This window comes from Bacteroides congonensis (assembly GCF_900130125.1).
GTDB classification, from domain to species: Bacteria; Bacteroidota; Bacteroidia; order Bacteroidales; family Bacteroidaceae; genus Bacteroides; species Bacteroides congonensis.
Map to the genome: position 1 here is coordinate 346,028 of NZ_FQXY01000011.1, position 57,671 is coordinate 403,698.

Genomic DNA, 57,671 nt, shown 5'->3' on the forward strand with positions numbered 1-57,671 from the left:
CTTTTTATCCATCCATACCGGAGAGAGCGGGAAGCTCTGCAAAAGTCAACTCTTCAGAAGCCCGGATTGTTGCCGGACTGGCTGCCCGGATTTATGAAAGCAATCAGAAGCATTTTGACGAATCCCGTACACTGGGAGTCATAACTCCTTACCGTAGTCAAATAGCCCTTATTAAAAAAGAAATAGAGACATTAGGCATTCCGGCGCTCAACCGGATACTGGTTGATACTGTTGAACGTTTTCAGGGAAGCGAACGGGACGTAATTATCTACTCCTTCTGCGTCAACCATCCCTATCAATTAAAATTCCTGTCGAATCTGACAGAAGAAGCGGGTGTTTTGATTGACAGAAAATTGAATGTCGCCTTGACACGCGCACGGAAACAAATGTTCATTACAGGTGTTCCGGGACTCTTAAAGCGAAACCCTATCTACAAAAGTTTATTAAATTTAATAGAACACGCCTGAAAAATTGCATCATTTTGCAGAAGTTAGTTTTTATTCTCTCTTTATGCAATTCATTAACACCTATATGTTGAACAAACGCCTATATTTGCAACACGTTTTTTTCATAGAGATTTAGATTTAAGGTTAGAAGAATTGTGGAAGTCGTGAGACTTCCCTTTTTTTCATCTTAACGTTTACTATCCTTCATTATAGGAATGCAAGAACACTGTTTTTTAGTGTTCGGTTGAAAATATTGCAGGGTGATGATGCAGAATAAGTAAACCTAAAAAGCCTTCTTCGGGAGAAGAGGCTTTTTTATTTTTTCTTTTTGTCTGAAAAGATTTGTTATAAAAAAAGAGGAAGATAATCCGTCATCGGACATCTTCCTCTTTTCTTTTATTATAGTTCAGGATTGATTAATCCAGTACGATAGGTCTGTACTTCGGTACCAATGCTTTCATGATAACCCAACCAATCAGGTAAGCCACGGCGCAGATACAGAACATGATGAAATATCCGGCAGGTTTGCCTTCAAATCCCATGAACGTCATGTGCGTTTCGTCAGCGTGAACAAACAGAAGACCTGCACCAAACTGCATCAACATTGAACCTACACCACCGGCCATACCACCGATACCTGTAATACTTGCAATCGCTGTTTTCGGGAACATATCACCTACGGTAGAGAAGATATTGGCCGACCATGACTGGTGGGCAGCGCCACCGATACCGATCAGGATAACAGGGAACCACGGAGAGAACGTACCCAACGGCTGTGCCAAAAGCACCACCAACGGGAAGAACGCGAAAATCAACATCGCCTTCATACGTGCGGCATACGGATTCATACCCGTCTTATTGATAAAGATAGTCGGAAGTTTACCACCATAGATAGACAGCATTGTCACAGCATACAGCGTGAAAATCAATGCCATACCCAATCCGTCGGAAGTTTTGATATCAAATTGGGTATTCAGGTAAGACGGAGTCCAGAACAGGAAGAACCACCACACACCGTCCGTCATAAACTTACCGGCGGCAAAAGCCCATGTCTGCTTATAAGTGAAGCACTGAAGGAAGCTCATCTTCTTCTCATCCTTCTCTTCAACAACTACCGGAGCAGCGCCTTCTTCATATTTATCTTGTTCGATATAATCCAATTCGGCTTTGTTGACGTGCTTGCTCTTTGACGGAGCATCGTACATGAATATCCACATACCCATCCAAACGAAACCGAGGGCACCGATAACGATAAATGCCATTTCCCATCCCCATGCTTTCGCAATCAGCGGGATAGAAACCGGAGCAATCAAGGCACCGATAGAAGCACCGGCGTTGAAGATAGAAGTAGCGTAGGCACGGTCTTTCTTGGGGAAGTATTCTGCCGTTACTTTGATAGCAGCCGGGAAGTTACCCGCTTCACCGAGAGCCAGGATACAACGTGCGGCAAGGAAACAGTACATACTTACGGTAGCCAGTACCACCACTACGTCACCTGTAGCAGCCATCAGTTCGGCCGCACTGTGCATACCTACATACTGTTCGGTCACGATACCGCAAAGAGCGTGCATACAAGCACCTGCCGACCATACGCCGATTGCCCAGAGATACCCCTTCTTTGTGCCCATCCAGTCGATAAAGCGGCCGGCGAACAACATACATATTGCATATACAATAGAAAATACGGAAGTAATTGTACCGTAGTGAACTTCGTTCCAGTGAAATTCCGGTTTGATAAACTCGTCCCAGGTAAGGGAAAGCACCTGGCGGTCGAGGTAATTAACTGTAGTAGCAAAGAATAGCATAGCACAGATAGTCCATCTGTAGTTTGTCATTTTCTCGCCTGTTTTTTGAAATGCATTCATGATAATGGATTTAAATAGATTTTGATTCGTTGACAAAGGTCGGGATTTCGACTGGATTTTATTTGTAAAATTTGGTCGAATTCATGTATTATTCGTTACATTTATATGCTATTTGTTTCAAAGAGTATATTTATCGTTTCATAACACGTCTAGTCTGTAACGTCGGGGGGAGGTTGAAGTATATAAAACCCGGAAAACTTCATCCCTTCTCCCGGTGGGGGAAAGGATGAAGTTTCTCGGATTTTATATATGTAATGCAGAGCCGCGCAACGATTAGCGCATTTCTGTATATTTGAGCTTGTCCATGTCTCCGTAGTCGAGGTTTTCACCAGCCATACCCCAGATGAACATATAGTTGCTTGTTCCGGCAGCAGCGTGGATAGACCATTCCGGTGACATGATAGCCTGTTCGTTCTGCATCCATACGATGCGTTCTTCCTGCGGTTCGCCCATGAAGTGGCAGATAGCGTTGTCGGCAGGCACGTTGAAGTAGAAGTAAGCTTCCACACGACGGCTGTGAGTATGAGCCGGCATTGTGTTCCATACGCTACCCGGTTTCAGTTCTGTCAATCCCATTTGCAGTTGGCAAGGGCCTTCTTCAAGTACGTTGTTCACAATCAACTGGTTGATGACGCGGTCGTTGCTTTCTTCCATCTTTCCGGCAGCGAAAGAGTTAGCTTTCAGAGAACCTTTGCGTCCGTCGATAGTAATCAACTGAGTCTTGTATTCCTTGTGGGCAGTAGCCGAGTTGATATAGAACTTGGCAGGATTGCTTGAATCTTTGCTCTTGAAAGTCACTTTCTGCTTGCCTCTACCTACGTACAGTGCATCTTTGAATTTCAGTGTGTATTCTTTGCCGTCAACAGTTACGATACCTTCGCCACCAATGTTGATAACACCCAGTTCGCGACGTTCCAGGAAGAATTTAGCTTTCAGCGGGTCGATAGTTTCCAGTACCAGTTCCTTCGTTGCAGGAACAGCACCACCGAAGATCAGGCGGTCGTACATAGAATAAGTAAGGTTGATTTCGTTCGGAACCATTACTTTTTCCATCAGGAAGCTACTACGCAGGCGGTTTGTATCATACGTTTTCACGTCTTGCGGACTGCAAGCCACTTGCATCTTGTAATTCACCTGGGCAGAAGCAGACATAGCTGCGATACCCAACATCATTGCAATTGCTAATTTTTTCATCTTTCGAATTTTTATTTGGATTATATATTATATACTACTTATTGTCAGTTACGAGTTTTCTACTTATTCCTTATTACTGTTACTGTTCAATGCAGCCTTGGCATCATTTCTAGTCATGCGGATACGGTTGTAGATAGCCATTCCGAGCGCGAGAACTACGAGGATGGCAGGGCCGATAATCTTCAGGCTGTAAGTCAGGTGGAAAATACCCCAGCAGAAAAGACTGGAAGCAAAGTCGAGCGCGCCGCCTTCAAAGCCCGCAGGAATATTCACCGTCGGGTCGCCCGTAGCGGCATATACGTCTTTGGCAGCTAGTGTGAAGAATCCGGCAAGTTCTGTCACGAAATACAGACCTACGATTAATGCTACCAAGCCGATAATAAATGATTTCACCACGTTACCTTTTGTAATAGGCAGAATCATCGGGAACAAGTAGAACATACCTGCCAGGGATGCCAGCGGTAAGAAACGGTTGCCCGGAAGGATAACTGCGAGGAAAATAGTGACAGGAATCAGAAGCAGTGAAACCACCAGCGTAGTCGGATGACCGATTACCAGTGCGGGGCTCATACCAATGCTCAAACCTGTGTTACTCTTATATTTTTTAGCGATAAGTTCGCGGGTAGCGTCAGAGATAGGTTTCAAGCCTTCGATGAAAAGACTCGTGATACGGGGAATCAATTCCATTACCGCACCCATCTTGATACCCAGTCCGAGAATGCCCGGAATACTGTCTACCACTTCTTTCCAGCTTCCGCAGCCCAATGCCCCGATAGCGCAACCAATCACGATACCCAGGAACAACGGCTCTCCCATCAGACCGAATTTCTTCTTCATACCTTCCGAGTCGATATTCAGTTTGTCGAATCCCGGAATCATATCGAGCAGTTTATTGATAACAATAGCGAACGGAACAAAACTTTGGCAGAACGGTTGAGGAATAGAGATACCGTCCATTTTATCATAGAACTTCTGGAAAGCGGGAGCAGTCATATCAGCCATTACCAGCGTAATGATGTAGCAGATGATGGCAGCGAAGAATCCCCAATAGATATTGTCGGAAGCAAAATAAACGATGGCTCCGATAAATGCGAAGTGCCAATAGTTCCAAAGGTCGATATTGACAGTACGTGTTGTCTTGGTAACCAACATAAGGATGTTGACACCCAGGCAAACCGGGATAATGAAAGCACCGACCGAAGTATTGTAGGCTACTGCTGCCGCAGACGGCCAACCCATGTCGAAAATACCCAGTTCCAATCCGTAGATTTCTACCATTTTACTTAGTGCAGGGCCCAGGCTGCTGGTAAGCAACGCTGTCACTACCGACAATCCGACGAAACCGACACCTACTAATAAACCGCTTTTCAGCGCTTTAGCAAATTTAATTCCGATACATACTCCTAAAATTGTGAAAATGACCGGCATCATCACTGCCGCCCCGAGACCGATAATGTACTTGAATACTTCTTCCATTCTGTTCTATTTTTTCTCTGTTTTAAATGATAAATTACTGTGTTTCCCCCAGAGGGTATTAGTTGTAAACCGTGCCAAAAGTACGACCTTTTCCGCTTTCTTCCAAGACGAAAGTATTAATTTATCAGATATTGCATCAAAAATGGACATTTTTGACGTTTGCGTGCACAAAATTAGTCGTTTCCGTGCACGAAAAACAAAAAATGCACCTACTTGATTAAAAAATCCAACCGGCTTTGGCGGAAAAGCACTACTTTCGTACCGTGAAAGACTCGTATGTTTAATCCTTAAAATAACAAACCATGAGACGAACCCTCTTTTCTAAATTTTTTATATTGGCTCTACTGGTCATAATCGCCCTTCCGGCATCCTCACAGCAGGTGGACAGCAAGCTCCCCTGGTCTATACGGATGACTGAATCGGAGATGATACGCTATCCTGAATCCTGGCAGCTCGATTTCCAGCCGAAGTTGAAGTGGGATTATTGCCACGGACTCGAATTGGGAGCCATGCTTGACGTTTATGACACGTATGGCGACAAGAAAATTCGCGATTATGCCATCGCGTACGCAGATACGATGGTACACGAAGACGGTTCGATTACCGCTTATAAATTAACCGATTACAGTCTCGACCGCATCAACTCGGGAAAGATTCTTTTCCGTATCTACGAACAGACGAAGAATCCTAAATATAAGAAAGCCCTTGATTTGCTTTACAGCCAGTTTGAAGGACAGCCCCGCAATGAGGACGGCGGTTTCTGGCACAAGAAGATTTATCCGCATCAGATGTGGCTGGACGGACTTTATATGGGTGCTCCTTTCTATGCGGAATATGCGTTCCGCAACAATCTTCCGCAGGACTATGCGGATGTTATCAATCAGTTTGTCACTTGTGCCCGTCATACATACGACCCCCAAAACGGTCTTTACCGTCATGCAGCCGACGTAAGCCGCACCGAACGCTGGGCAGACCCCGTGACCGGACAGTCCAAACACAGTTGGGGACGTGCTATGGGTTGGTATGCCATGGCTTTGGTAGACGCACTGGAATTTATCCCGAAGCATGAAGCCGGAAGGGATTCACTGCTCGCTATCCTGGATAATATTGCCGTTCAAGTGAAGAAACTGCAAGACCCGAAGACGGGCGGATGGTATCAGGTGCTCGACAAGAGTGGCGAAAAAGGTAATTATCTCGAATCATCCTGTTCTGCCATGTTTATTTATTCCTTATTCAAGGCAGTGCGCTTGGGATATATTGATAAATCGTATCTCGATGTGGCATTGAAAGGGTACAAAGGTTTCCTGGAGAATTTTATCGAAGTGGATAAAGACGGATTGGTTACCATCACCAAAGCCTGTGCCGTAGCCGGACTGGGTGGAAAAGTTTACCGTTCCGGTGATTATGATTATTATATCAATGAAACGATCCGTAATAATGACCCCAAAGCAGTAGGGCCTTTTATCATGGCGAGCTTGGAATACGAACGCTTACAAAAGTAATTTCTACCGATGAAAAGGACTATTTTTAAAGGAATGATGGTGTTTCTCCTGTTGAGTGCAGCAGGAACATCGGTCTTTTCGCAACAACAGCAACGCAAAGACACGTTAGTCGTCACACGTGACGGGACAGGAGATTACCGCAATATTCAGGAAGCAGTGGAAGCTGTCCGCGCTTTTATGGACTACACGGTGACTATCTATATAAAGAACGGTACATACAAGGAAAAACTGGTGATTCCCTCTTGGGTGAAGAACGTACAGTTGGTAGGCGAAGATGCAGAAAAGACGATTATCACGTACGATGACCATGCCAATATCAACAAAATGGGAACATTCCGCACCTATACCGTCAAGGTGGAAGGCAATGACATCACTTTCAAAGACCTGACGATTGAGAACAATGCCGCTCCTTTGGGACAGGCAGTAGCCCTTCACACCGAAGGCGACCGCCTGATGTTTGTAAACTGCCGCTTCCTTGGCAATCAGGATACTATCTATACAGGTGCGGAAGGCGCCCGCCTTTTATTCACCAACTGCTATATAGAAGGTACTACCGACTTTATTTTCGGCCCTTCTACCGCACTTTTTGAATATTGCGAACTGCACAGCAAGCGTGATTCGTACATCACTGCCGCTTCAACTCCTCAAAATGAAGAATTCGGCTATGTCTTTAAGAACTGCAAACTGACTGCTGCTCCGGGAGTGAAAAAGGTATATTTAGGTCGTCCCTGGCGTCCTTACGCCGCTACGGTGTTCATTAACTGTGAGTTTGGCAACCATATCCGCCCTGAAGGATGGCATAACTGGAAGAATCCAGAGAATGAAAAGACAGCCCGTTATGCCGAATTTGGAAATACAGGTGACGGCGCAGAGACTTCCGGGCGTGTCACATGGGGGAAACAGCTCACAAAAAAGGAAGCATTGAGGTACACACCGGAGAATATCTTTAAGGAAAGTAGCAACTGGTATCCTTATAAGTAGAAACATTAGCGCTTTTGACAGGTTCTACGGTGCGAAATAGTTGTTTCCTGCCTTGAACCATCAGTAACGTTACTTGGAACTTTTGTTTTTATTGCTTGAAACTGTTGTTTCCATTACTTGAAACCGGAGTTTCATAGGCTTGAAACTAAAGTTTCTATTGCTTGAAACTAGAGTTTCATCAGTAGGAAACTAAAGTTTCAGACGCTTGAAACTAATAGTTTCCCTGCTTGAAACAAAGTGTTTCAAGGCATTGAACACTTTCTTCCGTTAAGGATAAGCAAACTAGGAAACGGGAGAAATGTTACTTCCGGTAGCGTTTGAGAATGAAGAAATGAAGAAATAAAGAAGGTCGGGAAGCGGTGATAGGTGATAGGTTGGGTGATAGGTTGAAAAACAACCTATCACCGCTTGAAACTTCGATGAATAGGGCGTTTGAAGGATGCTGGTGATAGGTGAAAGAGAAAAATGATTTTTTATTATAGGGAGTAGTATAGAGAAAATGAAAGAAAATAGAAGTAAATTAGTACTGTTGTTGGCGGTTGCTTTTATCTTTTGCTCTGCATTTCGTGCGGACAAACCTGCCGTAACTATCTTTATGATAGGGGATTCGACTATGGCCAACAAGAAATTGGATGGTGGAAATCCTGAACGCGGTTGGGGAATGGTACTTCCCGGATTTTTCTCCGAAGACATAAAGATAGATAACCATGCCGCCAACGGACGCAGTTCCAAAAGTTTTATTTCCGAAGGACGTTGGGCAAAAGTCATCTCCAAAGTGAAGAAAGGCGACTATGTCTTTATCCAGTTCGGACACAACGATGAAAAGGCGGATTCCACCCGCCACACCGAGCCGGGAACCACTTTCGACGACAATCTCCGCCGCTATGTAAACGAAACCCGTGCCAAAGGCGGCATCCCTGTATTGTTCAATTCCATTGTCCGTCGTAATTTCGTTCAACCGCAAGATGCTTCCATCGCTAAAGATGTCCGCCGGACACCGGGGGAAACGAAACAACCCAAAGAAGGAACAGTCTTGTTCGACACTCATGGAGCTTATCTGGATTCTCCGCGCAATGTGGCAAAGGAGCTTGGAGTCGTATTTATTGATATGAATAAAATAACGCATGACCTGGTGGAAGGGCTCGGGTCGGTAGAATCAAAGAAACTCTTCATGTTCGTCGAATCCAATCAGGTTCCCGCTTTTCCGAAAGGCCGTGAAGACAATACCCACTTGAATGTCTACGGAGCACGAACCATCGCAGGTCTGGCTGTTGATGCTATCGGCAGGGAAATCCCCGAACTGGCAAAATATATCCGTCATTACGATTATGTAGTGGCGCAAGACGGTAGCGGTGATTTCTTCACCGTACAGGAAGCAATCAATGCCGTTCCCGACTTCCGTAAAAATATCCGTACTACGATTCTTGTCCGCAAAGGCACTTACAAAGAAAAGATAATCATCCCTGAAAGTAAGATTAATATCTCCTTGATTGGAGAAGACGGTGCAGTGCTGACTCATGATGATTTCGCCAGTAAGAAAAATGTATTCGGCGAAAACATGGGAACTTCCGGTTCATCCAGTTGCTATATCTACGCTCCGGACTTCTATGCGGAGAATATCACATTCGAGAACTCGTCCGGATCCGTAGGACAAGCCGTCGCCTGCTTCGTTTCTGCCGACCGTGCATTCTTCAAGAACTGCCGCTTCTTAGGTTTCCAAGACACCCTGTACACTTACAGCAAACAGAGCCGCCAATATTACGAAGACTGCTACATCGAAGGAACCGTCGATTTTATCTTCGGCTGGTCTACCGCTGTCTTCAACCGCTGCCATATCCATAGCAAGCGTGACGGCTATGTGACCGCCCCTTCTACCGACAAAGGAAAAAAATACGGCTATGTCTTTTACGACTGCAAGCTCACCGCTGAACTGGAAGCCACGAAAGTATATCTGTCCCGTCCCTGGCGTCCATATGCGCAAGCCGTATTTATCCGTTGCGAACTGGGCAGACATATTCTTCCCGAAGGATGGAACAACTGGGGAAAAAAGGAAAACGAGAAAACTGCCTTTTACGCCGAATACGAAAGCCGTGGCGAAGGAGCCAACCCCAAAGCGCGTGCCGCTTTCTCCCGTCAGTTGAAGAATTTAAAAGGATATGAGATGAAAACAGTTCTGGCAGGGGATGATGGTTGGAATCCGGTAGAAGAGGGGAATAAGTTGTTGGATGTAAGACGTTGACTGATTAGCTCAAACTATTATCCGATACATTATAATTAGTTGCAAGTTTTTTATTATCTTTGTTTCTATAAAACATTCTTTGAAAAGAAAGGAGAAATGACGGATGAAAAGAAATGAGATTGTAGATATGATACGCAACATCCTTCGGCAGGTAGCTCCCAATGCCCAAACCATACTTTATGGTTCGGAAGCTCGTGGGGATGCACGTCCGGATAGCGATATTGATTTGCTTATTTTGGTGGATGAGCCACAGCTTACTCCCGAACGTGAGCAGGAAATTATTCGTCCTCTATATGAATTGGAAGTAAAGTCGGGGGTTATTATCAGCCCTATGATTATGTTGCGTAAGTTATGGGAAAATCGTCCTTTTCAGACACCTTTTTCTCTGAACGTAATGAATGAGGGGATTGTATTATGAAACAGGAATTATCGCCCGAACATCGTATTGCCTTGGTGCAATATCGCTTTGAACGAGCTTATCTGACATTAAAAGAAGCCCGCTATATGCGTAAAGGAGACTTCTTTAATGCAGCTATTAATCGTCTTTATTATGCCTGCTTTTATGCAGCTACTGGTTTATTGATTGCAAGAGGTATTGATGCCGGTACTCATAACGGAGTAAAAACGATGTTGTCTTTTCATTTTGTACGTACTAATTTGCTAAGTTTGGAGCATGGCAGTACATATAGCAATTTGTTTGACAAACGCCACAGTGGAGATTATGAAGATTTCGCTTATTGTGATGCGGCGTTGGTGGATTATCTTTTACCTCGTGCAGAAGCTTTCATTAAAGCCGTAGAGACTTTGGCACAAGAGTAAGTACGTTAATACAAAACTTCTTATATCTATTCCCATATTTCTACTCTGTATTATTCTTGTATTAAAAAAATATATATATCTTTGTCGCACGCTTTCTGCCCATCAGCGAGATGGAATAGGCAGAAAGCGGTTTTTATTTCTAAACGGAGTAAAGACGTATTATCTCTCACTTTCGAAAACTTAGCACTTTTCATGCAAAGAGAGATGATACGGCAGATACTCCACGCGAATGGCTATGTATCAACATATCGCTTAAAGATGTGTTATATATAAACGATTGGCGTGGGTGTCTGTTGTTATCATTATCTTTTGCAAAGGTTTGCTAAGGCCTCGAAAGTGGATATATGATACAACAGCATTCATGCCTTTCTTATATCCGGTCGGTCTTTCGTTTTCCGTAGAATGACCCTACCACCATAGCCCGCCGATTGGGAATCTGAAAGCATGAATGCTTCTTCTATCATTCAATATACTGTTATTTACTCTTTATTGTTAAACACTTAAAAACAAACACTATGTCAGAAATGATTAGTTTGGAAGCGGCTGCCCAAAAGTATGGAGTTAAGAAAGAAACCATTCGTCTGTGGGTAGAATTGGAGAAATTTGAAGGAACTCGTAAAAGAGAGGACGAAGTATGGGTAGACGATAAGATACTTGAAGAATACTTGGTCTGGCGAAAGACATGTCGGATTTCGGTAGATTATCTGGATGATTTGGAAATGTTTTGTTATAATCAGACTACTATGAACGATATGTATCGTGAAGCCATAAAAGTGCAGAAGATGAAAATAGACCATCTACAAAGGAAAATAACCGAATTAGAAAAGATCTCGGAAGTGCTTGACATGGAATTGGAACGGGTTCATGAAATCGAAAGAGCCGTTATATCAAGCTTGGATGAATCTTTGGCTTCCCGAATAACCAATTGGATGGTACAGTTATGGAGAAGACGCTTCTCGTTCAAACAAGGTAATTAAATGACGGAATGACTTGATTCTGTTAAATAGCAGATAAAAGATAGTATTGGAATGCTGTTATTTTTCTATCTTTACGCCACAGAACCGCGTAAATATGATGAAGAAAACCTTAATTTCAGTGATTCTATTGCTGGCTGTCGTGTTCATGACACATGCGCAGCAACATTGCTTTTTTACCCATTATTCTACTGAAGATGGATTATCACAAAATACGGTGATGAACATCTTGCAGGATCATAAAGATAACCTTTGGTTTGCCACTTGGGATGGAATTAACCGTTTCAACGGATACACGTTCAAGACATACAAGGCACGTCAGGGGAATTACATCAGTCTGACAAACAACCGGGTGGATCGTATGTATGAAGACCGTTACGGTTTCCTCTGGCTATTGACCTATGATAACCGTGTACATCGTTTCGACCCGAAAACGGAGACTTTTGAACAAGTGCCTGCCGCGGGAGAAGAGGGGAGTGCATTCAATGTACATACCGTCGAAGTGATGCCGGACGGAACAGTGTGGTTGCTGACTGAAAATGACGGAGCGATCCGTATCCTTACCCATCCGGACGAGAACAATCGTCTGACATGGGATATTTATTCCAGTAAAACGGAATTATTCCCTTCCTTGCATGTTTTCAAAGTTCATCAGGATAATGCAGGCAACGACTGGCTGCTGACAGACAACGGACTCGGCATGATTCGTCCCGGAGAAAAAGAGCCTGTTTCTTATTTTACGGAGACTAAGGGAAAGTTCGGCGGCATGAACCAGGCTTTCTATGCCGTACAGGAGCGTGATGAAGATATCTGTTTCGCTTCGGATCATGGCCGTATCTGGTCGTATCAGAAAGGAAGCGGAGAATTTACGTTGCTCGAACTTCCGACAAAAGGACGAATCACTTCCATTCATATGGTTTCACCGGATATGTCGGTCGTTACTACGGATTCGGACGGTTTCTTTACCTATAATCTGAGAACGAAGGCATCGGTACATTATTCATTCCTGACATGCAGGGAGTTGCCTGCGAAGCCGATTCTTTCCGCTTATGTAGACCGCTCCTCGGAAGTGTGGTTTGAGCAGGAAGAACCGGGCGTGGTGGCTCATTTCAATCCTGCCACCGGAGTGGTGACACGCGAGCGGATTCTTATCGAATATAGTAATCCCGAACGTTCGCGTCCGGCCTTCCATATCCATGAAGACGTAAACGGCTATCTGTGGGTACATCCGTATGGGGGCGGATTCTCTTATTTTGACCCTCAGAAGAAGCGGCTGGTTCCTTTTTATAACGGGTTGGGCAGCCGTGACTGGCGTTTCTCCAATAAGATTCACTCGGCTTTCTCCGACAAACAGGGAAATCTGTGGATGTGCACCCATTCCAAAGGCTTGGAAAAGGTGACTTATCGCAATGTACCTTTTTCAATGATGACTCCCGTGCCGCAGGAATATGAATCGCTTCATAATGAAATACGTGCCCTCTGTGAAGATAATCTGGGCAATCTGTGGGTAGGCGTAAAGGACGGCCTGCTCCGTTTGTATGATGCTGACAGAACGTATAAGGGGTATCTGACGGAAAGCGGCGTTGTCTCTACTACCGGTACTCCGATGACGGGGACAGCCTATTTTGTCATTCAGGATTCGAAAGGGATTATCTGGATTGCTACCAAAGGAGACGGACTTGTCCGTGCCGAGTCAACCTCTTCTTCGGGAATGTCGTACAAGCTCACCCGCTATCTTCATCATGAGGATGATATGTATAGTTTGAGCGATAACAATGTGTATTGTGTGTACGAAGATCATAACGGACGGATTTGGGCGGCTACCTTTGGCAGCGGTATCAATTATCTCACGGAGAATGAGGACGGAAAGGTCATGTTTATCAATCACCGTAACAATCTGAAAGGGTATCCTATCGACCCCTGCTACAAGGCCCGTTTTATCACTTCCGACAATAACGGCCGCCTGTGGGTGGGGACGACTACGGGAGCCGTAGCCTTTGACGAGAATTTCAAGAAGCCGGAAGATGTGCAGTTCTACCATTTCTCCCGTATGCCGAACGATACGCAAAGCCTGAGTAACAATGATGTGCACTGGATTATCCCCACAAAGAATAAGGAGCTTTATCTGGCTACTTTTGGCGGTGGGCTCAACAAACTGGTATCTATCAGTGAGGACGGTCACGGGACGTTCAAGTCTTACTCGGTGCAGGACGGGCTTCCTTCGGACGTCTTGCTTTCTATCCGTGAGGATAATAAGCAGAATTTGTGGATGAGTACCGAGAATGGAATCTGTAAGTTCGTTCCGTCCGGTGAACGGTTTGAGAGTTATGATGAGCGTAGCATTACTTTTCCGGTGAGGTTTAGTGAGGCGGCTTCCGCGTTGACGGCGAAAGGCAGCATGCTTTTCGGAGCAAGTGGCGGAGTCTTTATATTCAATCCTGATTCTATCCGCAAGAGCAGTTATGTTCCGCCTGTCGTATTCTCCAAATTGATGGTAACCAATGAAGAGATTGTGCCCGGTGATAAATCGTTGTTGCGGGTGGATATAGATGATACGGAGCAATTGGTGCTTTCGCACAAAGAGAATATTTTTTCAGTCCAGTTTGCGGCACTCGATTATACGAATCCGCAGAATGTGCAATACGCTTATATTCTGGACGGATTTGAAAAACAGTGGACGTTTGCTGACAAGCAACGTAACGTGACATATACGAATCTCCCGAAAGGGGAGTACGTGCTTCGTGTACGTTCTACAAACAGCGACGGTGTGTGGGTGGATAATGAGCGCACGCTGAATATTGTCATCCTTCCCTCTTTCTGGGAGACTCCGGTAGCGTATGTGCTTTATGTGCTGTTTATCCTGATTATCATTCTTGTGGCGGTTTATATCCTGTTTACCATTTACCGGTTGAAGCATGAAGTGTCCGTCGAACAGCAGATTTCGGATATAAAGCTGCGTTTCTTTACCAATATTTCCCACGAACTCCGCACGCCGCTTACGCTGATAGCGGGGCCTGTGGAACAAGTCCTGAAGAATGACAAATTGCCGGCGGATGCCCGTGAGCAGTTGGTGGTGGTAGAACGGAACACCAACCGTATGCTTCGTCTTGTCAATCAGATTTTGGACTTCCGCAAGATTCAGAACAAGAAGATGAAGATGCAGGTGCAGCGTGTGGATGTAGTGCCTTTTGTACGCAAGGTGATGGATAACTTCGAAGCCGTTGCCGAGGAGCACCGGATTGATTTCCTGTTCGAGACGGAGAAGCAGCATCTTTACCTTTGGGTGGACGTGGATAAACTGGAAAAGATTGTGTTCAACCTGCTTTCCAATGCCTTCAAATATACGCCGAACGGGAAGATGATTACGATTTTCATCCGTGAAGACGAGAATACCGTTTCTATCGGCGTGCAGGATCAAGGCATCGGTATTGCCGAGAATAAGAAGAAATCGCTGTTTGTCCGTTTTGAGAATCTGGTGGATAAGAATCTTTTCAATCAGGCTAGTACGGGCATCGGGCTTTCGCTGGTGAAGGAGCTTGTGGAGATGCACAAGGCTACCATTTCCGTCGATAGCCGTCTGGGAGAAGGAAGTTGTTTCAAGGTTGATTTCCTGAAAGGGAAAGAGCATTATGACGAAGAAGTGGAATTTATCCTTGAGGATGCGGAAGTTCCGGCGAGGATGGGGCAGGTGGTGGATATAGCCAATGCGTCGCTCCAGTCTGAAACTTTGGTGGCAGCAGACGGTAGGGGAGTTGAGGAATCGCCTTCGGAGAAAGAAACGTCGGCGGAAGATAACTCCAAAGAGCTGATGTTGTTGGTTGAAGATAATCAGGAATTGCGTGAGTTCCTGCGCAGCATATTTACTCCGATGTACAGGGTGGTGGAAGCTGCCGATGGAATGGAAGGTTGGAGCAAGGCGTTGAAGTATTTGCCGGATATTATTATCAGTGATGTGATGATGCCCGAAAAAGACGGTATCGAGATGACGCGGGAACTGCGTGCGGATATGACGACCAGCCATATACCTATTATCCTGCTTACCGCCAAGACTACTATCGAAAGTAAATTGGAAGGACTGGAGTACGGTGCGGATGATTATATCACGAAGCCTTTCAGCGCTACGTATCTGCAAGCCCGTGTAGAAAACCTGTTGATGCAGCGCAAGAAGTTGCAGAACTTCTATCGGGACAGTCTGATGCATATCAATATGTCCGCTGTCCCCGAAAATTTGCCTGTATCGGCAGAGGTTGTATCAGGGGAAGCAAACTCAGTTGAATTGAGTCAGGGAGCGCAAACTCAGCCTCAACCTACTGTTCCCGATATGTCTCCCAACGACCGTAAGTTTATGGATAAACTGGTGGAACTGATGGAACAGAATATGGATAATGGTGACTTGGTAGTAGATGATTTGGTACGTGAACTGGCTGTCAGCCGTTCGGTATTCTTCAAGAAACTGAAAACACTGACCGGACTGGCGCCTATCGAGTTTATCAAGGAAATCCGTATTAAGCGTGCCACCCAACTGATTGAAACCGGAGAGTTTAATATGACGCAGATTTCATATATGGTCGGAATCAACGACCCGCGTTATTTCAGCAAATGCTTCAAGGCGCAGGTGGGTATGACGCCGACAGAATATAAGGAGAAAGTGGGCAGGTAATTGCATAATAATTATGTTATAAATCAAAAGAGGGACGGACTTTGTAAAAGTCTTGTCCCTCTTTGGTAGTATCTTTTTGTTTATTCTATTTTTTAGGATATAAGTGATTCACCAAGCTATTCATATACATTTCCAAATTCGTATATTCCGGACTCAAAGTGTATTTTGCTCCGTCTGAAGGATCGTTAGGATTCAGATTATGTTTCTTTTCCCATTCGTCGGGGATACCGTCACCGTCTGAATCAGTCAAAGCCGGTTCTGATTTGTATTCAGGCCATCCGCCTACATCGGACGGCTGGTCGATCATTCCGTTCGTACTTCCGTGCGAACCTTCATAGGTATAAGTTCCTTTGCGTGTCTCTTCTACGATACGTTGGTCTACGGCATCACGGCGATAGGAAGCGCCTGCAAACAGGAGAACATCCTTATAGGCTTTCTTTGCCGGTTGCAGGGAAGTGTGTTCGGCTATATCAAATGCTTTCCCGGATAATACTTCCTTTTCGGTTGCGAAGTCCTTTTTGATGACCAAGCCGTAAGAGTTGTCCCTGTTTACTTTGTAAAGGGCTTCTCTTTGCTTGTCCGTCAGTTTCGGGCAAGTAGGATCCATGTAATTGCCATTGAAGTAGAATACGCCGTGAACACCTGCTTCATTGTTATTCTTGCCGTCGTCGGCATAAGCGGTGAACAGGCGTTTGAAAGAGCCTTTCGTTGTGCTGAAAGGGCCGGGCTTGTAGTAGTTGTTGATAAAGTTGTAAGATCCCCCTTCGCCGGCGTACGCTCCGTCGCTCCCGTAGTTGTATATCACGTTATTGAACAGTTCCACCTTCTCATTTTCCGGTTTTCCGGTGTAGCGGCTTCCGCAAAGGCGGGGAGTGCGGTTGGTATGATGGGCGAGCAGGTTATGATGGAAACTGGCAGGTTGTCCGCCCCAAATGCCACCGTAGCCGTGCGCTCCTTTCTCATGGATGGAGTTGGCGAGACTTTCGCTGATAAGGCACCATTGGAGAGTGAAGTTGCTGTTATCGTAGAAAGTGGCGCATTCGTCCGTACACCAACTCATGGAACAATGGTCAATGATGATGTTCTTGTGAGCTTTCGTTCCGTTCATGGCGTCGTCACCTTTCTGCTTGATGTCTACTCCCATTCGTGAACGGATGAAGCGGACAATCACATTGTCTGCCTGAATGGAGAATGTATAATTTTTTAGGCAGATACCATCTCCGGGAGCAGTTTGTCCGGCGATGGTTACATCACCGTTATTGACCCTTAGTGGTTTTTGAAGTTCAATGATTCCGCTTACGGCAAAAACGATGGTACGTGGACCTTTCTTGCCGATAGCCCAGCGGAAAGTTCCTTCGGAACCGTCGTCGGCCAATGAGGTAACTGTGTAGACTGCGCCACCGGCTCCGCCGGTGGTATACTTTCCGGCTCCGTCGGCACCAGGGAAAGCTGCTACTTTGCTACGGTCAGGAGTAGGGTGCTCGTTGTTCTGGCTATTTATAATCTGAGGAGATAGAAATAGGGTAATAAATAAGACCTTGAAGATATTCGTACTCATTTTGTTATTAATTAGTTATTGGTTGCCGGATACAATGCGTTGACTAAACTATTAAGATATACTTCCAAATTTGTATACTTTTCATGAAGATCGCATCGGTTACCATCTTTTTTATCATTATAATTCAAACCATTCTTCTTTTCCCATTCATCAGGTATTCCGTCACCGTCGGTATCTTGTTGTGATGAACGGATTTCTACATATTCATTCCATCCTTCTGTATCGGCAGGAGTGTCTATCAGACCATACATTCCGCCATTGGACCCTTTGTACGTGTAGTTGCCTTCTTTCACTTCTTTTACAATTCGTGCGTCTATCTTGTCCGGAATGTTAGAAGCACCGGCATATTTTAAAACGGCCTGATAAGCTTCGTTAGCAGGTTGGACAAAAGAATAATCCGCTAAAATATTAAAACGGGAAGAAACTAGCAACTTTTCGGCCGGAACTTTATATGCGTTATCTTTTACATAGAAAGCTGTAGGGGAAGTATTATCATTGTTGGCATTCTCAATTTCTTTTAGCTGGCTGGTTGATAAATCATTTCGGGAAGAATCATATATATTTCCGTTCAAGTAAAATCTTCCGTAAGTTCCTGCTTTTTGATTATTTGTCCCATCGTCTACATAAGCAGTGAAAATGCGGCAATGTACTTTTTCTGCAGCGTTTACAGGACCGGGTTTGTAGTAGTTGTTGATGATATTGTATGAGCCGCCTTGTGCTCCATAAGCTCCTTCGTTTGTCCAATTGTAGATGACATTATTACATACATCTACTTTTTCCATATCTTCACGGTTGGAATAACGGCTTCCACAAAGTCGTGGAGTGCGGTTACTGTGATGGGCTATCAGATTGTGATGGAAAGTAGCCGGACTACCACCCCATATTCCTCCATAGCCGTGTGCTCCTTTCTCATGAATGGAGTTGGTAAGACTTTCGCTGATGATACACCATTGGAGAGTGAAATTGGTATTTCCATAAAATGATGCACATTCGTCGGTGCTCCAACTCATGGAACAATGATCTATAATGATGTTTTGCTTGCCCGGATAGCTAGACTGGAATCCGTTCATTGCGTCATCTCCTTTTTGTTGGATGTCTGCCCCCATCCGTGAACGAATAAAACGGATAATAACATTGTTTGCAGAAATATTAAGTGTATAGTTCTTCAGGCAGATTCCTGTACCGGGTGCGGTTTGTCCGGCAATAGTGATGTTGTCGTTTTTAATAGATAATTTCTTTTTTAGTGGAATGACTCCACCTACAGCAAATACAATCGTTCTTGTTCCGCTTTTTTCTATCGCCCAGCGTAGTGTTCCTTCCGAGCCGTCATCTGTGAGCTTGGTAACTGTGTATACAGTACCACCTGCGCCGCCGGTTGTGTATTTACCTGCTCCTTCGGCTCCCGGGAAAGCAGGAGTATATTGTCGGTCAGGGAGCTGGTTTTCAGACTGGCTGCTGTCAGGTTCCTGTTCGGACGGAAGAGGAGATGCTATGGGATCAGTATTTGAACAAGCTGTAATAAGAAGACTTAAAATAATTGTTGGTAATATTTTGTTCATGGTATGATTATTATGAGAGTACTGTAAAATGAAAAGAGAATGTGGTAAATCTATAAACACATCCTCTTTTCATATTAATTGTTATTCAACCACATTACCACCTTCTGTGCATTGATCCATAATATCCTTGACCAAACTATTCATATACATTTCGAGGTTGGAATATTTGCCGTGTATATCTATAGTGCGCATATTACCGTCTAAAGCATAATTAGGATCCAGACCATGAGCGATTTCCCATTCATCAGGAATGCCATCCCCATCGGTGTCGGTAATGTTACGTTTGGTATCTACAGTCAATGCAGGGTAAGGATCATCTCCCCAAAATTGGCGTGGATCATTGATGTAGCCCGGCTTGTTGTCTGTAGGATTTCCATTGCTGTCAGTAGCCGATGTTTGGGTAGCTTCACCCTTATTGACATCATCTATAATCAGTTTGTCAACTGCATCACGATAGTTACAGGCTCCTACATACGATAATACTTTAGTATAGGCTACTTCTGCGCTATGGGTGGTCACACCGTTAGATTTGGTAACGGGAGTTTCTTTTTTGATTTTATCCTTGTTGTTATCCCATGAAAAGTCGTTACTTTTGTCTGATTGTTGTTGAGCATAGACACCGTTTGTCCAGTTGTCTGTTGTAACGTCTTCATTACCGTTCATGAAATTACCGTCAATAAAGAATGTTCCCCATATTCCTTTGAAGGGTTCGAAATCCGCTCCGTTGTCATAGTCTTTAGCGTAGATACCTACTTTGGCAATGCGGTATTTAACTTTATCGGATGCTTTTGCCGTTGCAGGGCCTGGTTTGTAGTAGTTGTTTACAATGTTTACGTTTTGTGCTTCACCACCGTAGCATCCTTCACCTGCCCAATTGTAGAATACGTTGTTGCGGATATCTACTTTTTCATCTAATTTCAATGTAGTAGGACGAGGGCCAAGGCGTGGGACACGGCTTTCGCAATGGGCAATCATATTATGATGATAAGTAGCAAAACGACCACCCCAGTTTCCACCGAATCCATGTGTTTTCACTTTTTCGCCTTCTTGTTTACCGGGAACTACACGCAGGGCTTGTGAAGCTAAACACCATTGTACAGTAGAATTCACCATACCATATACGGATAAACATTCATCTGTGCACCAACTGGTAGAGCAGTGGTCGATAATGACATTTTCTTTGTCACTGCCTCCTAAACCGTCACAATCAATGTCGACATTTCCCGGACGAAAACGGATAAAGCGTATAATAACATTATTTGAGTTTATTATAAATGGATAACCTGCGATACAAATACCCCCCGGAGATGTTTGTCCGGCAATGGTTAAATAATCGTTTGTTGTCTTTAGTTCGCTATTTAGATGGATGGTGCCAGCTACATCGAAGACAATTGTTCTTTTGTCTTTCTGCGAAACAGCCCAACGGAGTGTACCTTCTGTTCCGTCATCTGTCAATTTGGTTACGTGATAAACCGAACCGTCGCGTCCGCCTACTGTATTTTTTCCATGTCCTTCTGCACCAGGGAAAGCTAATAATTCACCGTAATCCAACTGGACAATAGTACCTTGTTCTACTTCATTAGGAAGTAGTGGTAATGTATCATTTGTCATTTTAGGATCTATGTCAGCACAAGATACCATTAAAAAAGTACCTATTGCCAGATTTCCGCAAATTGAAAATATACTATCTTTCATGTTTTCTTAGATTAATTTGTTTATTATTTATTCCAACGGGGATCACCGTATGCTTTGTATTTAGTGTCTTTCACTGTAAAGTCACCGTTTGAAGGTGCAGTGAATAGTTCTAATGATGAAAGTTCGATTTGTTCTCCTAACAGACTTTTCGTGTATGAGCAGTCTGTTGTATAATAAGAGTTGCTAATCTGCGGGGAGCCATTTGCTTTATAACCAGTTGTTGTATTAATTACATTTCCCATCAGTACATTAGAAACTGAGAGAGTGCAAGAAGTAGCGTCAATCGTAGCATTTTTATCGGTGAATCCATAGAATGTACATTGATTAATAGCAATCTCTCCTGGTACAGAGAATCTCATGAGACGGGCTCCTAAACCATTTATTGTAGATTTCTCAATTGTTATTTTGCTAAAATGACCTGTAGCTTCGCTTACATTGATTTCTACAACACCATAAGAACCAATTCTTTGAAGGATACAGTCGCTTATTGTAATGTTTCCGATTATGGAATTGGCTCCACTTTTTTGTAGACGAATTACACCACGGATGTCGTGGATATTGCATTTTTTGATAATCAAACTTTCTATTTCACGTTGTGAATCTCCGTTCAGAATATAGCCGTTATTAGTGTTTTCATAAGTGCAGTCCAAATTATAGAACTCAATTTTAGATATTTTGACTCCTGAATTCAGACCTATTCCTTCTACTTTCATTCTAGCGGGAGTCTCGCCTCTGCTGAATACCGTCAATGAAGTGATGTTCTCTGAAATTTTAGTGCTACTTTCTACCTCAATATCTCCTATGATTTCAAGTGCTACATCGCCGCTACCGTTGGTTATTGCATTTTCAAAATCAATTCCAGAATTGATTTGTACTGCATTTTCCGGAGCTTTATATTCTGTTTCAAAAGTTACATAACCGACAATTGCTCCATTTTTAATGGCGGAGAATGTATAGGTGGTGCTGCTGTTCAAATTTGAAGCAGTGAATGTAGTAGCCGAACCAGTCGGGAAAGCTTCTGCGCCATCTGCCGTCGGACTTTCACCCGGAATAAGCGTATATGCATCTGCGGCTTCTACCCATGAGAATGTAGCACTATTATGAGTGAGTTCATCTACTGTGACCTCAATCATTTCACCTTGTGCTGTTGTTACTTTAATAGTACCACGAATAATGTCGTTGTTCAGCAATTCAATGGTATATTCTGTAAGAGATGACAAACCTTCAAAAAGGAATGAACAAGCCTCTTTGTCAGCTTCTTCCAAAATAAAGGTTTCTTCGTATGGAGCAGAGGCACTGTTTGAGCTGATGTGTAATGCTGTTACGTTACACCCTTCCATCCAAGAGACACGAATAGATTCTTTGGTTATATCTCCTGCATCCTCAGTCGGTATTTCTAATAATTGCTCTTTTGTGGTTTTAACGGATTTTTCTGCGTAAACCCAATAGGATTCCTTATTTGAACCTATTGCTTTGATACGAGCATAGTAGTTCGTTTCCGGAAGTAATTCCTTAACCGTTAACGGACTTGATATTTTTTCTCCATCATTGCCGAAAATTTGACTTCCGGCAGCTTCTCCCAATGCAATATCATTTGACAATGGTTCGGTACTGATTTCTAATACGTATCCTTGTGCGTCTTTTACGCCTTTCCACGTAATCTCGATTTGGGCAATCTCGTCATCGGCTGTCAGGCTGAAATCGCTTTGTGTCGGGCCGAACAGTCGGTTGGCTTCTATAACCTCCCAATCATTGCCATCAGTACATGATGTGGAGAGGAATATAGTCAGGAGTAAACAGGTTCCTGCGCTAATGATATATTTTAAGTTTTTCATATGTTCTTTCCTTTTTTAGTTATATCCATAGGAGTTTTTCAAAGTGCCGTTTGATGTAGATATGGTTCTTGAATAAAGCGGCAACAGATAACGATTCTTTACCGGTGTATTCAACCCGCTACTGATAGAGGGCAGATTAGTATCTTTTTGTTTGGTGTCTATTTTACCAAAACTGTCTTTGTTGGCTTCGTAAGCTTTTGTATCTGCCGGTGTTTCATACCAGGTAATCGAAGACTGGTCGATTTCTTTATAAGCCTTATCACTGTTTTTCTTATAATTGAAGTAAATCTTTTGCGGCCACTTGGTTCCTGTTCCATCATCATTTCCGATGTGGGCTTCATAAGTTGATTTAAATTCATCAATCTTGTCACTTAACAGGTTCCAACGAATCAAGTCGAATTTGCGGACTCCTTCACCTGCCAGTTCCCAAGCATTCTCTTGTACGATAGCTTCAAAGAAACCTTTATCGGCAATCAGTTGATTTAGTTTTGTTGCTGCTGCGTTTCGGTCGGTAAAGGCTCTTTGATGTACTTGCAGTAGAGCGTCATAAGCAGATAACGTACAATTCTTTCCGTCTAAATCTGTTCCGTATGCAGTCTGGGTTTTATGTAACTCGTTGACTACTTCTGCATACATTAATAATACGTATGCATAACGCATCTTTACTACATTGATTCCGGAACTGATTTTAGCTTTTTCATCACCGGCCAGCACCGCTTCCAACCAAGTTGGGTTACCTGCCATCTTACGATAATCCCATTTTCCACAGTAGATACCGAAAGGGGCATTTCCTAACATTGCTTCTGTGTATGAACTTTTGTTCTCTAACTGATAAGTGGCACAAGTTAAGTCACGGCGTGTGTCGTCTCTGTCAAAAGAATAAAAATAGGGAGCTGTTAGTTTTAGAGTACCGGTAGAATTTCCTTTCTTGCCATAATCGGGAGTAGGACCATTTACGCGGAAACCTACAGTATATCCTAATTCCCCGCTTTTATTAATACCCATTGGAATCTCAAATAAATTTTCCGGTGTACTGGTTTGTAAATTTCCCACATTCATGTCCAGCCAATATTGCTCAGGAGTACTTGTCAATGCATGTTTTCCGCTATTGATAATAGTAGATAAATGCTTCTCTGCCAATTCGTACATCTTCTTTCTGGTTTCATCGTCACAACGTTGCGTAGGATAGTTGTCATCCGAATTTTTTGTAGCAGTAATATAGCCCTCTTTAGCAGACTCACGGATAAACCAGCCGGCACGTGTTAATGCTATATTGGCTAACAGACCATGTGCATAACCGCGTGTGACATGTTCTGTTGTCTGTTCGCCGGCCCAAGGCAGGTCAGGAATAGATTCTTCCAGATCCGCAATCAAGTTTTCCATAATAACATCCCGATCCGTTTTTCCTAAATAAGCATTACTCAGGTCGGATTTGGAGATTTCTACTTTATAAGGTACGTCTCCAAACAAGCGGATCAAGTCTAGGTAAATCATTGCGCGTAATGTCTTGGCTTCTGCTCTGAAACGTAGCATGGTAGCTCTTGATTCATTTCCCTCTTCAATAAGGGAACTATTGTCCACTCCGTTTATTACTAGGTTGGCATCTTCTATTACTCCGTACATATTATTCCATACGGTTTCCAAATCTGCAAATCCGGGAGAAGCATTGTAATTGAACACACCACGTTGATGAGTTGTGTTTTGAGCATCGCTCCCCAGTCCGTCTATTAATTCGCAGTCGGTGTTTAGTCCGGCTTGAATAGGCATGAACTGAGAATAGGTTTTGTCTTGCGTCAGTCCGCCGTATACTTTATTCAACGTAAGTTCTGTGTAGTATTCGTTGTTGAATACCACTTTGTCGTTCATCTCAGAAGGAGATGACTGGTCAAGGAAATCGGAACATGCAGTCAAAGACAACAGTCCGGTAGCCAAAAATACAGATTTATATATATGTTTCATAAATTCGTTAATTTGATTTAGTTAGAAAGTTACGTTAATGCCACCAACAAATGTACGGCTCTTAGGATACGCTGCATAGTCGATACCGGGGTTCATTGCATTTTTCTTGCTCATGGTGTCTACTTCCGGATCAGAACCGCTGTAGTTTGTCCAACAATACAAGTTGTATCCTGTCAGATATATTCTGACATTTTGCAGGAAAGCTTTCTTCACCCATGTTTTGGGCAATGTATAACCTATTGTTATATTGTTGATTCGTAGGAAAGAAGCATCTTCTACTGCGTAATCATATATTTGTGCCTGTGTCATTGAAGCCGGGTTGTAGATTTGTGCGTTCCGGTTCAGCTCATTCAGACGTAATCCGGCAGTCATCATGTCACCATATGCTTCTTTCACGGCGGTGCTTTCTGCTGAAAGATTTAATCCGGTTGCAGGATCAATCCAGGAATAGCGATTGCCTAAAGCAAAATCATTATTCAGATTATACCCTTTCTTGCTTCCTGTCTGGAAAGACGACAAAAGCTTGGTACCGTTGAGAATCACATTTCCTACCGAATAGTTAAAGAAGAAATTGAAATCAAAGTTGCCGATATGACCGTCAAAACCGAATCCACCCATAACAGGGGCAATTGTGTTGCCTAAACGTTCTTTTACAGGTTGTCCGTCTTCGTCACATTTCAGCTTTAATCCACCGGGTTTATAAGAACCGCCTGTTACTGAAGCACTGTTGTCTTTCAGACCGTCGCGTAACACCCAGTTTCCGCCTTTCCATACTAAATCTCCGTTCGGGTTAGTTTTCGGGTCATACACTGTATAGAAACCATTGGCGCGATATCCCCAAATTTCACCTAAGCGTCCACCTTCTTCTACCCGGAAAACTTCATATTTGGAAATATTACTGCCTGCCCATTTGTAATCTTGCCACGGATTGTCAGTATTCAATTCATCGATACGGCTACGGTTGTAAGCGATGTTAAAGTTAAAGTTCAATCCAAATTTCTTTTGATCCACCAATACGGCATTGGCTGTAAATTCAATACCTTTATTCGATGTTTTGCCGAAATTTTGGTATTGATAGGAATAGCCGGTACTTGATGGTACTTCAGCCTGCATCAGCAAGTCTTTTGTCGTATTCCAATATACGTCTAAAGAGCCTGAAATGCGGTTGTTCCAAAAGCCGTAATCGATACCGAAATTACGGGTGACGGTTGTTTCCCATTTTAGATTAGGATTATAAAGCGTGGTGGTATGTTGCAACATGTTAGCCATTGATTCACCGAAGAAAGGAGCACGTGCAGAGTTGTCCGACATTGAGAAAGTAGTAGCCAATAATCCTGAGTTGATACGGTTATTACCGGCAGTACCGAAACTTAAACGGACTTTTAATGCGGAAAGCCAATCCTTGGCGTTTTCCATGAATGCTTCGTCAGACAGACGCCAAGCCAAAGCTGCGGAAGGGAACATTCCCCATTGGTTACCTTTGGCGAACTTGCTGGAACCATCGGCACGCATGGTAACCGTCAGCAAGTATTTGTCCATCATGGTGTAATTGACACGTCCGAAGAAAGAGAGCATGTTTTCTTTCGCACCGATGGTTGATTGTGTAGGCAATGAAGTACCTGCCCCCATATTCGCTTTCATATCGTCAAATCCCATTGATGTGGGGAAAGATACAGAGACATTTTCTATGGAATTTTTCCAGCTGCTGCTTACTTCATGTCCAATCAGGACATTCATGCGGTCACGACCACCGAAGAGTTTCTTGTTTTCGTAAGTTAATGTGTTGGCATTTCTCCAGTTTTTGGAAGTCTCTCTCAATAAGAAGGCTTGCGGACGTCCGTTATATCCATACTTGGAGTTGGATACGGCATCTGTGCCCCAATATTGTTCTGTATCATCATATCTCCATCCATAACCGAATTCTGAACGGAATGTGAAGTTTTTGAAGGGTTTCCAATTTAGACCGATATTATAATTCTGGTTGAATGTCTTGCGGTTCTTTTCTGTAGCCAATAAGCGTTCTAGTGGTGTTGCGCTTGTTGCCGAGTTATTCTCTTCATCTTCCAGATCGCCGTTGCTTAAAGCGTCGACCGGTCGGAAAGTTATTGCATTTGCAACAATTGAGTTAGCGGCATTGCTTTCGTTTGTATCTGCTCCACCGCTTAATCCTTCAATAGAAGAGTAGCTGAAACGTGCATTGAAATCAAGCGTCATCCATTGGTTCAACTCAGCATTGATTTTAGCATTTACATTATCTTTGTTGAAGCCGGAACCAAGCATGATACTTTTTTCTTCATTGTGAGCATAACTTACGCTATATTTAATCTGTTTGCTACCTCCGCTTACGTTTACATTATATTGTTGTTGGTTACCTGTACGTCCGAATATCTCGTCTTGTAAATCTTCTCCCGGGAAGGACTTCCAAAGATCCATATCTGCATAATTACCATAATTAGCAGTAGAACCAATTTCACGTTGATAAGCCACATAATCGTAAGGGCTTAAAACTTTAGTCATTTTAGCTACTTTTTTGAAACCAAAGGAAGCGTTAAAATCTACTTGTGTCTTACCTTCCTTACCACTTTTGGTAGTAACAATAATAACACCATTGGCACCGCGGGCACCGTAGATTGCAGTAGAAGATGCATCCTTCAGAACATCGATACTTTGAATTTCAGATGGAGCTATATCGCTAATGCTTGATACGGGAAATCCGTCCACGATATAAAGTGGGGAATTGTCTTGTGATAAAGAACCGCCACCACGTACGCGAATCTTGACGTCTGCATCAGGAGAACCTTCTGTCGTTGTGATATTGACACCGGCAAGTTTACCGGTCAGTGCTTCAGTTGCACTGGATACTGGTACCACTGCTAAATCTTTAGAATTTACTGATGCTACAGAACCTGTCAAGTCTCTTTTGTTAACTGTGCCATAGCCGATAACAACTACTTCATCCAATGCTTGTGAGTCATCTTGCATGGTTACATTAACAGATTTTCTTCCTTGAATAGCAATTTCTTGTGTTTTCATACCAATATATGAAATCACAAGCGTCTTTTTTCCATCGACTTTGATAGAAAAGTTACCATCTAAGTCTGTAATCGTACCATTGGTCGTATTACCTTTTTCTACAACAGAGGCTCCTATAATAGGTTCTCCGTTGGTGTCTTTCACGTTACCTGTTACGGTAATCGTTTGCGCAGATACGCTGAGCGATATTGCCGAAAATAGTATTAGCAATAAGGAGCGCATGTTTTTCACTTTGTTAGACATACTTTGCATGTTTATAAATTAATGGTTGTTGTTTATTGTCTTTAATCTCTCTTAAGAGAGTTTATTCATCGCTACAAAAGTATGATAATATGAATGTAGCCATGTGCAATATTTGTTTTTCACCTCGTATTTTTTGTTTTTAGTTTGCTACAAGGTGTAGGAATTAGCTTTGGAAGGTAATATTTGTGTTATGAAGCGCGGCAAATATACGAATCCGGGGTTTATAAATTGACTTTTTCATCGGTTTTTATCCGGCATTCACCGGATTTTAAACCGTAAATCGACAGAAAAGCCTGTAGAAGCACAAAGAAATGGCGTATCTTTGAACCATCAATCAATTAAATATAAAGACGATGGAAGAGAAACAAACATTTTCACCTGCGGGCAGAGGCTTTTCCGGCAAGATTCTGATAGCTTCGCTTTTTATTATTTCCGGGGTTTTGTTGTTCGCCCGCAATATGGGATGGATTACTACTGAAGTATTCGATATGATCGTATCCTGGCATTCACTCCTTATTATAATAGGTGTCTATTCAATGATTCGTCGTCATTTCATCGGTGGAATCGTACTTTTTTTAATAGGTGTCTATTTTTTGATAGGCGGACTTTCATGGTTACCGGAGAATTCACAGGCAATGGTATGGCCTTTCGCATTGATTATAGCAGGTATTCTGTTTTTCTTCAAACCTGGTAGGGACAAGAAGGCGAAATGGGCGCGCCGGCATGCAATGGAGCATCGGCAGAAATGGATGGAAATGCATCAGGGCAGACCCGGCATGAACTTTGGAAATGAACAACAGCAGCAGTCCGATTCGGTCGACGGTTTTTTACATTCGGAGAATGTTTGGGGGGCTGCACGCCACGTCGTCCTTGATGAACTGTTCAAAGGGGCCGAAGTCCGTACTTCATTCGGCGGGACGACTATTGATTTGCGCCATACCCATATTGCATCGGGAGAAACCTATATCGACGTGGATTGTAACTGGGGCGGAATCGAGATATATGCCCCTTCCGACTGGAAAATCGTATTTAAATGTAACGCCTTCTTTGGTGGGTGTGATGACAAGCGTTGGCCGAACGGGGATGTTAACCAGGACAGTGTATTAGTAATTCGGGGCAAGATCTCTTTCGGCGGTCTGGAAGTGAAAGGTTAGCCTATGAAAGCACATCCGATTATAGATTATCCTTTTCGCTGGATTCCGATGCTGGTGCTGGCGTTGGTTCTGGTTACATGTCAGGTTGCCTTGGTGTGTGGATACACAGGAACCGGCTATATTCCCGCTTTGGTAGACGGAATAGCAACGATTGCTTGGTTGGCGGCCATTGCTTACCTGGCGTGGTTTGTCGTCGGACTTGTTTCGCTGTTCCAGACGGATGTCATTATGATACTGGTCGGAATCCTGCTTTGGCTGGCAGGTAGTTTTATGGTATGTGACATTATGGAGCGGATTGCAGGAGTATCTTATATCTCTTTCGTCCAAACGAAACCTTTCCGGTTATTATTCGGACTACCGGTTCTGATTGCGGTCACTCTTTGGTATCGCCTGATTGTAGCCAAAGAAGAAGCCTTGAACCGGGAACTCGAAAAGGAACTGATTGTACATCAGGTGACCGAACAGCAAGCTGAACCGCCAGTCGAATTAATCGACCGCATTACAGTAAAAGACGGTTCACGTATTCATTTGGTCAAGTCCGATGAGTTAATCTACATACAAGCATGCGGGGATTATGTGATGTTGATAACCCCATCCGGTGAATATCTGAAAGAACAGACGATGAAGTATTTTGAAACACACCTGTCTCCGGATACATTCGTCCGCGTGCATCGTTCTACGATTGTCAATGTGACGCAAATATCACGGGTTGAATTATTCGGGAAAGAAACCTATCAGTTATTACTGAAAAACGGCGTGAAATTGCGGGTGAGCCTTTCCGGTTACCGGTTGTTGAAAGAACGGTTGGGATTATAAAGGATACAGGTGAATTAAGAAAAGTAACCCGATAACTTACCGTTCAAAACGGTGATTTTTGATGATGTGCCCTTTCTATGTTTTATGATAACATAGGAAGGGCACATCATTTTTACACTTCTGTGCGGATGAGGAGTATTATTTGCGCCAAGTCCGTTTTTTACTCCTTTTCTACTAAATCTTACTCTTTCGTTTCCATTTGTTTTCTCAATTTTGCACTGTCGAAAGACCAATGTGTTAACTAATGATTATCTTTAAACTATATAAACTAATATTTATGAAACATCTATCAAGTCTATTTCTTCTGTTGTTTCTCTTTTGCTGCTCTTGTACACAGCAGATGGATGATGAATGGGAACCGGATGAACAACTTCCCAATGCGCCCGAGATGCATCCTGTCGGACTCTCTTTCAGCAGGGCGAGTCTTGAAACCTTTGCCGGACAGGGAATTTCCGAAATCGGCATTTATGTATATCTGACAGACTCCATGGTTTATGGAAAGAACCTGCCTTTAGGTAACGGGAACTTGAAAGTAGACCTGCCTTTGGGAGAGAACCTGCAAACTTTCGTTGTGGCGAACGCTGCGCGTCTGGTAGATACGGACAGTCTTTCCAAGGTAGTGGTTTATCAGGATGTATTTGCTCAAAAACCGGTATATATTTCGGATGTCGTGGGATTTACTTCTGATAAGTCGGTCAGCTCGCTCAATATAGAGTTGAAGCGCTTGGTGGGACAGGCAGTGTTCCAACCTAAGGAGACGGAAGAAGAACTGAATGCAATCACCCGTTTTGACCGGTTGGATGTCACCTTTACGAATGTGGCAGTGGGGTATAAAGTGAAAAGTAAAGAATGTATAGTAGAAGATGTGACCTTCTCCACTAGTCTTTCTACCGGCTTTACCGCTTCGGTCTACTCGTTCCCGACAATAAACGGCAGTTCCAGGACATCAGTGGATGTGGTCTACCTGAAAGGGGGCGAAGAGGTGAACCGTATAATCAGCCCTCTTGATACAGGCATAGGCTTCGAACCTTCCAAACGTTCTACCGTACACATGAAGATTACGGATGAAAATTACCTGGACAAACCCTGGCCGTCAGTGCGTGCGGTTACATATAAAGAAAAAGGTGTGCCGGTTCAACCGTTTACATTAGAAGTTTCAGAATTTTAAAAACAGGAGTTTTATGAAAAGTATATTCTATTCACTGGCGGGACTGATACTCCTGTCGGGAACCATTGCCTGTTCTGAAGAAGAACGATATGCCACCTCGGTAGTAAAAGATATAGAGTTGTTCCTGGATGATGAACCGTGGTCGGTGAACACGGGCTCGTCCAACAAACCTCTGTTTATCTATGCGTCCGATGGTGAATATGTGGCTAATTATTCATCGCTTTACCGCTTCCAGTTGGCTGACGGAAGCTATAATATCATTTCTACCACGCAGTCCGATTCTATCCCTGCTCCGAAGAATCTGAATGATATTGTGATCAATCAAGATCCGGCGGGCAAAACAAAGTATGCCATTTCGGCACCGGTGACGTATAAGTCTCCCTTTAACGAACCGCTTAGCATACGTATGTATAGCCGTACAGGGGTGCTTCGCCTGAAATCCACCGACCGTAAATCCGATAAGAGCTATTCAAAATTACGTGCGGTAATATCTTCACCTGTCTCAGGCTTCAGGCTCTCGGATGCTACTTTCGTAAAAGCTCCGACAGAAGTGCAACGTGAGAAAGAGACTGCTACCGGTGGCGTGAACTACACTGACGACCTTGTATTGTTTGAAACGCAGAGCGGAAATGAAAAAGTATCCGTACGTATCGACTATCTGGACAAGAACAATACGGTGATACAATCTAAAGCTATTGACGGGGCATTCTCCATTTTGCCTGATGATACCGTACAAGTGGCGTTTGCGTTGAACAATGTAGACGAACCGATAATACAGGACTACACTGTGACCATTGCGTCGGAAGGATGGAATGAAGAAGACATCAACCCCGAAGCTCCGATGAGAATCCCCGACGGATACAGATACGTTAGTCCGGAAGAAAACCTTGAATCTATCTGTAAGTCGATGTTGGCAGATGCTTCGGTGAACGAGGTGAAACTCTTCCTGAAAGCCGGCGCGACCTACAAATTAGGTACACAGACCGAAATTCCGAAAGCTCTCTATATCATGGGACAGACACCGGGTGACGGCGAAGAACCGGCATATATGGAAATGGGTAACATGAGTATCAACTGCCCTGATGCCATTATTGAAGCTTTCCACTTCGAGAACCTGAAAATAAAAGTGACAACTTCCGACTTCTTCAAGTTTAAGAACCAGGCTTTCCATGTATCCACTATTTCATGGAAGAATTGTGAGATAAGCGACTTGGGACGTACAATGTGGTATCAAGAAGTGGATGCCCCCCAGAAGCAGGTGGTTGATAATATTGTGATTGAAAATTGTCGGTTCTTCGGCTTGAATTCTAGCAAGAGCGGTATGTTCGGTCTTTCTACCAAACAAGATGCTCCGGTGCATAACTTCGTGTTCAGAAATTCCACGTTCCATGCCAATGATTTGTCAAGAGCCTTGATAACCGGTTTGGGCAGTATGACCGGAGAACTGGGTGTGACGGTAGAGAACTGTACATTCGTAAGTATGGCTCCTGCTGCGATGACCTTCTTCGACTTGAATCCGAAGAATACGTCCTCATTCAACTTGGTTGTCCGCAATAACCTTTTCAGCGGTGTTTGTGAAGCCGATAAGGGAACCCTGTTCACAACAAGAAATATTACAACCAAGACTATCGAAAATAACTATCGCACCAATGGATTTGTGGTAACTAACTGGGGAGTTGATGTCTCGGAGATACCGGTAGAAACCGTCCTTCCGATGGAAACACTCTTCAAGAATGTGGCAGACAGAGATTTTACCATTACCGATACAAACTCTGAAGTATATACAAACAGAATCGGTGATTCGCACTGGATAAAGTAATCAATAGAGTATTAATAATATAAAGATACAAGACATGAGATATTTTCTATTCATACTGTTGGCAGGACTGTTCAGCGCATGTAGTGCGGATGACGATTCCAATGCAGCCGCAACTGCCGCCAAACTGGAAGTGTCGAAAAACGAGGTGAAGCTGAGCAATGTGAACGGCTCGTTCACCATCAACATAACGGCTACCTCTGAATGGACTGCCGAGGTGACCTCGACAGGTGGCTGGTTGAGTATATCCAAAAACTCGGGAGAGGGCAATGGCGACCTTCGCCTGTTCTTCACCGAGAATACGGACGGTCCCAAGCGTACGGGTACGGTCAAAGTTTCAATGACGGGCGCAGGCTCTACATTGGAACAGGAGATTAGCGTTGAGCAACTCGGTGCCGACCCCGATATTCTGTTTGATTGTTCATCAGCTCCCTTGCCGTTCAGGGAAGGTACATTTGTCTGCAAAGTAGTGGCAAACGTGGAATGGGATGTGGATATAGCAGAAGAATACAACTGGATTAAGTTGAAAGAAACAACACCAAGAACCCGTAGCTTTGCTACTGATGAAGTAACATTCACCGTAGACGCCAATGCGAATCAGGAAGACAGGACAGCTATTCTGGCATTCAATTCCGTAGGCAGCTACACCTTGCAACGCATCTTGAAAGTGACACAGGACGGAGTAAGCGGTAAGGTAACCATAGAACAGGACGAGTATATCCTTCCTTATAAATTCCGTACATTGGTTATATCGGCTCCGCAAGGAGAAAATCCGGTAGATTACGATGCTTCCATATCCGAAACATGGATTACACAGGACAGGAGAAACTCTACTGCCGACGAGGTGGTACTGAATATCGAAGATAACAGTAACAGCCCGTTGCCGCGTACGGCGACAGTCAAGATATTGGATAAGACACTTACCATTTTCCAATACGGCAGACCCGATACAAGCATCGGTGATGACACTTCTGCTTCTATCCTTGCTTTTCCGGGTGCTGAGGGCGGCGGACGTTTTACTACCGGCGGTCGTGGCGGCGAAATCTATCATGTGACAACGCTGGCAGACTATAACAAAAACGAAACTCCTATAGAGGGAAGCTTACGTTACGGAATCGAAAAATCCAACCAACCGCGTACGATTGTCTTTGACGTATCCGGTATCATCGAACTGAAAAGAGGTCTGTATCTGAACGAGTATCCCAATCTGAGCATTATCGGACAGACAGCGCCGGGTGACGGTATCACCTTGAAGAACTATAACTTCACCTTCAATCTCTCTAAAGATCCGGCCATAGGTGCAGGCTCCAGTCTGAATGCCGTTGTCCGCTTCCTACGCTGCCGTCCGGGCGACCAGTTTGCCGATTATGGTGAAGACGCTATCGGCGGGCGTTACTTCAAAGATGCCATTATCGACCACGTTACGGCAGGATGGAGTGTGGACGAGACGTTGACTTTCTATGGTGTGCGGAACTTCACGGCACAATGGTGTATTGCTTCCGAAAGCATGAACCTGTCCAATCACGCCAAGGGCGCCCACGGTTACGGAGCCATGTTTAGCGGTGACAACGCATCGTTCCACCATATATTACTGGCACACCACGGTAGTCGGTGTCCGCGTATCTCCGACTTGTCCGCTCCCGGCACACAAGAATCTTACGACTTTACCGGATATTTCGATGTGCGGAACAACGTCTATTATAATTGGAGTGGAAGGGGACAAGGCAGTTACGGCGGAAAGTATGCGTCTTTCAACCTTACCAACTGCTATTACAAACCGGGGCCTGCCACCGGAACCAACAACCGCTCTTACCGGATTCTTTCGAGCGACCCTACTGCCAGAGCCTACATTAACGGCAACTATGTAGCGGGTAACTCTGATGCAACCACCGATAACTGGACAAAAGGTGTCTGGGAACAATTTGACTCTTCACTGGGTAATGTTCCCGATGCTGACAAGCAGGCCATGAAGATGGCGGACTATCAGCCTTACAGCAAAGTGACCAGTCATACAGCCGCACAGGCTTATGACAAAGTACTTGAATACGCCGGAGCCTCTCTGCGCAGGGACTTGATAGACCAGCGTGTAGTCCGCGAAGTAAGGGAAGGTACCTATACGCATATCGGTTCCAAACCTGAAGAGGACGGCAAGGACAAACAGCCCGGAATCATTGATACCGTATCGGATACCGAAGGTTATATTTCCGTGAAATCATTGACACCTTGGCCTGATACGGACGGTGACGGTATTCCCGATATTTGGGAAGAGGCTTACGGCCTGAACCCCAACGACCCGAATGACGCATGGCAGATAAATTCCTCGGTCGACCCTAACGGACGCTATCCGAACATCGAAGTTTATTTCCACAACCTGGTACAGCACATCATCTACTATCAGAACCAGGGCGGTGTAGTAATGGAAAAGAAATAAACCTGTGGAGCAAATAAATCTATTTATAATAAAAGCATAGAATGATGAATAAAATAATCATAAACATATTTATCCTGCTGTGGGTAGCGGTGGGTGCTATGGCACAGACTGCTACCGTGACCGGTACGGTGACCGATGACATGGGGCCGGTGATTGGTGCCACAGTGACGGTGCAAGGCACTTCGATAGGTGCTACAACCGATTTGGACGGTAAATTTACATTAGCCGGTGTGCCCAATGTAGCCAAGGCCGTGCTGATAGTTCGCTATGTAGGTATGGAAGAGGTAAAAGAACCGTTGAAAGGACGTACCTCCAATATCCAAATCCACATGAAGGAAGCAATCGGCGTATTGGACGACGTGGTAGTAATCGGTTACGGAACCCAGAAAAGAGGCAACCTTACCGGTTCTATCGCCAGTGTGTCCGGCAAGATATTGGAAAAGGTGCAGACCACTTCTGTCGGCGAAGCCATTGTCGGTAAATTGCCGGGTGTACAGGTGACCACGGTAGACGGTTCTCCCGATGCCGAAATCAAAATCCTGGTACGTGGCGGAGGATCTATCACACAGGATAACAGCCCGCTTATCATCCTCGACGGTTTTGAAGTAAGCAGCCTCAATGATGTTCCTCCTACGGATATCGAGTCTATCGAGGTATTGAAAGACGCGGCTTCTACAGCTATTTATGGGGCACGTGGAGCCAACGGTGTAATTCTGGTGACCACCAAGCGTCCGCAGGAAGGGCGTGTGGTGATTAACCTCAATGCTTATATGCAGACCAAAGAACTGTCAAAGAAGCTCGATGTCATGGATCCTTACGAATTTGTACTGATGCAATATGAAAGTGCCCGCCAGAAAAGCTCTAATCCTACAGATTTTAACAATAAATACGGGCATGCGTATGAACACTATATCTATCAGGGCAATCCCGGAACCGACTGGCAGGATGAAGTGTTCGGAAGCAATCCGGTGGCAAAGTCGATAGACCTCAGCGTGAACGGAGGTACTGAAAAAATCAAATATAAACTATCTTTCATCCATCAGGATCAGCCGAGCGTGATGGTGGGCAACGGATTGAAACAGAACAATCTGAATGCCTCCTTCAACTTCAAGCCTTACAAATTCCTGACACTTGAGTACCGCACCCGCTTGCTGCATAAAGAGGTGGACGGTTCAGGCACGGAAGGGGTCAGCCTGCTGACGGCTTTGCGCGAAAGACCTACCACCGGTCTGGACGAATATATGACGCTTCCCGAGGATGATACCTATTTTGACCCCGACCAACTGGATGAAGTGACCCGCTTCAATCCGATAGAAGAATCGGAGAAGAACTATAAGAAGAGAATCAACAAGTCTCTCAATACGATGGGTGCCGTCAAATGGGACATCATAAAAGGTATGACCTTCCGCACCGAGTTTGGTTTTGAGAATAATTCCGAAGAGCAACGCCGCTTTTGGGGAATGGGCACAAGCAATGCCCGCAACAATAATAATCAGCCGATGGCGGAATGGAGCATGAAGCAAGGCACCAAGTGGCAGCTTACCAACGTGTGGAACTACAACTTCATGTTGAAAGACGCGCATTCCATCGACCTGATGCTCGGACAGGAAATCAAGCATAACCAGACCACTACCAAAACTTTCTCCACCCGTTATCTCCCTGAAAGCATCACGGCGGAAAAAGCATTTGACAATCTGTCATTGGGAACTGCTTACCAAAACTCTTCGGTGTCCGACTCTCCTTCGCGAATCTCTTCTTTCTTCGGGCGTGTCAACTACGGCTATAACGACAAATATCTGGCTACAGTGACGCTACGTGCCGATGGCTCTTCCAAATTTGCGTCCGGCAACCGTTGGGGATTCTTCCCGGCAGGAGCACTGGCATGGCGTATGTCTAACGAAGATTTCCTGAAAGACAGTCAGGTGATATCCAACCTGAAGTTAAGATTCAGTTATGGTATCTCCGGTAACGACCGCATCGACACCGACCTTTATCAGAAATTGTATCGTGCCAACAATAACCGTCCGGCGGGATGGGGTGAGACAAGCCATTATTACTACACGTTCTATAACACTAAATATGTGTACAATCCCGATGTGAAGTGGGAAAAGACCATTACACGAAATATCGGTCTTGACTTCGGTTTCTTCAAAGAACGTCTGAGCGGTACTATCGAATATTACTGGAATACAGTGAAAGACTTGTTGGTTCCTTCGGACATCCCGGGTTACACCGGTTACACCAAACTGATGACCAACGTCGGACAGACCTCGAACCGCGGTATCGAACTCCAATTGAATGCCTGGCTGGTAGAGACGAAGGATTTCTCGCTCAACGCTACCTTCAATATCGGTCATAATAAAAACAAGATTGACAAACTGGCAAGCGGTGAAAAGGAATGGATTCTTACTTCGGGATGGAGAAACGACGTCGTAAATTCCGATGACTACCGTGCTTATGTAGGCGGCACAAGCGGCTTGATTTACGGGTACGTGAACGACGGGTTCTACACGGTAGACGACTTTGAGTCTTTCGACACGCAGGCTCGTACATGGAAGTTGAAAGCGGGCGTAGTCGATTCAAGCCCGTTGTCCGACACTCCGCGTCCCGGTAATGCCAAGTTCAAGAAACTGACTCCGGTAGACCCCAACAGCACCAATCCCTATCAGTTGACGGAAGCCGACCGTACCGTTATTGGTAACACTACTCCGAAGTTCTCGGGTGGTTTCGGACTCAATGCCACTTACAAAGGGTTTGATTTGAGTATGTTCTTCAGTTATATGTACGATTTTGATGTGCTGAATGCCAACAAGATTATGCTGACCACCTGGGCGGACAATAAAGACAATAACTTCCTGATGGATATAGCATCCGACAAACGTTGGCGCAACTTTGACGACATGGGTAATGAGATTCGTTATAGTCCCGAAATACTGGCGGAATTCAACAAAGACGCAACCATGTGGAATCCTACTTCCATCGGACGTCCTATCAGTATGTCGTATGCGGTGGAAGATGGCTCGTTCCTGCGTCTTAGTTCGGCTACGTTCGGTTACACCTTGCCTGTAGCATGGACGAGGAAAGTAGGTTTGAACAAAGTCCGTTTCTATGTGTCGGGCAACAACCTGTTTGTCCTCACCGGATATAGCGGCTATGACCCCGAAGTGAATATCGCCACCGGCTTGACTCCGAACATTGACTACAACCGTTATCCGCGCAGCCGTACCTATACATTCGGCGCACAGTTGACTTTTTAATTGAAATCTATAAAAAGAAGAACTATGAATAAGAAACTGATATATTCACTCATTGCCGGAAGCATGCTTTCCCTGACATCCTGCAATGATTTTCTGGACGTGCAGCCGGCTTCCGGTTTTACTCCCGAGTACATATTCTCCGACGAGGCGGAAATGAAGGCGTTGATGACGCGCATCTACTCTTCCATGACGGAGGACGGACTGTACGGCAGCAACCTTGCCAGCGGCTTGAATACGAATACCGATGTGGAGATGAGCTCATTCAAGAACAATACGGTCAATACCAACGGTTCGGACATCGGCTGTTTTGACTCCCGTCCCACATGGTCGGTATTGAACGCTACATGGAACAACCTGTATTACGCCATCAACTATGCCAACGACTTTTTGCAGGCTGTGCAGGAGTCACCGCTTTTTTCCGCCAAAGTCACCGGTGACATTCCTACCGAGACACAACAGATGTATGGAGAAGTGAAAACGCTTCGTGCCATGCTCTATCTGGACTTGATTCGCACATGGGGAGATGTCGTGTTTGTCACCGAACCGACCGAATCTACGGATAGCTTCTTCAGCTTGGGCACTACCGACCGTAATGTTATTCTGGAATATCTGATAAATGACCTGATAGCCACGGAACCGATGATGAAATATGCCGCAGATTTGGATTACGGCGTGGAGCGTGCTTCCCGTGAATATTGCCAGGCGCTTATCGGGCAACTCGCCCTCTACCGTGGCGGTTGGACGCTTCGTGCCGACAAAGAGGACGTGACTCATGTCGGTTATATGGAACGTGGCGATAATTTTGAACATTATTATGAGATTGCCGTCACTTGGCTGGGCAAAGTGATTAAAGAAAGCAAGCACGACCTTACCCAAAGTTTTGAGAACCTGTGGGTGAATGAGTGCAACTGGAAGACAGCCAACAATGACGATGTGCTTTTTGCCGTCCCGATGCTGAAGAGCGTCACAAGCCGCTACGGCTATAATATCGGTGTCACTATCGCGGAAGGGAAACATGCCTATGGCAGTGCCCGCAATTACGTAACTTTCTGCGGGACTTACGTTTACTCGTTTGACAAGGACGACTTGCGCCGCGGCATGACTTGCGTGCCTTATAAATATGACAAAGACCTGAATCAGGAGATTGATATGGGCGTAACCGGCATGGGGGCAGGCAAATGGTCAAAACTCTATATGCAGTCACCGCTGGGTGCTTCCAGTGGCTCGAACACAGGTATCAACAGCGTGCGTATGCGCTTTGCCGATGTGCTGCTGATGTATGCTGAGGCCGTGAACGAACTCTACGGTCCGCGCGATGATGCCAAAGAAGCGTTGAAACGTGTCCGCCGCCGTGCTTTCGATACGGCTCAATGGACGGACAAAGTGGAGAACTATGTAGAAACCCTGACCAACGAGGCGGACTTCTTCCAAGCTATTATGGACGAGCGTAAGTGGGAATTTGGCGGAGAAGGTATCCGCAAGTACGACCTTGCCCGTTGGAACAAGTATGGTGAGGTCATCTATAATCTTTATAACGAGATGGTTAACTGGGGTGTCGTGGCACGGGGAGGATACGTTCCGGGCATTGAGAAAGTACCGACCAACATCTACTACAAGCAAGTGGAAGACCCTGAACATCCGGACAGGATGGTGCTGGATATTGTAGGTATCGACGAATACGGCCCCGGTGTAGGTCGTCCTGCCGGCTACACGGTATTGGAATATGCATTGGGATGGAGAGTGTTGAATAAGGAGACACAACTTTACGAGACACTGGATGCCATTTCATGGAGCTTCCGCGGATTTATCAACAAGAACAACGACCAGTTGGTGAAACCTACCGACCCTGTGAGATACCTGTGCCCTTATCCTTCCAAGGTCATAACAGACCATCGCGGATTGATTCGGAACTATTATGGATACTAATCAGTAAAAGACAAAACGTTATGATAAAGATATTACGAAAACTTGCTACGGCTATGCTGCCTGTACTGCTGTGCGGCACTTTACTTGCGGGCTGTGAGGAAGATTACAAATACGCCAAGGTGGACGACTTGTTTCAGCCCCGGTTTGTATTGGAGAAACCGGAGGTGAAGGCAAACTCTGTGACATTGGTATGGTATAAAGTGAACGATGCCGCCTCTTATACAGTGGAACTCTATCGGGATCAGTATCACACGGATTTGTTCATGAATCTGGAAACCACCGACCCTTATGTGTTCATTGACGATATACCCTACGGGACGACTTTCTATATCCGTGTGCGCAGCAATGCTGCCCGAACTGAAAACAACTCACAATGGAGCTACGTCAGTGCTTCTACCGAAGCGCGTCCGGAGTATGCCAAACTGGTGGAAGATGTCTCCAAAACCGAGGTTACGGAATCATCGGCTGTGATTCGCTGGAAGAAAGACAACAAGCAGAATCCGGTGGATAGTATAAGCATCATGCCTATGATGGATACTACCCTGTCCGGCGTCAGCCGCTATCTGACTATCGAAGAAATGATGCAGGGATACGCCGAAGTGGATGGTCTGACCAAGAATACGCTGTACGCTGTCAACTTATATGATACCAGTAAACCGCGTAAGTATGACAAACCTTACAATCAGGTTACTTTCCGTACAGCCGGGCCGTCGGCAATGTCCATACAGGTAGGTCTGGACGATGACTTGTCCGCTATGTTGCTGAATAACGACGTTAACCCCGAAGTGCCCGAAGGAACGGAATATTACTTGCCGGCAGGTTCTTCCTATCGCATCACTCCGTTCACTCTGATGAAAGGTTTCCGTTTGGCAGGTAGTCGTGACGGTGTCAAGCCTGTTGTTATTTTAGAGGGTAGTTGGAGCGTGGCAGAGGGTTCTTATCTCGCCAGTCTGGAATTTGATAATATAGAGTTCCGCCACGAAGCCAACAATAATTACTTTATGAATTCCGACAAACCGTACACGATAGAAAATGTCAGCTTTGTAAATTGTGACTTTATCAGTCTCCGCCGTGGTTTCTGGCGTCATCAGTCTGCCAATGCCAAGCACATTATGAACTTCGAGATGGAAGGATGCCGTTTTGAAGGTTGCGGATGGCAAACCAGTGCATATGGTTTGGTTAATCTTCAGTCTTTCAACAAGGATAACGGAGTGTCTTATGACCAGTTGGACCGTGCCATCTTCCGCAACTGTACGTTCAGCAATGACAATGACGGAACGAACGGCTATGGTTGGGGGAATCTCTTCTATGCTCCTTATATGGATAAGCCTGTCTACTTGGAATTTAAGAACGTGACTATCTACAATTACAGCCGCAACCAACGTCTGATTAACATAGAGTCTGCCGTAGGTTCCGAACTGGTAATGAAGGGAATCTTACTGGCATCTCCTTGTGGTGACCTGTTTGCTATCGGTGCGAATACCATTACCACATTCTCCGACAACTATACTACATCAGACTATTTGCTGGGTGGTAAGAATATGAACGCTACCGACCTTGACATTACGGCCGCCGAATTGTTTGCCGACCCGGTTAATGGAGACTTGACGATTAAAGATACTTCGTCTCCGATAGTAAGCAGTCGTGCCGGTGATACGCGTTGGTTACCTTAAAAAATAAACAGAGATTTATTTAATGAAATAATATGAGTAGAAATAAACTAAAATATAATAGTATGAATCTGAAACATTTGTTTTTTCTGGCAGTTGCCGGTACTTTGGCAGTAGCTTGTAGCGAAGTTAATGAAAGTTCTTTTACGGATGGCGACGGTCAGAAAAGGCTTAGTTCCGTCAGTTCGGGTAATGACCGTTTTTCTACACGGTTGAATAGCGAAACCAGTGAGTGGGAAAGCGAAGATGCGATAGGTATCTATATGTTCGACACGGAGGACAAGAATGTATTGAACGATGCTCTTAACGTGAAATATACCACAATTGGCAGTGGACGTACGGTGAATTTCTCTTCCACTCCGGGGATAGCTATCTATGATATGCCTGTTAATTTTGTGGCTTATTATCCGCATACCACGTCTGCCGATGTGCTTGATGCCACGGCGGCACTTTATAAGGTAGACTTGGGCGAACAGTCCGATGGTATCTCTGCCCACGATTTAATGTGGGCAAAGGCTGCCAATCAGTCTACGGAATCCCTGTTGGCCGGTGGATTGGCGTTTACTTTCCATCATCAGTTGGTGCTTCTGCGTGTCAACATAACGAATGAGAATGTATCGAATGTGACGAGTGTGACAGTAGGCGGCATGAATACTACGGCTACTTTCAACCTGATTGACGGTACGTTGACAAATATGGATACGCCGAAACCTGTCGACTTGCAGAAAAAAGACGGTAAGTCATTCATTGGCATTATGCTGCCTGCCGAAGAGGTGATAAACAAGATGTCCCTCACTATTATGGCAGACGGCAGCAAGTATCAGTACACTGTGCCCGAAACCAGCCGGATTGATAAGTTTGTGGCAGGCTATGAATATACTTTCAATATCACGGTAGGCAAGGAAACCACCGGAGAAATCGGTGGTGGTAACGGTAGCAACACACCTTGGGGTGATGGTGGCAGCGAAGACGGCGACGGTGATAAAGTTTCCGAAAATGAGGCTATACCTGCCGACTATACTCAGAAAGCGGTTACTGCGGAAAAAGATTTGACAACCGTATTGTCCGGTGCTTCCGGTAAGGTTGCGTTGGTTTTTGCCGCCAATGCGGATGGTTATACGTTCAGCGACGCAATGGTTGTGCCCGAAGAGGTAAACGAATTATTGTTGATTGGTGATACTGAAGAACAGGTTAAGCTGAACCTGAAACAAATTCAACATACTGGTCTGCAAAAGGTTGCGTTGAACAATCTGGATATTACGGGTGATAACTTGACGGCTTTGCTGACTAACAATGAAACTGCCCAACTCGCGGTGGATGCTGTCATTGAGTTGAAGAAGTGTAACTTCAATAATATGAAGACTGTTTGCGACTGGTCGGATGGAGATAATGGAGCGCAAAACCTGCTTTCTGCCGTGCTAATCGATGACTGCCAGTTTGCGAATATGAAAAGCGTTTTCAACTATTATGGTTCTAAAGCAATCACTATCACTAATTCTACACTTTACAATATGACAGAGCGTGCTGTTTACGTAAAAGATGCCAATAATGTAGCTGTAACTGTAGAGAACTGTACTTTGGTCGGTTTGACTGCAACTCCTTTTGAAAGCAGGTATGACAATGGTAATTTATATTACAGGAATAATGTTTCGGCTTGTTTCGTAGATAAAAATCCTAATATCGGGTATAAGATGAATGTGCAGGCATTCTCCGGTAATTATGCGGCTGCTTCCGAGGACGGAAAATTGGCAGTAGTGAATGTACACGGAAATCCTGTAGATGCAAGTACTTTCCCCGATGCTTGGGTAAATACTTCTATGACCGTCTCCGAACTCTTTGAAGACCCTGCAAACGGCAACTTCAAACTCAAGATTGACGCACAGGCAGGTGACCCGCGTTGGTACAAGAGTGCCCGGTAATCTTTGATACATTATTGTAATACTGATTAAACAATCCAGTTATGAAATTATTTCATTCATTAATATACCCTTTATTGGCAGGTAGTTTGTGTTGCCTTTCCTGCTCGGACGACGAGCAGGAAACGGGCATCAAGCAACCCTCTGCTACGGGCGAGGTCACATTCGGCGTAGACCTTACAGCTTTCTCAACCCGTGTCACTCAAGACGGTTTGTCATGGAATGAGGGTGATAAGATTGGGGCGTACGTGTTGGACGCGAAAACGCTTGAACCTGCCGTAGAGACAGTGAACGTGCCATATATCTGCTCTGAAGAGGGAGCATCGGTTTCTTTTACTTCTTCCGCACCGCTCAAGGTACAAAACGACGGAGTGCCGGTGAAGTTCGTGGCATACTATCCGTACACTGCCGATATACGTAATTTTGACTATCCCGTGCAATTGGCGGCACAAGGAGAGGGCAGCACAGCCTGCGACTTGCTATATGCTGCCACGAACGAGGACTATACTTACTCCGAAGAGACTGCTCCCCATATCTCGCTGAACTTTACGCATCGCCTGTCTAAAGTGATTCTGAAATTCGTGAATATGGAGAAAGAACCGTTGGAAGTAAGTGATGTGAGGATTGAAGGGATGCAGACGGCGGCTTCATTCAATGTACAGACCGATGTACTAACGGTTGACGAGAGTTCGGTTGCCACCATCACCCCTTATCACAATGGTACAACCGGCTTCTACGAAGCCATCGTCCTTCCTTCATCACTGAAGGATAGCTACAAAGTCTCTTTTGTGTTGGATGACAGGGAAAAGGAGTGGATATTTACCAATTTGGACATCTCCCTTCCGCAATTTCACAAAGGTTACAGCTATACCTTTGCGCTCTACATTGACGATAGCGGCTTTGTAGAAATGGGACGTCTCGAAAGTGTGGATGCCGGAAACTCCTCAGCTCCCTGGGAAGACGGAAGCAACGAGGACGGCACGGCAGACGGTGATAAGACCCCTGTCACCGGATATAACCTGACCCCTGCCGACGGCACACAGCAAGCATTTGCGGATACCGAACTGAAAATCTCGTTTGAAGGGACGGCACCCGAACTCGGCACGAGCGGTTGTATCCGTATCTATCGTATGAGCGACCATAAGCAGGTAGACGAAATCAGTCTGTCCGACCGCAGGGTATCCATTGTTGATGGTGTAACTCAGTTGAATACATGGATGGATATTATCGGCGTTACGCCCACGGGTTCTTCCGTCAGTCGCCGTGTCGTCAACTATTATCCGGTGAGGGTGGAAGGCAACGATTTCATTATCAAGCCTCACCAACAACGCCTGCAATATGATACCGAATATTATGTGACGATAGACCAGGCTGCCGTGAAGCAGACGGACTTCCGTGGAATATACGGTCGTGCATGGACTTTCAAGACCAAGCCCGCACCGATGCCGGCAGGACCGAATTATGAACTGAAGATTAGCCATACCGACCCCAACGCTGACTTCTATACCCTGCAAGGCGCTATTGATTTCTGTGCGACGCACATCGACCTGAATGCTCCCAAGACATTCCAAATGGATAATGGCATCTATCAGGAAATCATCTACTTGCGCGACCAGACCAATATCACTGTGAAAGGGAATGCGAGCGACAATACGGCTGTCAATATCCAATACGATAACAGCAATGACATCAACGGCGGCATAGGTGCGGGAATCAACATTGACCAGTTTGCTCCGGTCGGTACTGTAATTTCCAAGTCCGGTGGCCGTTCGATGATGATGCTTGATGGAAACTCCGATAAGATTCGTTTCGAAAATGTGACGATAGAAAATGCTTATGGATGGACATTGGGCAAGAATGGTCAGGCGGAAGCACTTTATATCAACAACAAGTCGGCTGCTTTCATTAATTGCCGTGTGTTGAGTTTTCAGGATACCCTGCTTCCGGGTGGTGGCTACAACTGGTTCAAGGATTGCTTCATAGCCGGAGCTACCGACTTTATCTGGGGTTCGGGCAAAGTAGTACTGTTTGAAGACTGCCAGCTTCATGCACCTACCGGCACACGTGCTGTAATGCAGGCACGCGTCAGAGAGGGCTACTTGGGCTATGTATTCCTGAACAGCCGCTTCACTGTGGGCGCGGGTGTCACCAGTTCTACCCTGATTTACCAGTACGAACCGGATAACCTCACTTTCTTGAATTGTACGTTTGCCAATATATATGGTGCCAACTTTGTGGGTGAAAACAAGCCACTTACTCCGGCAGTGCCTACTGTCGCCACCGGCTGCAAACTTTACAACTGTAAGACGGAATCGGGAGCCAATCTCTACGAGTCTATTCCGGCAGCAGTACGCAACACTGTGCTGCAACTCAGTGACGAACAGTACAACCAATACTTTGGGACACGCAAAACCATCATGAGTTGGGACGGCTATACCGACGCCGACTGGTTCAAATAGTTCAATATATATTAAGGTAAAAAAGATATGAATAGATTGATTCAAATGGCTGGTCTTGTACCAGCCATCCTAAGCGTCCTTTGCGCTTGCCAGCATCCCGCCCCGCAGGCGGCAGGGACAGGGCAGGACTTGAAAGCTATATATGCCAACCTGCCTTTCTCCATGCCCGTCGTGGAACGTCCTGCTTTTCCTGATTATCAGGTGAATATATGTGATTTTGGTGCGAAGAGCGATGGCGTGACGCTGAATACGGAAGCAATAAATAATGCTATCAAAGCGGTGCACGACAAAGGCGGCGGTCGGGTGGTTATCCCGGAAGGGCTATGGCTGACGGGGCCTGTCGTCCTTCTCAGCAATGTCAACCTGCATGCGGAAAAGAACGCCCTTGTAGTATTTAGTGGTGATACTTCCTTATATCCGATTATAACTACTTCGTTTGAAGGGCTGGATACCAAGCGTTGCCAATCACCTATCTCGGCAGTGAACGCAGAGAACATAGCCATTACCGGTCATGGCGTTTTCGACGGTGCGGGTGACAAGTGGCGTCCTGTAAAGAAAAGCAAAATGACGGAAGGGCAGTGGAACAAGCTGTTGAAATCCGGTGGGAAAGTAGACGAAAGCGGCAAGGTGTGGTATCCCAACGAAGGGGCTTTGAAAGCATCTGTGCTTATGGCGGACTGGGGAAACAAGCGTCCGGACATCGGCATTGAAGAGTGGGAAGAAATGAAAAGCTGGTTGCGCCCGGTTCTGCTGAGTGTCGTGAAGAGTAAGAGAATACTTTTGGAAGGAGTGACGTTCAAAAATTCTCCGAGTTGGTGTCTCCATCCTTTGTCATGTGAATCCCTGACGTTGAATGATGTAAAGGTGTTCAATCCGTGGTATTCTCAGAATGGGGATGCGCTCGATGTGGAATCCTGCAAGAACGTACTGATAATGAATTGTTTCTTCGATGCAGGTGATGATGCGATTTGTCTGAAATCGGGAAAGGATAAAGACGGGCGCAGACGTGGAGAGCCTTGTGAGAACGTGATTGTGAGAAACAATACCGTGTTGCACGGTCATGGCGGATTCGTCATTGGCAGCGAAATGTCCGGCGGCGTGAAGAACGTATATGTGTCCGAGTGTTCTTTCATCGGTACGGACGTAGGGCTGCGGTTCAAGAGTGCACGCGGTCGTGGCGGTGTTGTGGAGAATATCTATATCAACAATATCAACATGATAGACATCCCGAATGATGCCTTGATTGCCGACTTGTATTATGCCGCCAAAGGTGCTCCGGGCGAACCTGTGCCGGATGTTACCGAAGAAACTCCGGCATTCAGGAACATACACATCTCGGACGTGTTCTGCAAGGGAGCCGGACGGGCAGTGTATCTGAACGGGCTTCCCGAAATGCCGATTGAGAACATATCCATAAAGAATATGGTGGTGACGGGTGCGAAGCAAGGCATTGTGATTAACAAAGTCGCAAAGATTAACATAGAGAACGTGGATATAGAAACTCCCGACGATTCGATGATACAGATAGAGAATACAACAGGTATTACTATCAACGGCGAAGAATACGGAACGATTTCGGAAAAACGGCTGCTTACAAAGAATTGATAGTCGGTCGGATAGTTAAAAAAGGGGGATTTGGGTGTGACAACCTGATATCTCCCTTTTATTATGTACTGTATTTTTATGAATGGTGTACCACAATGTGTTGGTATGATAACATTTAGTTCTTTTGTATCAATAATTATTTTTATTCCCCGTATCTTGTGGCGTTTAATTCAGCTAGAATTTCTTCTTCCGAAAGATTTACTTTTTGGGGACGTGATGCTATATAGTCTTTCAAAAAGTCTTCTCTTATATCAATATCCCATCCCATTTTTTTAGCAAGTTCTTTGAAGAACTTTATATCGGATTTCGGTATGCTCAAAAAAACGCCTTGATTCATTGCTGTATCCATAACTATTTTCCTTTCATTATTAAATATCTAACGAACATAAAGATAAGAAAGTTCTTTAGCTTCTCCAATCATTTATTGTATCTTTAATACGCTTTTGCAAAAAACAATCCCTATATTTGCAAATATAGGTAGTTGTAACAAGCACATAACAATGCAAATACTTAGAAATATAACAGTGTAAATGACTGCTGTTGGCATAATACTATCAATTAAATAAGGAGTAATGGAAAAAGAAGGAAAGATATATTGGCTAAAACAAGAAGAAGGTGGATTATCTGTTCTTCCTAAACAAGAAATCTGTTATGCTGTAACTGTTTTGCCACAAGTAGCTCCTTCAAACTGGAGTATAAAAAATTTCATACTTGAACCCGGTAAATATGTAAGTGATTGTTTAGTATCCTTCTTGTTTGACCATGCACCACATGAAATTTTGAATACAATAGATTCATTAGATGTCTATGGTGGCAGAAAGGTTGCTACTATAAAATTAAAAACCGGTAACAAACAGCTAATTATTGAAAACTATTAGATAATAGAAGACCGGTTGGTACACTATAATAAAAATAGGAATGAAGCCTAAATAACAACAGTACAACCGCTTAATGGCAGAACGCTGAAAAAATAGAATCTGTAATATAGCCGATTATTGGCAGTCAACATGAAAGGAAAGATGGAAAAAGAAATAAGAGAAATTCTTTTAGAAATAATAGAATTATTAGAAATTACAGGTGAACATGGCTGGGCTTCTAATCTCAAAAGGTTGTATGCAGACAATTATTCTTCCCGAGGGGATTGGCTAAGAAAAATTAAAAGTCTATTTGGCGGAATGGGGTCATTTAATGATTTGGTTTTAGTGAGAAATGGGGTCATTTGCATAGATGAAAATAGTAAACTGAGTCAGTTGCGTGAACAACTCTACGAAAGCATGGTACAATCTTTTGTGGAATAGGATAATTCAGAAGGAAAATATCGCTAACACGCACTTCCGTTGTCTTAAATGGAAACCGTTATCAACCCATAAAATGAAAATAAGATGGTAATTGAAATAGAACAACTTTGCAAGAAAACACCTGATGACAGGTATGTATTCTTTATAAACAATGTAAGGCACACACGTTCATTATATGTTCTCTATAATAAAAGCAAAAGAGAAATTGCACTGAATATAGATAAAAACAACAAGAAACATCTATATCTATTTCCCGATGAATATTCAGGAACTTTGTTCATTGAAGCGAATAATGATATGAGGAAATATATTCCTAACAAATGGGAACTAACGTTTTTTATCGAAACGGCAATACCAAGGTTAAAAACTGAAAATGTTGAAGGTGCTTTCATTTTTCCTGCTCCTACTGGTTGGGGATTCAATGCCACTTTTGATAAAATAATTGAAGATGTGAATTGTGAAAGTTGTCAATCAATAGATATAGATATGATAAAAAGACTTTTAGACTATCTGGGTGACAATTTGGAAGTTGGATGTAAGCATGACTATACATTAACTAAGTTGTTCTGCCAAGAAAATAATATTGACTTCAACAGAATTGTTGATTGGCTACGTGAACATGGCGGTTATTGTGATTGTGAAGTTCTAGCAAATGTGGAAGAACATATTTAAATATTGGTAACAAACAGCAAACCACCTAAAAACGGAACGCTGACGGACGTTATGTATATAAGAAATAATAGATAACTCGAATATGAAATATTACCCTATTGGTGGATGGAACACCTGTAAATTTTTAGTCACTCCTCAAGAATTAAAAGAGATTCTGAGGGGTTTTCACCTTGTGGAATTTTGTCGGCGAGTACCTGCGGATTATGTTGAAACTGGTATTGAGAGTTTTATAAGTGATTATGAGGAGTTCTACCATCTATTAATATCTGGACACAAGTTCAATTTTAGAAGGGATAATGTTATAACAAAGCTATTAATGGGGGTTACTAATGACCTAAGCAAATGTACTTACTATGCTTCATTTCAAGATAAAGAAGATAAACTATGGTATAAGACATCTGATTTTATAGAGCCTTGTGTGGGAATAAATATTTTTGTTCTCTATCTTGATGAAGAGCAGAAATTACAATCTAAATTCAGCTTTACACAATTTCCAGAGAATATAATGGGGATTCAGTTTGAATTTCCGAAGAAAATATATTTGAAAGAGGAAGAAGGGTGCGAAAAAAAGTGTAATGAATTGGATACCTATAATGAAGTGTATCAAGTTGCGGTTGATAAGATAAAACACCTATGTCAAAATCTGACAATAACGATTGGCGAGAACGTGCATAGGACTAAGATAAAAATCAGTACGTCAGCATTAAAAGATATTAGAGATGGATATTTCATTAAAGAAAATAATTGTGTAATAAAGTAAATACGCATAAAACAACGGATTAATCTCCCCCAAGGTCGATTAGTCACTAAACATTAGAACTGGGAATAAAAACAATATGGAAGTAATAGAAAGTAAATGGTATAAAAAGGATGGTGCAAATACTGCGTTTATTGAAGATGTAGAAAAGCAGCTAAATACAACCTTGCCAAAACAGTACAAAAGTTTTTTGTTATGGAGCAATGGTGGTGAGGGTAAGTTAGGAGATAACTACATTTATATATGGGCTATTGAAGATATTATTGCTTACAATCATGATTATGGAATACAAAAATATCTTCAAAAAGAGTATTTGGCATTTGGCATGGATGGTGATATTGGATATATTTTTTATCTGCCTGACAATAGTATATATAGGGTGGATTTGGGAGATTTAGATATGGCTTCTATCAAGTACATAGCACCTTCTTTTGACGATTTTCTAGGCAAGGCTGTTTATCTTAATTTCGATAAATTGCAAAATGTAGTATAACGTAAAATAATAATGATATGAAAGAGTTTGAAAAAATAAATTCGGATATTGATAAATATGGTTTTTCGGTCATTCTGATTGAAGCAACGGATTATCTTCCTTCATTTGCGTATAGTATTGGATTATGGAAAACATGTAAACACCCGGAAATAATTGTTTTCGGACTCTCGATAGATATACTTCATTCAATTGTAAATGAAGTTGGTAAATTTGTACTAAATGGAAATATCGTACAGCCAAACGAATTGTATTGCGATTTTCTGGAGAATGGAAGTAATTATTTTCTGCAAGTAGATAAACGGAGTTTGAATGATTATGTTGGATTCGCTCTTGATTATTATAACTTCGTATTTCCTGTTTTAGAATTTATCTGGACTGATAAGAACGGTTGTTTTCCGTGGGATGAAAATTTCGATAGCAATCTCAAATTTAAACAACCACTATTGGACAGGAACTATGATTTTAAATTTTTTGAGAGTGAAAATTTAGGTGTCTTTACAACCAAACAATGGTTGGAAGAAAGTAAGCCGATATTAAATGTGGTTCATGATTCTGACGGGGACTGGCAGTTTTTAACCGGAGAGCAGACCGGGAAAGATATTAAATTAGTAGCTCTGAAAGAATTAATTCTAAAAGATGCAACTTTGAATGAAGTTTTTGATTTGGACTACGGAGAAGAAGCTCATCGAATATCTATTGAAGATGAATGGGAACGAAATTATATTGAATCTGATAACGAATAAAAAGATACCGATAATAAGCCTATGGACTGCCTTAATAGTCAGCTATTTGCAAATTATTGTCATTCATTTAATCTAAGAAAATTATGAGTTTGGAATGGAAAACAGATAAAATAGTTTCTCAAACAGAAAATACTGTTTATGCTTATATTGAAAATATATGTGAGCATAATGATATTGAGTATTATTATGAAGCGCGATTGGTGAAAAGTCTATTTCCACCAAAATTAAGAGGTTTGTGTAGAGAGCTTTATGAATGTGTAGATGCTTTTAGTCCGTTTCTTGCAGATGAAATAGAAGGTCAAATAAGACAATATCAACTGAAATTGGAAGATAATAATTTGCCTGTTTTCAGATTAGAAATTCATGAAGACTATATTCACTTTTTTGTGAAATATCCAACAGCGAATGGTTTCTTAGATAACTATCCTTAATAAAAACGATAAAGAAATGGAAAAGGAACTTTTGGAACTTCAACAGAAGATGTATAAAATCTCATAGTGTCTCCTAAAAATAACGACGGTTAATTTCACGGCGGTTAATTTTCGCCATTTATTGTAAATATAGATATTTTTGGAGTACAAACAATTAAATTGGCGGGAATTAGATAACAACCGTATTAAATGCTTTACTTTTCGGGTTGGCAGTAGATTAAATTTGTTTCAAGCGCTTGAAACAAACTGTTTAATAGGGTGAAACACTTTGTTTCAAGGCTCTGAACACATTGTTTCAAAGCATGAAACAGATTGTCGCCCTATAGCAAACAAGTTGTTATCCTATAAGATGTACTTTTTGCTTTAGAGTTGCAGGCTATTCTATCTGTTGTTTCAAGTAATGCTGAATCATTTATTGGGTAGTATTGCATCATTTATCAGCTATTAATACCTGATTTCTCAACTATTAATAGTTAGGATGTAGAGTGTTAATACTTGGCATGATAACTATTAATACCCTGTAAATCAGATGACAGAGTTCTGGATATGGTAATTTTTGTGTATGAGGGTAACTTTTACTATCAGGGTGCTATCATAGTTTACCCTCATAGCTACAACCCCGATGAATAAAGGGATTGAAGTAGCTTATGAGGGTATGAGAGTAAAATTATAAAATCTTTATAGGGAGTGATTGCAAATCGTCGTCGGCTGAACTGCTTCCATAAAGCACCTTGTATGTTCCTGTCAGGGGATGTATTGTGTTGGTCGCGGTATCAAACCACTCGAATGATTCGTAGGGAAGCTCGATTGTTATATTTTCCGTCTTGCCTTTGGCTATGTTGACCCGTTTGAAACCGCGAAGTGTCTTTTGCGGGCCCCCCTTATCGTCAGGACGCGAAATATATACTTGCACAACTTCTTCACCGTCTCTCTGCCCGATGTTACTTACTGGAATGGTGAGGATAACTTTTTCACCTTTGTGTAGCTTCGACTGGTTCAGTTTGCCTTTTCCATAAGAGAAGCGGGTATAACTTAATCCGTAGCCGAAAGGATACAGGGGAGTTTCACGCATAAAGCGGTAGGTGCGCCCCTGCATTGAATAGTCCTCATAATCCGGCAGTTGCTGCATATTCTTGTAGAAGGTGACGGGCAAACGTCCGGTAGGATTGTAATCTCCGAAGAGTACGTCGGCAACGGCTGTTCCGCCTGCCTGTCCGGGATACCATGCTTGCAGGATAGCGTCGCAGTTCCGTGTCTCGGGCACGATTGCCATTGCCGAGCCAGAAAAGTTGACGAATACTGTCTTTTTACCATTCTTTTTCAAAAGAGCCAGAACTTCGCGTTGGATGGCGGGCAGTTCGATTTCCGTGCGGTCGCCACCTTTAAATCCGGGGTCGGACACTCTCATGGATTCGCCTTCCAATAGAGGAGAGATGCCCCCGGCGAAGATAACGACATCTGTATCTTTCAGCTTGTCGAGGATGTCCTGTGTATCCATAGGAGTAAGTCGGGCAAGGTCGAAATTGAGTGAAGGGTTATCTTTCACCTGAATGAAATGCAGCTCGATGTCGTAGCTCTTGCCGGCTTCGTAATTGAACGAATACAGGTTGGCGGGATTTTTGATGTTCGTTCCTTCGGCCACTTGTTTTCCGTTGATGAATATGGTGAGTCCGCCATTGCTCATGATTCGGAAAGTTGCCGCGCCGGAGTCTGCCGGACGGAAAGTGGTGCGGTAGATGGCAGTGAAATTCTTCAGTCTCACTCCCGGAGCAAACACGGTAGAACCCTCTGCACTGAAGTGGAAAGGAGTGGACAGATGGTCGGTAGCTGCTATTTCACCTTTATATTCGCGGTTGTTCCAGTAAGTGGCGTCGAATCCCGCTTTCCCGTTGATGCTGCATTGGTTGAAAAGACTGTGCAGGGTGGTATCGTTTGTATATCCGCAGACGGGTTCATAAACGATTTGTGCTTCGGGAAGTTTGGCACGCAGTCCTTCCAACAGGGTGACGGTATGTGACGGGAATCCGTTATAGTTGCCCCATTGCATCACCGAGTCGTTGGCATTCGGGCCGACAACGGCAACTTTCATCCTGCGGTTCAGGGGGAGCAGGTTTCCTTTATTCTGAAGCAGTACCAGACTTTCGTGCGCCATCCTCAGTGCCAGTTCCTTATGCTTGGGGCAGTCTACTACCGAATAGGGGATTTCACTCCACGGATGAGTTCCGTTCATTTCGCCCAGTTCAAAACGGGCTTTCAACAGTCTTTTGACGGACGTGTTGATTCTCTCTTCGGAGATAAGCCCTTTCGCTACGGCTTCCGTTATGCTTTTGAAATTGCCGCCACATTCGAGGTCGGTTCCGCTCAGTACGGCATCGGCGGAAGCGTGTGCGGCGTCGGGATGCGTTTCATGTTTTTTACGTTGGAAGAAGTCTCCGATAGCTCCGCAGTCGGTGACAACAAGACCTTCGAAGCCCCAGTCGTCACGGAGAATTTGGGTGAGCAGGCGGTTGCTGCCGCAGCAGGGTTCACCCTCGAAACGGTTGTAGGCGCACATCACTTCTTTTACTCCCGCTTTCTGCACGAGTTCCTTGAACGCGGGAAGATACGTTTCCCATAAATCTCTCGGAGCGATATTTTCGGCATTGAAACTATGGCGGTTCCATTCAGGGCCGGAGTGTACGGCAAAGTGTTTGGCACAGGCATGAAGTTTGTCGTATTCAGCGTCTTCGGGCCCTTGCAGGCCTCTTACTGCCGCCATTCCCATGCGCCCGCTCAAGTAGGGGTCTTCGCCGTAGGTCTCTTGTCCCCGTCCCCAACGCGGGTCGCGGAAGATGTTGACGTTGGGTGTCCACATGGTCAGTCCTTGATAGCGTTTGTATTGTCCTCTTTCATTGAAGGCGCGGTTTTTGGCACGTGCTTCGTCGGATACGGCGTCGAACACTTCATATAATAATCCGTCATTGAAAGAAGCCGCCATGCCTATTGCTTGCGGGAAGACGGTAGCCAGTCCGGCACGCGCCACGCCGTGAAGCGCTTCGTTCCACCATTCGTAAGGCTTGATGCCGAGACGGGGGATGGCGGGGGAGTTGTTCTGCATCAATGCGACTTTTTCTTCCAGTGTGAGACGTTGAAGCAAGTCGTCTGCCCGTTGTTCAGCAGTCAGCTTTGTGTCCTGATAGGGATACTTTTCTGGTTGTTGTGCCTGCACGTTCATCATGAATATTCCGGTAAGACAGGCGATAATCCATTGCTTTTTCATTTTCTGTTTCTTTTGGTTTTTAGATTTGAGACTGCAATAGTACGGGGTTTTCGTTGTTTCTTCGGGTAATATCCGGTAGAAAAGGAGTATTTATTTACTTTTTCTTTTCCTTATATTCCGACGGTGTGATTCCTATCACTTTCTTGAAGCATTTACTGAAATATTTCGGATCGTTGAAGCCTGTCATGTAGGCTACTTGGGAGAAGTTGTACTCGCCGCTGTCAATCAGTTGGACGGCACGCTTGATACGTATTTCGCGTATGAAGTCTACGGGTGTCAGTCCGATGATTGATTTCAGTTTGCGGTAGAAGATGGTGCGGCTTAGCATTAACTTTTCGGCAAATTCGTCAATGGTGAGTTCGGCGTTGTCCATCTGTTCTTCCATAAATTCCATCACTTTCTCCATGAATTGCTCGTCGTACGGGGTTATCTGCGGTTGAGACGGGGTGAGGGAGCCGGCAACAGGAGCGGCGGAAGAAGTGTTTTTGCCTTCCATCAGTTTGTTCATATAGATTTCCTGCAACGCTTTGCGTTGGCGTAGCAGGGATGCTATGCGTGTCTTCAGGTAAGTGGCGCTGAAAGGCTTGGTAATATAGTCATCTATGCCTTGTTCCAGCCCGGCGATACGGTCGTCGAGGGATGCTTTGGCGGACAGAACGATGATGGGGATATGGCAGATGTTGTTGTTCTCTTTGATTAATCTGACCATCTCAAGTCCGTCCATAACCGGCATCATGACGTCGCTGATGATAAGGTCGGGCAGATTGTCGGCGGCACGTTGCAGTCCCTCTTCGCCGTTGGATGCCGTTATGACGGTGTAATTCTCCGACAGGATATTCCTCAAAAAGGCTTTGAGCTCTTCATTGTCTTCTACGACCAGTATGGAGAAATTGTCGGAATTGCGTTCCTGTTCCTCTTTTTCCTCTGTCTCTTCGATAGCTTGCATGCTGTCGGCGGGGTGAGGGGGTGAGTCCAGGCTGTCATTCAGGATGAATTCGACTTGTCCATCTTCTTCAAATACTTCTTTCTGCAAGGGCAGAATGACTGTGAAGCGGCTGCCAGTACCGGGTTGGCTGTCCACTTCGATAGTGCCGTGATGCATTTCCACCATTTCTTTTACCAGAGACAGGCCGATGCCGGAAGACGGTTGCAGGATATTCTGTTTTACTAATGATTCGAAGCGTTGGAAGAGGGAGTGTTGTTTTTCCGCCGCGATGCCGATGCCTTCGTCCGCCACTTCTATCTCCACTGCCTTTTCTTTCGTCGAGATGCTGACTGTTATCGACTTGTCGGCAGGCGTATATTTAAATGCGTTGGAGAGCAGGTTGAAGAATATCTTTTCAAATTTATCCCTGTCCACCCAGCTATATACGGATTCAACCTTGGTATGTAACCGGTAGTTGATGTGCTTTTCTTCCGCTATCAGCCTGAAGCTGTTCATAACTTTTTGCAGGAGCGGCACCAAGTCTGTCTCTTCTATCAATAGCTTCATCTTCTGGTTCTGAATCTTGCGGAAATCCAGTATCTGGTTCATCAACCGGAGCATACGCTCGGTATTCTGATGCACTAACGTAAGATGTTCGCGTGCGGAAGGTGAAAGGGGCTCATTCTCCAGAACTTCTGTTACAGGACTGCTGATTAGAGTCAGCGGAGTGCGCAGCTCATGGGAAATGTCGGTAAAGAAACGCAATTTGATGTTGGCTAATTGTTGCTCCATATCGACCCTGTGGCGCAGCCGGTAGATGTAGAACAGTACATATAC

Annotated in this window: 38 protein-coding genes (2 of these 38 running past the window's edge); 26 read left to right on the top strand and 12 right to left on the bottom strand. The window is 44.2% G+C overall.

What is annotated here, in order from left to right; translation table 11 throughout:
• Positions 1-467, top strand: the 3' portion of a protein-coding gene (locus tag BQ7997_RS18945) for a DEAD/DEAH box helicase (RefSeq protein WP_073347650.1). The gene continues 2,944 nt to the left of window position 1, outside the view; 467 of the gene's 3,411 nt are visible here — the last part of the coding sequence; its start codon lies off the left edge, out of view; the stop codon is at positions 465-467.
• Between the two features lie 395 nt (positions 468-862).
• Here the strand turns inward: BQ7997_RS18945 and BQ7997_RS18950 are convergent, their stop codons facing one another.
• The 3 genes from BQ7997_RS18950 to BQ7997_RS18960 all read right to left on the bottom strand — a co-directional run bounded on the left by BQ7997_RS18950 (position 863) and on the right by BQ7997_RS18960 (position 4,981).
• Positions 863-2,311: an MFS transporter gene (locus BQ7997_RS18950; RefSeq protein ID WP_022139811.1), complete on the bottom strand. Its 1,449-nt coding sequence runs from the start codon at positions 2,309-2,311 to the stop codon at positions 863-865.
• 273 nt (positions 2,312-2,584) lie between these two features.
• Positions 2,585-3,505, bottom strand: coding sequence for a 5-dehydro-4-deoxy-D-glucuronate isomerase (gene kduI, locus BQ7997_RS18955; protein ID WP_073347651.1), 921 nt, complete (start codon positions 3,503-3,505; stop codon positions 2,585-2,587).
• 63 nt (positions 3,506-3,568) lie between these two features.
• The gene (locus tag BQ7997_RS18960; RefSeq protein ID WP_073347652.1) at positions 3,569-4,981 is read right to left on the bottom strand and encodes a PTS galactitol transporter subunit IIC; all 1,413 of its coding nucleotides are present in this window, start codon (positions 4,979-4,981) and stop codon (positions 3,569-3,571) included.
• A 302-nt stretch (positions 4,982-5,283) separates the two neighbouring features.
• Here BQ7997_RS18960 and BQ7997_RS18965 point away from each other — a divergent pair, with 302 nt between their 5' ends.
• From BQ7997_RS18965 to BQ7997_RS18995, 7 genes are all read left to right on the top strand, one after another.
• A complete protein-coding gene (locus BQ7997_RS18965) occupies positions 5,284-6,483 on the top strand; it encodes a glycoside hydrolase family 88/105 protein (protein WP_073347653.1) in 1,200 nt (399 codons plus the stop codon).
• Positions 6,484-6,492: 9 nt separating this feature from the next.
• A complete protein-coding gene (locus BQ7997_RS18970) occupies positions 6,493-7,464 on the top strand; it encodes a pectinesterase family protein (protein ID WP_073347654.1) in 972 nt (323 codons plus the stop codon).
• A gap of 499 nt (positions 7,465-7,963) precedes the next feature.
• Positions 7,964-9,703, top strand: a complete 1,740-nt coding sequence (locus BQ7997_RS18975; protein ID WP_022137814.1) for a pectinesterase family protein — start codon at positions 7,964-7,966, stop codon at positions 9,701-9,703.
• Between the two features lie 103 nt (positions 9,704-9,806).
• Positions 9,807-10,121: a nucleotidyltransferase domain-containing protein gene (locus tag BQ7997_RS18980; RefSeq protein ID WP_022137813.1), complete on the top strand. Its 315-nt coding sequence runs from the start codon at positions 9,807-9,809 to the stop codon at positions 10,119-10,121.
• Positions 10,118-10,522 (top strand): HEPN domain-containing protein, encoded by a 405-nt coding sequence (locus BQ7997_RS18985; protein WP_022137812.1) that lies wholly within the window; start codon positions 10,118-10,120, stop codon positions 10,520-10,522. Before BQ7997_RS18980 ends, BQ7997_RS18985 begins: the two co-directional genes overlap by 4 nt.
• A 515-nt stretch (positions 10,523-11,037) precedes the next feature.
• A complete protein-coding gene (locus tag BQ7997_RS18990; RefSeq protein WP_022137811.1) occupies positions 11,038-11,499 on the top strand; it encodes a hypothetical protein in 462 nt (153 codons plus the stop codon).
• A 94-nt stretch (positions 11,500-11,593) separates the two neighbouring features.
• Positions 11,594-16,156, top strand: a complete 4,563-nt coding sequence (locus BQ7997_RS18995; protein WP_073348456.1) for a hybrid sensor histidine kinase/response regulator transcription factor — start codon at positions 11,594-11,596, stop codon at positions 16,154-16,156.
• Between the two features lie 85 nt (positions 16,157-16,241).
• On the opposite strand, the gene BQ7997_RS19000 is transcribed toward BQ7997_RS18995, so the two are convergent.
• From BQ7997_RS19000 to BQ7997_RS19025, 6 genes are all read right to left on the bottom strand, one after another.
• Positions 16,242-17,714, bottom strand: coding sequence for a pectate lyase (locus tag BQ7997_RS19000; protein ID WP_073347655.1), 1,473 nt, complete (start codon positions 17,712-17,714; stop codon positions 16,242-16,244).
• Between the two features lie 11 nt (positions 17,715-17,725).
• Complete coding sequence (locus tag BQ7997_RS19005; protein ID WP_044655528.1) at positions 17,726-19,273, bottom strand: pectate lyase family protein; 1,548 nt, start codon at positions 19,271-19,273, stop codon at positions 17,726-17,728.
• 81 nt (positions 19,274-19,354) lie between these two features.
• The gene (locus tag BQ7997_RS19010) at positions 19,355-20,968 is read right to left on the bottom strand and encodes a pectate lyase (protein ID WP_073347656.1); all 1,614 of its coding nucleotides are present in this window, start codon (positions 20,966-20,968) and stop codon (positions 19,355-19,357) included.
• A 23-nt stretch (positions 20,969-20,991) separates the two neighbouring features.
• Entirely contained in the window at positions 20,992-22,803 is a 1,812-nt protein-coding gene (locus tag BQ7997_RS19015) for a DUF4957 domain-containing protein (RefSeq protein ID WP_073347657.1), read from the bottom strand.
• 15 nt (positions 22,804-22,818) lie between these two features.
• Positions 22,819-24,762, bottom strand: a complete 1,944-nt coding sequence (locus BQ7997_RS19020; RefSeq protein WP_073347658.1) for a RagB/SusD family nutrient uptake outer membrane protein — start codon at positions 24,760-24,762, stop codon at positions 22,819-22,821.
• Positions 24,763-24,783: 21 nt separating this feature from the next.
• A complete protein-coding gene (locus BQ7997_RS19025; protein ID WP_073347659.1) occupies positions 24,784-28,047 on the bottom strand; it encodes a SusC/RagA family TonB-linked outer membrane protein in 3,264 nt (1,087 codons plus the stop codon).
• Between the two features lie 344 nt (positions 28,048-28,391).
• Here BQ7997_RS19025 and BQ7997_RS19030 point away from each other — a divergent pair, with 344 nt between their 5' ends.
• The 11 genes from BQ7997_RS19030 (at position 28,392) to BQ7997_RS19080 (ending at position 48,256) form a co-directional block, all read left to right on the top strand.
• Positions 28,392-29,192 (top strand): LiaF transmembrane domain-containing protein, encoded by an 801-nt coding sequence (locus tag BQ7997_RS19030; RefSeq protein ID WP_022137802.1) that lies wholly within the window; start codon positions 28,392-28,394, stop codon positions 29,190-29,192.
• Between the two features lie 3 nt (positions 29,193-29,195).
• Positions 29,196-30,008: a LytTR family DNA-binding domain-containing protein gene (locus BQ7997_RS19035; protein ID WP_073347660.1), complete on the top strand. Its 813-nt coding sequence runs from the start codon at positions 29,196-29,198 to the stop codon at positions 30,006-30,008.
• A 277-nt stretch (positions 30,009-30,285) separates the two neighbouring features.
• Positions 30,286-31,176, top strand: coding sequence for a hypothetical protein (locus BQ7997_RS19040; RefSeq protein ID WP_073348457.1), 891 nt, complete (start codon positions 30,286-30,288; stop codon positions 31,174-31,176).
• 13 nt (positions 31,177-31,189) lie between these two features.
• Positions 31,190-32,995 (top strand): DUF5123 domain-containing protein, encoded by a 1,806-nt coding sequence (locus tag BQ7997_RS19045; protein WP_073347661.1) that lies wholly within the window; start codon positions 31,190-31,192, stop codon positions 32,993-32,995.
• Between the two features lie 34 nt (positions 32,996-33,029).
• Positions 33,030-35,423, top strand: a complete 2,394-nt coding sequence (locus BQ7997_RS19050) for a BACON domain-containing protein (protein WP_073347662.1) — start codon at positions 33,030-33,032, stop codon at positions 35,421-35,423.
• A 44-nt stretch (positions 35,424-35,467) separates the two neighbouring features.
• Complete coding sequence (locus tag BQ7997_RS19055) at positions 35,468-38,680, top strand: SusC/RagA family TonB-linked outer membrane protein (protein WP_073348458.1); 3,213 nt, start codon at positions 35,468-35,470, stop codon at positions 38,678-38,680.
• A gap of 24 nt (positions 38,681-38,704) precedes the next feature.
• Positions 38,705-40,606, top strand: a complete 1,902-nt coding sequence (locus tag BQ7997_RS19060) for a RagB/SusD family nutrient uptake outer membrane protein (RefSeq protein WP_073347663.1) — start codon at positions 38,705-38,707, stop codon at positions 40,604-40,606.
• Between the two features lie 20 nt (positions 40,607-40,626).
• Entirely contained in the window at positions 40,627-42,279 is a 1,653-nt protein-coding gene (locus tag BQ7997_RS19065; protein WP_073347664.1) for a DUF5123 domain-containing protein, read from the top strand.
• Positions 42,280-42,341: 62 nt separating this feature from the next.
• On the top strand, positions 42,342-44,195 hold the full coding sequence (locus BQ7997_RS19070) for a fimbrillin family protein (protein WP_073347665.1): 1,854 nt from the start codon (positions 42,342-42,344) through the stop codon (positions 44,193-44,195).
• 41 nt (positions 44,196-44,236) lie between these two features.
• Complete coding sequence (locus BQ7997_RS19075; protein WP_073347666.1) at positions 44,237-46,651, top strand: pectinesterase family protein; 2,415 nt, start codon at positions 44,237-44,239, stop codon at positions 46,649-46,651.
• Between the two features lie 27 nt (positions 46,652-46,678).
• Positions 46,679-48,256 (top strand): glycoside hydrolase family 28 protein, encoded by a 1,578-nt coding sequence (locus tag BQ7997_RS19080; protein WP_073347667.1) that lies wholly within the window; start codon positions 46,679-46,681, stop codon positions 48,254-48,256.
• Between the two features lie 142 nt (positions 48,257-48,398).
• Here the strand turns inward: BQ7997_RS19080 and BQ7997_RS19085 are convergent, their stop codons facing one another.
• Positions 48,399-48,605 carry a hypothetical protein gene (locus BQ7997_RS19085; RefSeq protein ID WP_022137791.1) on the bottom strand — a complete coding sequence of 69 codons (207 nt, stop codon included), beginning with the start codon at positions 48,603-48,605 and terminating at the stop codon, positions 48,399-48,401.
• A gap of 223 nt (positions 48,606-48,828) precedes the next feature.
• Between BQ7997_RS19085 and BQ7997_RS19090 the strand changes: the two genes are divergently transcribed.
• The 7 genes from BQ7997_RS19090 to BQ7997_RS19120 all read left to right on the top strand — a co-directional run bounded on the left by BQ7997_RS19090 (position 48,829) and on the right by BQ7997_RS19120 (position 52,650).
• Positions 48,829-49,134: a hypothetical protein gene (locus BQ7997_RS19090; RefSeq protein WP_022137790.1), complete on the top strand. Its 306-nt coding sequence runs from the start codon at positions 48,829-48,831 to the stop codon at positions 49,132-49,134.
• A 141-nt stretch (positions 49,135-49,275) separates the two neighbouring features.
• The gene (locus BQ7997_RS19095; RefSeq protein WP_139260934.1) at positions 49,276-49,554 is read left to right on the top strand and encodes a DUF6966 domain-containing protein; all 279 of its coding nucleotides are present in this window, start codon (positions 49,276-49,278) and stop codon (positions 49,552-49,554) included.
• Between the two features lie 84 nt (positions 49,555-49,638).
• Positions 49,639-50,226: a DUF2695 domain-containing protein gene (locus BQ7997_RS24980; RefSeq protein WP_083589303.1), complete on the top strand. Its 588-nt coding sequence runs from the start codon at positions 49,639-49,641 to the stop codon at positions 50,224-50,226.
• 82 nt (positions 50,227-50,308) lie between these two features.
• Entirely contained in the window at positions 50,309-50,986 is a 678-nt protein-coding gene (locus tag BQ7997_RS19105) for a hypothetical protein (RefSeq protein ID WP_073347669.1), read from the top strand.
• 76 nt (positions 50,987-51,062) lie between these two features.
• On the top strand, positions 51,063-51,476 hold the full coding sequence (locus tag BQ7997_RS19110) for an SMI1/KNR4 family protein (protein WP_022137783.1): 414 nt from the start codon (positions 51,063-51,065) through the stop codon (positions 51,474-51,476).
• A 17-nt stretch (positions 51,477-51,493) separates the two neighbouring features.
• The gene (locus BQ7997_RS19115) at positions 51,494-52,219 is read left to right on the top strand and encodes a DUF4262 domain-containing protein (protein ID WP_022137782.1); all 726 of its coding nucleotides are present in this window, start codon (positions 51,494-51,496) and stop codon (positions 52,217-52,219) included.
• Between the two features lie 83 nt (positions 52,220-52,302).
• A complete protein-coding gene (locus tag BQ7997_RS19120; RefSeq protein WP_022137781.1) occupies positions 52,303-52,650 on the top strand; it encodes a hypothetical protein in 348 nt (115 codons plus the stop codon).
• 667 nt (positions 52,651-53,317) lie between these two features.
• On the opposite strand, the gene xyl3A is transcribed toward BQ7997_RS19120, so the two are convergent.
• The gene (gene xyl3A / locus BQ7997_RS19125) at positions 53,318-55,909 is read right to left on the bottom strand and encodes a xylan 1,4-beta-xylosidase (RefSeq protein WP_073347670.1); all 2,592 of its coding nucleotides are present in this window, start codon (positions 55,907-55,909) and stop codon (positions 53,318-53,320) included.
• A gap of 94 nt (positions 55,910-56,003) precedes the next feature.
• A protein-coding gene (locus BQ7997_RS19130; protein ID WP_073347671.1) for a hybrid sensor histidine kinase/response regulator transcription factor crosses the window boundary here: on the bottom strand, positions 56,004-57,671 show its end. The gene runs 2,685 nt beyond the window's last position; 1,668 of the gene's 4,353 nt are visible here — the last part of the coding sequence; its start codon lies beyond the right edge, outside the window — the gene reads right to left on this strand; the stop codon is at positions 56,004-56,006.

Excerpts from the sequence above, each read along its gene's own strand:
- kduI (WP_073347651.1), bottom strand. The coding sequence starts at position 3,505 with ATGAAAAAATTAGCAATTGCAATGATGTTGGGTATCGCAGCTATGTCT.
- BQ7997_RS19115 (WP_022137782.1), top strand. The coding sequence starts at position 51,494 with ATGAAAGAGTTTGAAAAAATAAATTCGGATATTGATAAATATGGTTTT.
- BQ7997_RS19010 (WP_073347656.1), bottom strand. The coding sequence starts at position 20,968 with ATGAAAGATAGTATATTTTCAATTTGCGGAAATCTGGCAATAGGTACT.
- BQ7997_RS19080 (WP_073347667.1), top strand. The coding sequence starts at position 46,679 with ATGAATAGATTGATTCAAATGGCTGGTCTTGTACCAGCCATCCTAAGC.
- BQ7997_RS18965 (WP_073347653.1), top strand. The coding sequence starts at position 5,284 with ATGAGACGAACCCTCTTTTCTAAATTTTTTATATTGGCTCTACTGGTC.
- xyl3A (WP_073347670.1), bottom strand. The coding sequence starts at position 55,909 with ATGAAAAAGCAATGGATTATCGCCTGTCTTACCGGAATATTCATGATG.
- BQ7997_RS19015 (WP_073347657.1), bottom strand. The coding sequence starts at position 22,803 with ATGAAAAACTTAAAATATATCATTAGCGCAGGAACCTGTTTACTCCTG.
- BQ7997_RS19090 (WP_022137790.1), top strand. The coding sequence starts at position 48,829 with ATGGAAAAAGAAGGAAAGATATATTGGCTAAAACAAGAAGAAGGTGGA.
- BQ7997_RS19035 (WP_073347660.1), top strand. The coding sequence starts at position 29,196 with ATGAAAGCACATCCGATTATAGATTATCCTTTTCGCTGGATTCCGATG.
- BQ7997_RS19000 (WP_073347655.1), bottom strand. The coding sequence starts at position 17,714 with ATGAGTACGAATATCTTCAAGGTCTTATTTATTACCCTATTTCTATCT.
- BQ7997_RS19105 (WP_073347669.1), top strand. The coding sequence starts at position 50,309 with ATGAAATATTACCCTATTGGTGGATGGAACACCTGTAAATTTTTAGTC.
- BQ7997_RS18970 (WP_073347654.1), top strand. The coding sequence starts at position 6,493 with ATGAAAAGGACTATTTTTAAAGGAATGATGGTGTTTCTCCTGTTGAGT.
- BQ7997_RS18975 (WP_022137814.1), top strand. The coding sequence starts at position 7,964 with ATGAAAGAAAATAGAAGTAAATTAGTACTGTTGTTGGCGGTTGCTTTT.
- BQ7997_RS19120 (WP_022137781.1), top strand. The coding sequence starts at position 52,303 with ATGAGTTTGGAATGGAAAACAGATAAAATAGTTTCTCAAACAGAAAAT.
- BQ7997_RS19045 (WP_073347661.1), top strand. The coding sequence starts at position 31,190 with ATGAAAAGTATATTCTATTCACTGGCGGGACTGATACTCCTGTCGGGA.
- BQ7997_RS19065 (WP_073347664.1), top strand. The coding sequence starts at position 40,627 with ATGATAAAGATATTACGAAAACTTGCTACGGCTATGCTGCCTGTACTG.
- BQ7997_RS19075 (WP_073347666.1), top strand. The coding sequence starts at position 44,237 with ATGAAATTATTTCATTCATTAATATACCCTTTATTGGCAGGTAGTTTG.
- BQ7997_RS18980 (WP_022137813.1), top strand. The coding sequence starts at position 9,807 with ATGAAAAGAAATGAGATTGTAGATATGATACGCAACATCCTTCGGCAG.
- BQ7997_RS18985 (WP_022137812.1), top strand. The coding sequence starts at position 10,118 with ATGAAACAGGAATTATCGCCCGAACATCGTATTGCCTTGGTGCAATAT.
- BQ7997_RS19070 (WP_073347665.1), top strand. The coding sequence starts at position 42,342 with ATGAATCTGAAACATTTGTTTTTTCTGGCAGTTGCCGGTACTTTGGCA.
- BQ7997_RS19095 (WP_139260934.1), top strand. The coding sequence starts at position 49,276 with ATGGAAAAAGAAATAAGAGAAATTCTTTTAGAAATAATAGAATTATTA.
- BQ7997_RS19055 (WP_073348458.1), top strand. The coding sequence starts at position 35,468 with ATGAATAAAATAATCATAAACATATTTATCCTGCTGTGGGTAGCGGTG.
- BQ7997_RS19050 (WP_073347662.1), top strand. The coding sequence starts at position 33,030 with ATGAGATATTTTCTATTCATACTGTTGGCAGGACTGTTCAGCGCATGT.
- BQ7997_RS19030 (WP_022137802.1), top strand. The coding sequence starts at position 28,392 with ATGGAAGAGAAACAAACATTTTCACCTGCGGGCAGAGGCTTTTCCGGC.
- BQ7997_RS19085 (WP_022137791.1), bottom strand. The coding sequence starts at position 48,605 with ATGGATACAGCAATGAATCAAGGCGTTTTTTTGAGCATACCGAAATCC.
- BQ7997_RS19020 (WP_073347658.1), bottom strand. The coding sequence starts at position 24,762 with ATGAAACATATATATAAATCTGTATTTTTGGCTACCGGACTGTTGTCT.
- BQ7997_RS18960 (WP_073347652.1), bottom strand. The coding sequence starts at position 4,981 with ATGGAAGAAGTATTCAAGTACATTATCGGTCTCGGGGCGGCAGTGATG.
- BQ7997_RS19060 (WP_073347663.1), top strand. The coding sequence starts at position 38,705 with ATGAATAAGAAACTGATATATTCACTCATTGCCGGAAGCATGCTTTCC.
- BQ7997_RS19110 (WP_022137783.1), top strand. The coding sequence starts at position 51,063 with ATGGAAGTAATAGAAAGTAAATGGTATAAAAAGGATGGTGCAAATACT.
- BQ7997_RS24980 (WP_083589303.1), top strand. The coding sequence starts at position 49,639 with ATGGTAATTGAAATAGAACAACTTTGCAAGAAAACACCTGATGACAGG.
- BQ7997_RS19025 (WP_073347659.1), bottom strand. The coding sequence starts at position 28,047 with ATGCAAAGTATGTCTAACAAAGTGAAAAACATGCGCTCCTTATTGCTA.
- BQ7997_RS18950 (WP_022139811.1), bottom strand. The coding sequence starts at position 2,311 with ATGAATGCATTTCAAAAAACAGGCGAGAAAATGACAAACTACAGATGG.
- BQ7997_RS18995 (WP_073348456.1), top strand. The coding sequence starts at position 11,594 with ATGATGAAGAAAACCTTAATTTCAGTGATTCTATTGCTGGCTGTCGTG.
- BQ7997_RS19040 (WP_073348457.1), top strand. The coding sequence starts at position 30,286 with ATGAAACATCTATCAAGTCTATTTCTTCTGTTGTTTCTCTTTTGCTGC.
- BQ7997_RS18990 (WP_022137811.1), top strand. The coding sequence starts at position 11,038 with ATGTCAGAAATGATTAGTTTGGAAGCGGCTGCCCAAAAGTATGGAGTT.
- BQ7997_RS19005 (WP_044655528.1), bottom strand. The coding sequence starts at position 19,273 with ATGAACAAAATATTACCAACAATTATTTTAAGTCTTCTTATTACAGCT.